Source organism: Flavilitoribacter nigricans DSM 23189 = NBRC 102662 (assembly GCF_002646595.1).
Classification (GTDB): domain Bacteria; phylum Bacteroidota; class Bacteroidia; order Chitinophagales; family Saprospiraceae; genus Flavilitoribacter; species Flavilitoribacter nigricans.
Genome location: NZ_PDUD01000026.1, coordinates 173,015 through 229,564 on the forward strand (window position 1 = coordinate 173,015; position 56,550 = coordinate 229,564).

59 protein-coding genes and 2 tRNA genes (2 of these 61 only partly in view) are annotated in these 56,550 nt (G+C 43.5%); 25 read left to right on the top strand and 36 right to left on the bottom strand.

The annotated features are described in order from the left end of the window. Nucleotides 1–330, bottom strand: partial view of a plasmid pRiA4b ORF-3 family protein gene (locus tag CRP01_RS22435; RefSeq protein ID WP_143473496.1) — the 5' portion only. The gene continues 273 nt to the left of window position 1, outside the view; 330 of the gene's 603 nt are visible here — the first part of the coding sequence; it begins with the start codon at nt 328–330; its stop codon lies beyond the left edge, outside the window. Between the two features lie 92 nt (nt 331–422). Here CRP01_RS22435 and CRP01_RS22440 point away from each other — a divergent pair, with 92 nt between their 5' ends. Next, nucleotides 423–614, top strand: a complete 192-nt coding sequence (locus CRP01_RS22440) for a hypothetical protein (protein ID WP_099152356.1) — start codon at nt 423–425, stop codon at nt 612–614. 377 nt (nt 615–991) lie between these two features. Here the strand turns inward: CRP01_RS22440 and CRP01_RS41915 are convergent, their stop codons facing one another. After that, nucleotides 992–1,222: a hypothetical protein gene (locus CRP01_RS41915; RefSeq protein WP_143473497.1), complete on the bottom strand. Its 231-nt coding sequence runs from the start codon at nt 1,220–1,222 to the stop codon at nt 992–994. A gap of 44 nt (nt 1,223–1,266) precedes the next feature. On the opposite strand from CRP01_RS41915, the gene CRP01_RS42410 reads away from it, so the two are divergent. The 4 genes from CRP01_RS42410 to CRP01_RS22460 all read left to right on the top strand — a co-directional run bounded on the left by CRP01_RS42410 (nt 1,267) and on the right by CRP01_RS22460 (nt 4,227). Then, a complete protein-coding gene (locus CRP01_RS42410) occupies nt 1,267–1,410 on the top strand; it encodes a hypothetical protein (protein ID WP_170110496.1) in 144 nt (47 codons plus the stop codon). A 495-nt stretch (nt 1,411–1,905) separates the two neighbouring features. Continuing rightward, on the top strand, nt 1,906–3,231 hold the full coding sequence (locus tag CRP01_RS22450; protein WP_099152358.1) for a tyrosine-type recombinase/integrase: 1,326 nt from the start codon (nt 1,906–1,908) through the stop codon (nt 3,229–3,231). 49 nt (nt 3,232–3,280) lie between these two features. Continuing rightward, nucleotides 3,281–3,970, top strand: a complete 690-nt coding sequence (locus CRP01_RS22455; protein WP_099152359.1) for a hypothetical protein — start codon at nt 3,281–3,283, stop codon at nt 3,968–3,970. A 2-nt stretch (nt 3,971–3,972) separates the two neighbouring features. Then, complete coding sequence (locus CRP01_RS22460) at nt 3,973–4,227, top strand: hypothetical protein (protein WP_099152360.1); 255 nt, start codon at nt 3,973–3,975, stop codon at nt 4,225–4,227. A 43-nt stretch (nt 4,228–4,270) separates the two neighbouring features. Here CRP01_RS22460 and CRP01_RS22465 read toward each other — a convergent pair whose 3' ends face one another. The 3 genes from CRP01_RS22465 to CRP01_RS22475 all read right to left on the bottom strand — a co-directional run bounded on the left by CRP01_RS22465 (nt 4,271) and on the right by CRP01_RS22475 (nt 5,385). Then, a complete protein-coding gene (locus CRP01_RS22465) occupies nt 4,271–4,753 on the bottom strand; it encodes a hypothetical protein (protein ID WP_099152361.1) in 483 nt (160 codons plus the stop codon). Between the two features lie 11 nt (nt 4,754–4,764). Further along, on the bottom strand, nt 4,765–5,025 hold the full coding sequence (locus tag CRP01_RS22470) for a hypothetical protein (protein WP_099152362.1): 261 nt from the start codon (nt 5,023–5,025) through the stop codon (nt 4,765–4,767). 93 nt (nt 5,026–5,118) lie between these two features. Further along, a complete protein-coding gene (locus CRP01_RS22475; protein ID WP_143473498.1) occupies nt 5,119–5,385 on the bottom strand; it encodes a hypothetical protein in 267 nt (88 codons plus the stop codon). Between the two features lie 103 nt (nt 5,386–5,488). On the opposite strand from CRP01_RS22475, the gene CRP01_RS22480 reads away from it, so the two are divergent. From CRP01_RS22480 to CRP01_RS22505, 6 genes are all read left to right on the top strand, one after another. Then, a complete protein-coding gene (locus CRP01_RS22480; RefSeq protein WP_099152364.1) occupies nt 5,489–5,743 on the top strand; it encodes a hypothetical protein in 255 nt (84 codons plus the stop codon). 46 nt (nt 5,744–5,789) lie between these two features. Next, nucleotides 5,790–6,086: an IS66 family insertion sequence element accessory protein TnpA gene (tnpA, locus tag CRP01_RS22485; protein ID WP_099152365.1), complete on the top strand. Its 297-nt coding sequence runs from the start codon at nt 5,790–5,792 to the stop codon at nt 6,084–6,086. Then, the gene (locus tag CRP01_RS22490; protein ID WP_099152366.1) at nt 6,083–6,922 is read left to right on the top strand and encodes an IS3 family transposase; all 840 of its coding nucleotides are present in this window, start codon (nt 6,083–6,085) and stop codon (nt 6,920–6,922) included. Before tnpA ends, CRP01_RS22490 begins: the two co-directional genes overlap by 4 nt. Nucleotides 6,923–6,945: 23 nt before the next feature. Next, nucleotides 6,946–7,716 carry a replication initiator protein A gene (locus CRP01_RS22495; RefSeq protein ID WP_233752735.1) on the top strand — a complete coding sequence of 257 codons (771 nt, stop codon included), beginning with the start codon at nt 6,946–6,948 and terminating at the stop codon, nt 7,714–7,716. A gap of 241 nt (nt 7,717–7,957) precedes the next feature. Further along, complete coding sequence (locus CRP01_RS22500) at nt 7,958–8,371, top strand: hypothetical protein (protein ID WP_099152368.1); 414 nt, start codon at nt 7,958–7,960, stop codon at nt 8,369–8,371. Nucleotide 8,372: 1 nt separating this feature from the next. Further along, nucleotides 8,373–9,380 (top strand): hypothetical protein, encoded by a 1,008-nt coding sequence (locus CRP01_RS22505; protein ID WP_099152369.1) that lies wholly within the window; start codon nt 8,373–8,375, stop codon nt 9,378–9,380. 15 nt (nt 9,381–9,395) lie between these two features. Here the strand turns inward: CRP01_RS22505 and CRP01_RS22510 are convergent, their stop codons facing one another. Then, complete coding sequence (locus tag CRP01_RS22510) at nt 9,396–9,668, bottom strand: hypothetical protein (protein WP_099152370.1); 273 nt, start codon at nt 9,666–9,668, stop codon at nt 9,396–9,398. After that, a complete protein-coding gene (locus CRP01_RS22515; protein WP_099152371.1) occupies nt 9,668–9,946 on the bottom strand; it encodes a helix-turn-helix domain-containing protein in 279 nt (92 codons plus the stop codon). Before CRP01_RS22515 ends, CRP01_RS22510 begins: the two co-directional genes overlap by 1 nt. A 333-nt stretch (nt 9,947–10,279) precedes the next feature. Between CRP01_RS22515 and CRP01_RS22520 the strand changes: the two genes are divergently transcribed. The 3 genes from CRP01_RS22520 to CRP01_RS22530 are packed head-to-tail and all read left to right on the top strand — an operon-like array spanning nt 10,280 to nt 13,945. Next, entirely contained in the window at nt 10,280–11,413 is a 1,134-nt protein-coding gene (locus CRP01_RS22520; protein WP_099152372.1) for an FISUMP domain-containing protein, read from the top strand. 30 nt (nt 11,414–11,443) lie between these two features. After that, nucleotides 11,444–12,718, top strand: a complete 1,275-nt coding sequence (locus CRP01_RS22525) for an FISUMP domain-containing protein (RefSeq protein ID WP_099152373.1) — start codon at nt 11,444–11,446, stop codon at nt 12,716–12,718. A 33-nt stretch (nt 12,719–12,751) separates the two neighbouring features. After that, nucleotides 12,752–13,945: an FISUMP domain-containing protein gene (locus CRP01_RS22530; protein WP_099152374.1), complete on the top strand. Its 1,194-nt coding sequence runs from the start codon at nt 12,752–12,754 to the stop codon at nt 13,943–13,945. Nucleotides 13,946–13,954: 9 nt separating this feature from the next. Here CRP01_RS22530 and CRP01_RS22535 read toward each other — a convergent pair whose 3' ends face one another. The 5 genes from CRP01_RS22535 to CRP01_RS22555 all read right to left on the bottom strand — a co-directional run bounded on the left by CRP01_RS22535 (nt 13,955) and on the right by CRP01_RS22555 (nt 18,195). Further along, a complete protein-coding gene (locus tag CRP01_RS22535) occupies nt 13,955–14,866 on the bottom strand; it encodes a hypothetical protein (RefSeq protein WP_099152375.1) in 912 nt (303 codons plus the stop codon). A gap of 1 nt (nt 14,867) precedes the next feature. Next, nucleotides 14,868–15,593 (bottom strand): hypothetical protein, encoded by a 726-nt coding sequence (locus tag CRP01_RS22540; RefSeq protein ID WP_099152376.1) that lies wholly within the window; start codon nt 15,591–15,593, stop codon nt 14,868–14,870. 507 nt (nt 15,594–16,100) lie between these two features. Then, nucleotides 16,101–16,175: transfer RNA gene (locus tag CRP01_RS22545), tRNA-Ile, on the bottom strand. 121 nt (nt 16,176–16,296) lie between these two features. Then, nucleotides 16,297–17,106, bottom strand: a complete 810-nt coding sequence (locus CRP01_RS22550) for a mechanosensitive ion channel family protein (protein WP_099152377.1) — start codon at nt 17,104–17,106, stop codon at nt 16,297–16,299. A 255-nt stretch (nt 17,107–17,361) separates the two neighbouring features. Beyond that, nucleotides 17,362–18,195: a mechanosensitive ion channel family protein gene (locus CRP01_RS22555; protein ID WP_099152378.1), complete on the bottom strand. Its 834-nt coding sequence runs from the start codon at nt 18,193–18,195 to the stop codon at nt 17,362–17,364. A 191-nt stretch (nt 18,196–18,386) separates the two neighbouring features. On the opposite strand from CRP01_RS22555, the gene CRP01_RS22560 reads away from it, so the two are divergent. Continuing rightward, entirely contained in the window at nt 18,387–18,830 is a 444-nt protein-coding gene (locus CRP01_RS22560; RefSeq protein WP_233752736.1) for a regulatory protein RecX, read from the top strand. Between the two features lie 177 nt (nt 18,831–19,007). Next, nucleotides 19,008–19,811, top strand: coding sequence for a TIGR00266 family protein (locus CRP01_RS22565; protein WP_099152380.1), 804 nt, complete (start codon nt 19,008–19,010; stop codon nt 19,809–19,811). A 20-nt stretch (nt 19,812–19,831) separates the two neighbouring features. On the opposite strand, the gene CRP01_RS22570 is transcribed toward CRP01_RS22565, so the two are convergent. Further along, nucleotides 19,832–20,512 (bottom strand): L,D-transpeptidase family protein, encoded by a 681-nt coding sequence (locus tag CRP01_RS22570; RefSeq protein ID WP_099152381.1) that lies wholly within the window; start codon nt 20,510–20,512, stop codon nt 19,832–19,834. A gap of 78 nt (nt 20,513–20,590) precedes the next feature. Between CRP01_RS22570 and CRP01_RS22575 the strand changes: the two genes are divergently transcribed. Continuing rightward, nucleotides 20,591–21,166 (top strand): OmpH family outer membrane protein, encoded by a 576-nt coding sequence (locus CRP01_RS22575; protein ID WP_099152382.1) that lies wholly within the window; start codon nt 20,591–20,593, stop codon nt 21,164–21,166. A 34-nt stretch (nt 21,167–21,200) separates the two neighbouring features. On the opposite strand, the gene uvrB is transcribed toward CRP01_RS22575, so the two are convergent. From uvrB to CRP01_RS22605, 6 genes are all read right to left on the bottom strand, one after another. Continuing rightward, nucleotides 21,201–23,225: an excinuclease ABC subunit UvrB gene (gene uvrB, locus CRP01_RS22580; RefSeq protein ID WP_099152383.1), complete on the bottom strand. Its 2,025-nt coding sequence runs from the start codon at nt 23,223–23,225 to the stop codon at nt 21,201–21,203. Nucleotides 23,226–23,388: 163 nt separating this feature from the next. Continuing rightward, nucleotides 23,389–25,137 carry an adenylate/guanylate cyclase domain-containing protein gene (locus CRP01_RS22585; protein WP_099152384.1) on the bottom strand — a complete coding sequence of 583 codons (1,749 nt, stop codon included), beginning with the start codon at nt 25,135–25,137 and terminating at the stop codon, nt 23,389–23,391. A gap of 164 nt (nt 25,138–25,301) precedes the next feature. Next, nucleotides 25,302–26,435, bottom strand: a complete 1,134-nt coding sequence (locus tag CRP01_RS22590) for a glycoside hydrolase family 113 (protein ID WP_099152385.1) — start codon at nt 26,433–26,435, stop codon at nt 25,302–25,304. A 107-nt stretch (nt 26,436–26,542) separates the two neighbouring features. Continuing rightward, the gene (locus CRP01_RS22595; protein WP_099152386.1) at nt 26,543–27,310 is read right to left on the bottom strand and encodes an exodeoxyribonuclease III; all 768 of its coding nucleotides are present in this window, start codon (nt 27,308–27,310) and stop codon (nt 26,543–26,545) included. A gap of 239 nt (nt 27,311–27,549) precedes the next feature. Then, nucleotides 27,550–28,026: a c-type cytochrome gene (locus tag CRP01_RS22600; RefSeq protein WP_099152387.1), complete on the bottom strand. Its 477-nt coding sequence runs from the start codon at nt 28,024–28,026 to the stop codon at nt 27,550–27,552. Nucleotides 28,027–28,245: 219 nt separating this feature from the next. Further along, nucleotides 28,246–28,674, bottom strand: a complete 429-nt coding sequence (locus CRP01_RS22605) for a molybdenum cofactor biosynthesis protein MoaE (protein WP_099152388.1) — start codon at nt 28,672–28,674, stop codon at nt 28,246–28,248. A gap of 250 nt (nt 28,675–28,924) precedes the next feature. Between CRP01_RS22605 and CRP01_RS22610 the strand changes: the two genes are divergently transcribed. Continuing rightward, entirely contained in the window at nt 28,925–30,097 is a 1,173-nt protein-coding gene (locus CRP01_RS22610) for a thioredoxin family protein (protein WP_099152389.1), read from the top strand. 78 nt (nt 30,098–30,175) lie between these two features. Here CRP01_RS22610 and CRP01_RS22615 read toward each other — a convergent pair whose 3' ends face one another. Continuing rightward, nucleotides 30,176–31,537, bottom strand: coding sequence for a D-alanyl-D-alanine carboxypeptidase/D-alanyl-D-alanine-endopeptidase (locus CRP01_RS22615; protein WP_099152390.1), 1,362 nt, complete (start codon nt 31,535–31,537; stop codon nt 30,176–30,178). Nucleotides 31,538–31,566: 29 nt separating this feature from the next. Here CRP01_RS22615 and CRP01_RS22620 point away from each other — a divergent pair, with 29 nt between their 5' ends. Next, nucleotides 31,567–33,510, top strand: a complete 1,944-nt coding sequence (locus CRP01_RS22620; protein ID WP_099152391.1) for a serine hydrolase domain-containing protein — start codon at nt 31,567–31,569, stop codon at nt 33,508–33,510. Nucleotides 33,511–33,590: 80 nt separating this feature from the next. Here CRP01_RS22620 and dapA read toward each other — a convergent pair whose 3' ends face one another. Genes dapA through CRP01_RS22635 form a run of 3 tightly spaced genes read right to left on the bottom strand, consistent with a single transcriptional unit; the run spans nt 33,591 to nt 36,039 of the window. Further along, complete coding sequence (dapA, locus tag CRP01_RS22625; protein WP_099152392.1) at nt 33,591–34,502, bottom strand: 4-hydroxy-tetrahydrodipicolinate synthase; 912 nt, start codon at nt 34,500–34,502, stop codon at nt 33,591–33,593. After that, nucleotides 34,471–35,031 (bottom strand): DUF6913 domain-containing protein, encoded by a 561-nt coding sequence (locus CRP01_RS22630; protein ID WP_143473499.1) that lies wholly within the window; start codon nt 35,029–35,031, stop codon nt 34,471–34,473. Before CRP01_RS22630 ends, dapA begins: the two co-directional genes overlap by 32 nt. Before the next feature lie 18 nt (nt 35,032–35,049). Then, entirely contained in the window at nt 35,050–36,039 is a 990-nt protein-coding gene (locus tag CRP01_RS22635) for an acetyl-CoA carboxylase carboxyltransferase subunit alpha (RefSeq protein WP_099152394.1), read from the bottom strand. Nucleotides 36,040–36,461: 422 nt separating this feature from the next. On the opposite strand from CRP01_RS22635, the gene CRP01_RS22640 reads away from it, so the two are divergent. Continuing rightward, nucleotides 36,462–36,535 (top strand) — tRNA-Asp (locus CRP01_RS22640). 87 nt (nt 36,536–36,622) lie between these two features. On the opposite strand, the gene CRP01_RS22645 is transcribed toward CRP01_RS22640, so the two are convergent. The 9 genes from CRP01_RS22645 to CRP01_RS22685 form a co-directional block, all read right to left on the bottom strand. Continuing rightward, nucleotides 36,623–36,880: a helix-turn-helix domain-containing protein gene (locus CRP01_RS22645; RefSeq protein ID WP_222845794.1), complete on the bottom strand. Its 258-nt coding sequence runs from the start codon at nt 36,878–36,880 to the stop codon at nt 36,623–36,625. A gap of 322 nt (nt 36,881–37,202) precedes the next feature. Continuing rightward, nucleotides 37,203–38,015, bottom strand: a complete 813-nt coding sequence (locus CRP01_RS22650) for a hypothetical protein (protein WP_099152395.1) — start codon at nt 38,013–38,015, stop codon at nt 37,203–37,205. Between the two features lie 65 nt (nt 38,016–38,080). Continuing rightward, nucleotides 38,081–39,064: a restriction endonuclease gene (locus tag CRP01_RS22655; RefSeq protein ID WP_099152396.1), complete on the bottom strand. Its 984-nt coding sequence runs from the start codon at nt 39,062–39,064 to the stop codon at nt 38,081–38,083. A gap of 77 nt (nt 39,065–39,141) precedes the next feature. Continuing rightward, a complete protein-coding gene (locus tag CRP01_RS22660) occupies nt 39,142–39,858 on the bottom strand; it encodes a M48 family metallopeptidase (RefSeq protein ID WP_099152397.1) in 717 nt (238 codons plus the stop codon). Further along, nucleotides 39,858–43,349 carry a type I restriction endonuclease subunit R gene (locus CRP01_RS22665; RefSeq protein ID WP_222845795.1) on the bottom strand — a complete coding sequence of 1,164 codons (3,492 nt, stop codon included), beginning with the start codon at nt 43,347–43,349 and terminating at the stop codon, nt 39,858–39,860. The genes CRP01_RS22660 and CRP01_RS22665 overlap by 1 nt, the downstream gene beginning before the upstream one ends. Then, entirely contained in the window at nt 43,346–43,753 is a 408-nt protein-coding gene (locus tag CRP01_RS41920) for a hypothetical protein (RefSeq protein WP_143473500.1), read from the bottom strand. The genes CRP01_RS22665 and CRP01_RS41920 overlap by 4 nt, the downstream gene beginning before the upstream one ends. A 5-nt stretch (nt 43,754–43,758) precedes the next feature. After that, nucleotides 43,759–45,036, bottom strand: coding sequence for a restriction endonuclease subunit S (locus CRP01_RS22675; RefSeq protein ID WP_099152399.1), 1,278 nt, complete (start codon nt 45,034–45,036; stop codon nt 43,759–43,761). Further along, nucleotides 45,030–47,471, bottom strand: coding sequence for a type I restriction-modification system subunit M (locus tag CRP01_RS22680; RefSeq protein ID WP_099152400.1), 2,442 nt, complete (start codon nt 47,469–47,471; stop codon nt 45,030–45,032). The genes CRP01_RS22675 and CRP01_RS22680 overlap by 7 nt, the downstream gene beginning before the upstream one ends. Before the next feature lie 100 nt (nt 47,472–47,571). After that, a complete protein-coding gene (locus CRP01_RS22685) occupies nt 47,572–48,147 on the bottom strand; it encodes a recombinase family protein (protein ID WP_099152401.1) in 576 nt (191 codons plus the stop codon). Between the two features lie 195 nt (nt 48,148–48,342). On the opposite strand from CRP01_RS22685, the gene CRP01_RS22690 reads away from it, so the two are divergent. Together CRP01_RS22690 and CRP01_RS22695 are read left to right on the top strand one after the other, a co-directional pair. Beyond that, nucleotides 48,343–49,293 carry a DUF3644 domain-containing protein gene (locus tag CRP01_RS22690; RefSeq protein ID WP_222845796.1) on the top strand — a complete coding sequence of 317 codons (951 nt, stop codon included), beginning with the start codon at nt 48,343–48,345 and terminating at the stop codon, nt 49,291–49,293. An 89-nt stretch (nt 49,294–49,382) separates the two neighbouring features. Beyond that, nucleotides 49,383–50,435: a HEPN domain-containing protein gene (locus CRP01_RS22695; protein ID WP_099152403.1), complete on the top strand. Its 1,053-nt coding sequence runs from the start codon at nt 49,383–49,385 to the stop codon at nt 50,433–50,435. A 42-nt stretch (nt 50,436–50,477) separates the two neighbouring features. Here CRP01_RS22695 and CRP01_RS22700 read toward each other — a convergent pair whose 3' ends face one another. Further along, nucleotides 50,478–50,918: a hypothetical protein gene (locus tag CRP01_RS22700; RefSeq protein ID WP_099152404.1), complete on the bottom strand. Its 441-nt coding sequence runs from the start codon at nt 50,916–50,918 to the stop codon at nt 50,478–50,480. Nucleotides 50,919–51,075: 157 nt separating this feature from the next. On the opposite strand from CRP01_RS22700, the gene CRP01_RS22705 reads away from it, so the two are divergent. Beyond that, nucleotides 51,076–51,744: a hypothetical protein gene (locus CRP01_RS22705; RefSeq protein WP_099152405.1), complete on the top strand. Its 669-nt coding sequence runs from the start codon at nt 51,076–51,078 to the stop codon at nt 51,742–51,744. Nucleotides 51,745–51,820: 76 nt separating this feature from the next. Continuing rightward, the gene (locus CRP01_RS22710; protein WP_099152406.1) at nt 51,821–52,234 is read left to right on the top strand and encodes a peptidoglycan-binding domain-containing protein; all 414 of its coding nucleotides are present in this window, start codon (nt 51,821–51,823) and stop codon (nt 52,232–52,234) included. 11 nt (nt 52,235–52,245) lie between these two features. Here CRP01_RS22710 and CRP01_RS22715 read toward each other — a convergent pair whose 3' ends face one another. Genes CRP01_RS22715 through CRP01_RS22725 form a run of 3 tightly spaced genes read right to left on the bottom strand, consistent with a single transcriptional unit; the run spans nt 52,246 to nt 55,801 of the window. Next, nucleotides 52,246–53,394 carry a hypothetical protein gene (locus CRP01_RS22715; RefSeq protein ID WP_099152407.1) on the bottom strand — a complete coding sequence of 383 codons (1,149 nt, stop codon included), beginning with the start codon at nt 53,392–53,394 and terminating at the stop codon, nt 52,246–52,248. A gap of 17 nt (nt 53,395–53,411) precedes the next feature. Continuing rightward, nucleotides 53,412–54,344, bottom strand: coding sequence for a hypothetical protein (locus CRP01_RS22720; RefSeq protein ID WP_099152408.1), 933 nt, complete (start codon nt 54,342–54,344; stop codon nt 53,412–53,414). Nucleotides 54,345–54,346: 2 nt separating this feature from the next. Next, on the bottom strand, nt 54,347–55,801 hold the full coding sequence (locus CRP01_RS22725; protein WP_099152409.1) for a type IV secretory system conjugative DNA transfer family protein: 1,455 nt from the start codon (nt 55,799–55,801) through the stop codon (nt 54,347–54,349). 227 nt (nt 55,802–56,028) lie between these two features. Between CRP01_RS22725 and mobF the strand changes: the two genes are divergently transcribed. Further along, nucleotides 56,029–56,550, top strand: the start of a protein-coding gene (gene mobF / locus CRP01_RS22730) for a MobF family relaxase (RefSeq protein WP_099152410.1). 2,280 nt of this gene lie beyond the right edge of the window; only the first 522 of its 2,802 coding nucleotides appear in the window; the start codon lies at nt 56,029–56,031; its stop codon lies off the right edge, out of view.

Consider the following 56,550-nt stretch of genomic DNA (forward strand, 5'->3'; position numbering starts at 1 on the left):
TTCTATAATCGATTCCAGTTCAATCAAATGCTGCCAGCCATCTCCAAAATCGTAAAGATAATCCATGCGATCACCCGGTTTTAAAGAAAAATCCCGCAGGCGTAATTTCGTTTCATCCTTTGGTTCCGGATAATCGTCGTTGAGATCCAGGACCATGCCCACCCGCCGGTCTCCAATCGTGAATTCGTGTAAATGATAATTGTCCCAGCCCATAGCCAACTGGACAACCTGATGGAAGCGGTCGAAACGGTAATCGTCGGTCACCTGAAAGCGGCGCCAGAGTGGAAAACTGCATTCCGGAAGGCTTACATGAAATTGGAGAATAGGCATCGGTTTGGAATTTTCTTTGATCCAGTACAATTTACAGCAGATCTTAGAAAGGAGCAATACCCGCTTAAACCAACTTTCTCAAAAAAGGGCAAATGGTTTACCTGGAAGGCACCCCTTCAGGCAGCATTTACCGGAATAGCGATGGGCAGCCGGCAGCGGATTTTGCCTTGCGCATCACCAGTCTCCAGTTACTTGGCAGCAAACCGGAAACGACCGAACTATCAAATCCCAAAAGCGAACCGGCAGCCGCCAAAGTCACTGCAGATCTGGAAGTACCGGATTGAATCAATTAGCAATCTTCTACCCTACCACCGATCGGGGGTCGGTGGCCCTGCTGCCGCCCCGTTCTGGAGAGTACTTAAAACCTCTGTTTATGCGCACCAATAAATTTTTCAGTGCAGGTTTATGGTATTTGCTTTTTTGGCGAAGTGGTTTTATAGGTTTCGAGCGTGGATTGAATCTTTGCAAGATTCGCTGGATGATTTGGCAAATAGGCAGGATGAGGGGTTTGATTCATCTGATTGACTTTTTGAAAGGGTCCCACTTTTCCAGTCGCTGAAAAGTGGGCAAAAAGCTTGGCAAAATAAAGGCTCAACGCGAGGCTGGCTCCCGCTCCCCCCTATTTTGCCGGGCTCACCCGCCTAACCAGCAACCGGGTACTTTAAATCATCATAATCGTAGAATGCTGCTGGCGTGGGTCCGCCTTGGAGAATTTGGCGTTAAAAAATGCTTTGGAATGGAGCGGCCGCACAAAAAACTGTTTGAGGCGTAGCGCAGCGAAGACGAGTTTTTTTTGTGCAGCGGAATGGAAAAGCATTTTAGCCAAAGGCTCCACAGCGGCGGCATTTTCTTTGGTTACTTTCTTTTTTGCTGAAGAAAAAGAAAGTGACAAACACGATGGATAGTACTACACCATAATTCAAACAGGATAAAAAAATGAAAATCACCAAAACCCATCCCGAGAATAAAGCCTTCTTCAACGAAAACGGCTCCAGCCTAGCCACCTACCGCCTCATCGGCTTCATCGGCCAACTTCTTTCCGGTCTTTCCTTAGCATATGCCGTATACGCCCTGATCTAGGCACAGATCCTTAATCAGGGCATTGCCGGGAAGACAGCTCCCATACTGCTAGTAGATCTAGTGGGAGACGTAGATCTTGACATCACAGCGGCCGTCCTTATACGGCCGGTATTTCCAGAGGATTTTTTTGACTTTCATAATTTGACGTGTTAGCAAAGACATGGTGAATAAAAACACGTCTGAAAAATATTAATAGGAACAAATACATTAAAGCTACTTCAAGCCCAATAGCACCAACAAAAAAGCCCTGATCACTGAGGATCAAGGCTTTTAGCAAAACGTATTATTTTATGCTGTGTGGTCCCACTTGGTTAGGCCGAATCAAAAGGTTTTCCTTCGTATTCCGCGTAAAACCTTGAAAATCTGCACTTTTTGAGAATTTTTCAATTTCGGTAACTGCTAAAAAGGAAAAGACGGGAAGAGAAACGACAACGATCCCGACAACGCTGTCGATTTGAGTTGCGAAACCTAATTTCGTAACACAAATCGTTTAACATGGCAAAGTTACCGAAACCGAAGTTCAATCTCAGACTTCCTAAAAGCAAAACAGAAACGTTGATTTCCCTGGTGTTCCGTTACCAAGGGAAACGGCTGGTGTACTCCACTGGTTACTCTATCCACCCTAAAGATTGGGATTCTAAAATGCAAAGGCCGATCCAACAGGAAAGGCGATCTGACCTGTTCGCTATCAAGCGGCTATTAGATGACTTGGCCAAGTACTGTATCGATATCTTTATCGAATCGGAATATGGCTCGATCAGCCTAGATGGTTTTAAAGAACAATTGGATATCAGGACTGGCAAGACGGCCGCTCAACAGGATGCAACAGAGCAAGCGCAAAAGCCCACCTTCCTGGAGTTTATTAAAACAGAACTGGAAGATATGAAAACCCAAGGCATGCGAAAAAGTAGCTGGAAGGGATTCAATCGTCATGCCAATATCCTGATCAGTTTTGCCGGGGAAGTCCATCCTTTTGATTACGAAGATGTCGACTGGAACTTTCGATTGGAGTTGATCGACTGGCTAGGAAGTAGAAATGATGCGCTTGCCTACGGCAACAAAACGCTGAGCGTCTTACGGCAATTCCTGGAACGAGCACGAAGAAAGAAGCTACATTCCAATATCGACTATCAGGGATCAGGCTGGATGATACCGAAGAAGAAAGCAGTTGGTCAAAAAGTAACGCTGAATCCCGAAAAATTGCAACGGCTGGCCGACCTACGGCTTTTCAATTTTGCCGACAAAGTCCGTGATCTGTTTCTGATCGGTGCTGGAACAGGACAGCGATTTAGTGATTATTCTCGCTATACACCAGACAATTTCTATAAGACCATCAACGGCATTCCAATTCTATCCCTGATCTCTCAGAAGACAGATACTCCCGCAAAGATCCCACTCAATATTTTTCCTTGGCTGATTCCTATTTTAGAAAAGCATGACTATACCTCGCCCAAAATGTCCATGCAGAAATTCAACTTGGTGATCAAAGACATTTGCAAGAAAGCCAAATTAGATGATAAGGTATTTATCGTCAAACAGTACATAGGCCGAAAAGCCAGAGTTGAAAAGACCTATGTGCCAAAATATGAGGAAGTTTCCTCCCACACCTGTCGGAGGTCTTTCGCTACCAATCTTTATAGGATGGGCTACCGTTTGGCACAATTGATGCCAATGACGGGCCATGCCACGGAATCTCACTTGCGTGAGTACATCGGTATCGATAGTGAACAGAATGCGGAGGAGATAGCCTTCAGCATTATGGAAAAGAGAAAGAATAGCAAGGACTCTGGCAGCGGAAACTTGAGGGTTGTGAATCACTGAGATGTAAGTGCTATTGAAATAAAAAATTGACCATTCAAAAAATAATCCAATGCAAAATATTCTGGTAAATGATGATTTCGGGAAGTCCATTCAGCGCTTGCGCAGCATACTTCCAAAACTAAGCTTCGGATTGCTGATTTCAACCTATGTAATATCGGCGGTCATCATGGGCATATTTCATGCCCAAAACGCACCAAATATCGGGTTTATGGTTGCTGCCTTCTTAGTGCCATTGGCCATACAAGTGGGCAGGGGAACGTTGGTGTTCTTCTTCCAACTTAATCCTGCCAACATTCAAAGAAGGTTCTCATTTGGTTTCATTGCGGCTACTGCCTTACTCATACTGTCAATTGTCGAAGCTTGGCTGGTACTTTCACCATACGGTTTCACTTGGATCGTTTCCGTAAGCTCGCTCATGCTAATAGGGTGGGTGATCGAAATTATGATCCTCCGGGAAACCATATTTGCAACTCAAATCGAACTATTCCGGAACCGGGATGGCTGGCAGGAAGTGAAAAGCTTCTACGTTGCCCGGAATGAATTACAGCAATTCGTTGATGACCTTAAGAACGGTGAGGCTGCTTTGCTTCCTGCTGCTAACCTACCGGAAGAGCAGGAACTAACCTTGCCAGATCCTCCGCAGGAGGAAGATAAAACCCTACTTCTATTGGGTGAGCTTAAAACCCTTCTGGAGGGAAACGCGCTCAGCCCTTCGCTGAACGGGCAGGCGAAGGGCTAGAAATGACAAGTGCCACCTTTTATGGCGTTACTCTTGATAAAAATGACCCATTTTTAGATCATAATCTCGACCGGCTGGAAAAGCGATTTCGCGAAAGGTATTTTGCCTCTTTGGAGAAAAACCGAAAAAGAGAGCAGGGTGGTAAACCACCACATCAAATGGTTTTAAAATCAATGGAGGATAATAAAAACCGATTCCTTATGGTAAAGCTGCTTCGCAGCCTTTTACTTGAAGAAGAAGTCCATTTCGAATTTTGAGAGCTTTGAAAAAGCCCCTCAATGAAAAGAGGGGCTTCCTTTTTTAATCGACGAATTGTTCAGCGATCTTCTGAAATGTACCATCCATTATCATAGCTTGTCCGGTTGCTGTGCGGCCCCAAAAGAAGCCGTAATCGGTTTTCAGGACTGGCTGCTCCAAATCCCTCAGCTGATAGAATAACCATTCAGAAATCAGATACCACTCGTAAATTTCCTGTGGGTCCGGCTCATAACCAAGTTCTTCGGCTTTCGCTTCTCTTTCATCAAAAGGCTGTTCCAGCATGATCTCCATTTCTTCATCGGTTAGGTGGTCAGACAGGAAGTATTCGATTGATTCCAAATCAAAAGCATAAAGATTTTCAATATTATCATAACAAAATCCAGCTTCTGCAAGAAATGGCGCTTCGGTATTGTGCTTTAGAAAATCTTCTACCATATAGGAGGCATTACCATAAATGTCTCGCTCAATATAAGTCTTAGCAAGTTCATGCACTTCTTTTGAATATCCGTAATACGTGTCAGTCATTTCATTCTCCCTTAATCCTCATTTCTTAAACTGACAAGATCAGCTCTCTTCATTGCTAAAACGTCTTCAATAGAAGGTTGGGAATCATATTTCTTTTCCTCGCTGTCAGCACGCTCAAGGGCCTGCACTAGTTCTTCCATGCCTTCAATTCCGGAATCCTCCAGATCATAATCCACAACGATGTAATCAAACGCTACACTAGGGTTAGGGCAATAGACATTTTGCACTACACCGCCTTCCACGATAACAACGACTTTTACTTTTACTTTCATAAATACCTCTTGGGTTAGGGTTAATAAAACGCTGTTTCATTAACCTCTGCCCTCCGGCGAGGATGGGGAGGCAAGTGCAATAACAAATTCGAGTTAGTGGTGCGGGCGCAGGATGCGGAGCGTCCGAGCCACGGTAAAGAAGAATTTTTGTTGCGGCGCGCCAGGGGAAAAGCCCCTTAGAAAAAACGAAATCTTGATTTCGTGCTTTCCTAAAAGCTCGCTTTCCGGCTTTATTTTTTCCAAGAAATACAGAAAAATGTTAAAGTTTGAAAAATAAGTCTTCCAGAGTTTTCCCAATTCATACCATTTGATTTCAGATAAGCAGTCGATGTAAGTTTGAGGCATTTCATTTGATTTCAAATGAATTCATTTTATTGCATAATTCATTGGTTTTCTGGTATTTGCAAAAATGAATTTGCATTCATAAATTGCCCTCATTCTAAAATTCTAAAAGCAATTTACCATGCAAAACAACAATGTAATGCTTCACTCTATCACTCCTGACGAGCTGAAGGAACTGCTCCGCGAAATGATCCGTGAGGAGTTCCAGGAAATTAACTATGAGATTCAAAGAGTCATCGGAGAGGATGACCTGGTTAGTACTGGCACCGCAGGAAAATTACTCGGAGTTTGTTCCAAACAATTGCGGTATTTGATACAGGAGGGGCACTTTACCGTGTTTCACTGTGCTCTTCCCAAATCGCGCAACCAAAAATGAGTAGAGAGTTATTTCAAAATTATCTAACTTTCAAAAAACTTATCAGATGCGTAAGAGTGATTTTACCGAATCTCAACGATTGGCGATCCTGGCCGAACAAGATGCGGGTCAATCGGTAGAAGTAATTTGCCGAAAACATCAGATCAGCCCAGCTACTTTTTACAAATGGAAGAAGGATCTGGCTATCGAACAGGACGAGGATAAACGTCGATTGAAGGAACTGGAGGAGGAGAACGCCCGTCTCAAAAAAATGTATGCTGAACTGAGCATCAATCATAATATACTGCAACAAGGCTATGAGATGATAAAAAAGTACCAGGCCCAAGACGCCAAGAAGAAATGATTGATAGCATTAAGGCGGATCAGGCAGTCGGTATTCGCCAGAGTTGTGCTGTTTTGGGCTTTCGACGTCAGACTTATTACAAACGCAAACAAGGCCATCGCCCTGAAGAATTAGATACCTACATTGCTGATCTGCTTCATCAGGTTACCCGGCGCTTTGTAGCCTGGGGCTTTTGGATGGTGTTTCATTACCTGCGCCGACAGGGGCATTCATGGAACCACAAGCGAGTATACCGGATCTGGAAAGCTGAAGAGCTGCATTTACGATTGCCGCCGAAGCGGTCCAGGATCAGTCGTAAATATCAGAATCTGTTGGCCCCTGATCACATCAACGAGGGATGGGGTGTTGATTTTTTGAGTGATTGGGTAGTAGGTCCCAATCAGGAAAGCGTACGGGTAATCAATATTATTGATGAACATTCCCGCAAGGCGCTATGGTCAGAAGCCTACTCCAGTATTTCAGCCAAGACTTTAATCGAAGTACTCAACCTGGTGGTGCAATGGCGAGGCTGTCCGGCTTACATTCGGTGCGATAACGGGCCGGAATTCATCTCTCATAAACTTGGGGAATGGGCCGACGAATATGGTGTAGAATTACGTTTTATTCAGCCTGGAAAGCCCAGTCAAAATGGCTTGGTCGAGCGATTGAATAAAACCCTGAGGGTCGAATGTCTTAACCTGGAATGGTTCTCCAGCCTGGAGGCGCTGAACGAAAAGATACAAGAATGGAGTGTCATTTATAACACCATTCGGCCACATAGCTCGATTGGCTATAAAACCCCGGATGAACTCGAATTACAAAATCAAAATCTCTACTTTAGTGTGGTTGCGGTCTAGGGGAAGAGCACAGCTCCATGCTCATGGAACAGATCAACAAGGGAACTGTTCCGCCCAAAACACTGCGGATCTCTAGTCATGACTTGCTGGTAGCCACCAACCGACCAACTAGCGGGGAAGGGTACACGCTACTGAAAAAGGCCCTGGATCGTCTCTCCGGTGTAAAGATCAAAACCAATATTAAAACCAATAGACGCGAAATCACCGAACGCTTCGGCTTGATCGATAAGTATACCATCATCGAAAGTAGCCGGGTAAAAAAACGCATGGTGCGGCTGGAGATCACGCTTTCGGACTGGTTCTATAATTCCATTATTGGAAAAGAGGTGTTGACTATCAACCGGGAGTACTTCCGTTTGGGTAAAGCGCTGGAACGCAGACTTTATGAAATTGCTCGGAAGCATTGCGGTAAAAATCCGGAATGGTCAATCGGCCTTAGAAAACTGAAGGAAAAAACCGGCTCTACTTCCCATTTGGATAAATTCCGCTTCTTCATCCGGGAAATTGAACGAAAGGATCATCTGCCGGATTACTCTATTGAGCTTTTGGATAATGAGGTGGTAACTTTTCGGTTAAATAAGGAATTTGTAGGTATCGATGATTTACCTAGAATTAAGCCAGAGACAATTGAGCGAGCGAGAAAAATAACCGAAGAAGCCGGGACAGACTGGGATTTTCAGGAATTACATACTCAGTTTGCATTATCGTTAATGAGTAAAAAATTTGTACCGGACAATACTGACGGAGCGTTTATTGGATTTATTCGATATAAGTTAAGGCAACTAGATTACTAATCTAGAATCATCTCCGATTTGAAAGCATCCAAAATTTTGTATATGTTATTATAAGTGTAATAGCTATGTAACAAAAACCAAGTTATTGAATGGTTCTCACTCACATTTTGTGGTCGCAGAAGAAAAATTACAAAAACAAAAAAATACTGGCCAAAATTCTCTATTTTTTGCCTTCAAAGAGAAGAATTAGATATAACATCCTTGAAAAATAAGAGGTAATAGTATTCATAAATGTTGTGATATGGTAGAAGTAATGATCATCTTGGAGAAAGGTGCCATAAGGATAAAGCCTGACCCTATTGAACTAAACTTATATGATGAGTTAGAATTTTTACTCATTCAAGACGTAAAAAGAAAAGATTTTTCAAAAGAACTTGCAAAAGCAAAAAAGCTTAAATGGAAGATCATTTTTGAAAACGAAATCCCATTTGCTAAGGCCACTCCACAAGGTACGGGCGGAGGAGGACAGTTGATTCTGACAAAATTACAGGCAGAGGAATTAGAGCAGGTCACAAATATGAAAGAAGGGGAAAGGGGTAAAATCAAACTTGGGGTTGCAATGCAAAGAGGCGAGCATAAATACGGCATTGAAATTGTTGATGCCGAAACGAATGAAAACATTGAAGATATCGATCCAATAATTATAATAAAGTGATATGGCATATGTGATAGAAGTCATAGCCTTAGGCCAGAATCAATATCCATATATCGAGACAGTTATTAACTTACTAAATAAATCGCAAGAAGAATTTATTTATCGGTTGCCGCCTGAAAGATTGTTAAAAAATGGGCTCAGTTTTAGCTTATCAAGGTATAAGAAAGAAGACGTTTATGAATGGCTCGAAAAATACAGGCAAGCCGCCAAAGGAAACAGAAGGTTTGTCATCGCTATTTTAAAAGGGGAAATTGACAATAATTTTTTTGGAGGGAGCAAAGCTAAATTAGGTCTAGCATATTTTTCGACCAATAAAAAAAATCTATTTAATAAGTCGCCGTATGCATATATAGCATATTTTATTATAAGATATTCTCTGAAATTTGTTTCACCTGAAGTTAAAAATCATGAGGATACGAGAGGTTGTTTTTATGATTATATGGGTTATAAACCCGATATCGGGGAATCATTGAAATCACTAAGACTATGTGATGAATGCTCACTTAAGATCCAACCAAATTTCAATGAAGAAATATATGATAGTATTTTCTTGAAGATGTCCAAGGTTATAAAACGTCTAGAGCTTTGGTGGTGGTTTTATAAAATCAAATTCTGGTTTGCTCCTCAAAAAGCTCCGAATGAGCAAGTGGATAATTCTTGGTTATTTACTAGTATTTCTCTAGGTATAGCTGCCTCGCTTTTGGTATTTTATCTTTCAGGATGGTTTGAACTATCACTTATTATCTTTCTTGTCGTAGGAATTTATGTGTTTCTTCACAATCCGAAGAGAAGGTATTTTCGACTAGGCGCAACCTTATTTGGATTTGCAGCCTTATCAGGCATCCCCAGAATTAGTGCAGCAATGGGATACAAGATGACTTCAGGAAATCCAGAGGTTGGTAATGAAGATTGGTTCCTAAAATTAGATGTCTTTGATGAGCCATTATTACCAATTGCATTTGTAATTGCTGGAATTATTTTAATGACTTTTGATAGAAAAGAAAATTAAGCAATTTGTAATAGCCTAAATATCAATCTCAAACCCTTTATCCTTTTCATCCCGATCTTTACTTTTAGTAGGTCGGGGAATTCCTTTAGAAGTCTCCCTTAGCTTAGCAATAGTTCTAGATTGAGTGCGCTCCTTGGTGTATTCCTGAGTCCCGGCAACAAATCCTTCCACAAACGGAAGGTCTACACCTTGCACTGCTGCAACCAATTGTTTGGATAGGGCCGGGCGGTACTTCTCAATGATGTAACCAGCATTAAAGCCTTCCAATAGTTCTTTATCTGCATCCATCAGTCTTTTGTTTTAGGGCTGTTTTCAATGAAGTCGACAACTGACCTACGGCGATACAGGTATTTTTTGCCACTCACAATTCGGTAATCAATGTCTCCGGAATCACGATACTTCTGAAAAGTTGTTTTGGAAGTGATCCTTAGTAAGCGCATCGCTTCCTTTTCATCAATAAATGGATCGACTTCATCTTTAAGTTCCTTGGCTAATTCCTTGACCAAGGCTCTAAAAGTTCCCGATTCCAAACAAATGACAGGTATGTTAGTGGCAAAGTCAGCCATGAAACAGTAGTTAAATTGATATCTATCAAAAATAGAAAATTCTGAGATATGGAGAAATTATGCCTGATCACTAACAAACTCTTTACAGGAAATGGAAAAGGATTGGCTTAAAATCTCTATATTTGAAGAGCTATGCCCTGAGAAAAGCAGTAAGGCTGGATCATGAACTGGTAGTTTTAGAATCTTTTCTTCTAACGGCACTCAAAGCGACTAATGATTTTTTAATGTAACTTACTTAAAATCAAATAGCGATATTAGTTTCTGTAACCCCAACGGGTTTACAGAATGTTAAAAAAATCATTTAGTTCTCACTTTATCCTATAATCGCTTGCCATGATTATTCGAACGCTATTTTGTTTAAGCAAGACATTAATCTTTCTATTCTACACAAATATTACTCTTAGTCAGGATAGAGCTATACATTTATCTAAGTCTATTCAATGCATTTTGGGTGGTGTAACAAGTAACGAAAGAAAGGAATCAGTAGCTTTATCTGATGCCAACGAACAAGTTAAACGTACTATTAAGGATATATTAAATCAAGTAGGATTACCTGCCAACTTTCAACTATACTCCTCCAGTATAGAAGATATTGTAATAGGAGTCAATAACGGACAAAGATTTATAATTTTTCCAGATAAGTTGATTAAAAACTTGAACACTAATTCAACTTCTTATTGGAGTACTATAGGTATACTAGTTCATCACTTAGGGCATCACTTATTAGGACATACGATTCAAGCTGATGAGATCAGTTTTGAACATGAGCTTGATGCTGATCGCTGGTCTGGATTTCTACTTGGAAGATTAGGAGCCTCTGTGAAGGAAGCAGAAATGCTTTCTGAGGTGAAAAGGCCATCAGTCAAAAGACTTCAAGCTGTATTAGAAGGATATAAGAGATTTATCAGTTTAGTTGAAGAAGGTAAAACTATCATTGGCGAACAAGCAATGATTGAAAACAGACTATATTCTATAATGAGAGTTAACGGATTAATATGGATGACCCAAGATCTGGACTTTAAGTTTTCAAATTCAAAATGTTATGAGGATGATTGTGATAGGTATCCTGGAAGTAGGTTGTATAATTGGCAAGATGCAAAGAATGTATGTGAATCACTTGGATGGCGCTTACCAACTAATGAAGAATGGGAGTTGATGATAAAAACCTTAGTTGGAAGTCAATTAATAGATAATGAAATGAAATCCAAAGTTAAGTTTGATCATCTTATAAAAGATGATGGAGATGGTTTTGCAGCTCGACTAGGAGGCAAATATACAATGGGTAAATTTACCGATATTGGAGCTGCTGCTTACTACTGGAGCTCCACAGAGGTTCCAGGAACAGCTAATACTTTTAGCTGTTATCTCCAAATAAACTATAAAAATGTTGCTATAATTGGCCACTCTAAATCAAATTTTTTTTCATGTCGGTGTGTTAAAGAAGTACAACCTTATTCCTCGGAATAAAATGATAAAAAAATACTCAAAAAAAATTTCATGACAAAAAATATTACTGTCTTAAATTTTAAGATTCATAGTCTAATATTGCATTTGGCGCTAATGAAAAAAACTGGCCTAGTTTCATTAATCCTAATTATTTCAATTATTAGTAATGCTCAATCAAATCAGATTGAAGTCAATGCAGAAATAAATGTGCCTTGTAAAATTATTAAAAGAGAGAATGTGACTTTTTTGAAGATACAAAACAGAGTAATGAGAAATTTAATAGATACGATAATAGATATTGAAAACTCTCTAGCAAATGTTTTATTAGTTGAAGATAATGTAGATAGAATTCTCGCAATTAGTAAAAATGGCCAAAAAATCATCGCATATGATAAGGACTTTTTAGCTAGTATTAAAGACCTAAGTAAGACTGATTTCTGGAACAAAGTTTGGATGATTACTCATCAAATTGGTCATTTGGTTAGCTTAGATACATCATGCGTATCGTGTAACGAGAAATTATCTGAGATAAATGCAGATTTTTTTTCTGGACAAATGTTATATAAGCTTGGATTAAGACAGAATCAACTTTCTATTATCAATCCCACCTATATTAGCGAGAGCGAACTCCTCTCTAAGCAAAAAAGGCTTACTGCAATTTATACCGGTTTTAACAGTGCAAAGGAGGATTTATTAAAAAGAAAATCACTCCAATCTCTTCCTGTAGATGAAGAAGAGCAGAATACTGTTGAACATTCTAAAGTTAATGAAAGCGATGGTGATGATAGAGACCTAAAAGACTACGACTATGTATATCTAAATGGCCTAAAGTGGATGACAAAAAATTTGAACCTTAATATTCCTGATTCTTGGTGCTATGGTACGTCAAACCAAAGTTCTTATTGTGATGTTTATGGCCGACTCTATACTTATGAATCCGCCTATCAAGCATGTGATTCAGTTGGTTGGCGTCTACCAACTTTAAAAGAATGGAATGACATGATCAAGAAAATAGTTCCAAAGGATGATAATTTTAATGAAGGTGCCAGCACTTATAGTACTTATGCATTTAAAAGATTAACAGAAGGAGGGAAGGTTGGATTAGAAATTCAGATGTCTGGGTATAAATTATACAGATGGAGAGCTAGTACCTATTCAGAAATTATGCGACATCGCCCTGTTTTCATATCTACGGGTTTTTGGACTGCAACTCAGTATGATGAAAATTATGCTTATCGCTATTATTTAAGTAGTAATAATAGTTTATTGTTAGAGGGAATAGAAAATAAAAAAACTGGATTTTCTTGTAGGTGTGTTAAAGAATAACACATCATATTTTATAGAACAAATTGAATCAACATGCAGAATAGCCTTGGGCTCACTATTAAGATTTTTCAATTTAGTTTCATTATACTATTAATTACAGTTTCAATTTCTGCGACTAATGCTCAAGCATTCGAAGTAGAAATTAGTGAGAACTCACTTGTATGCAGTTTTGATGGAGGTATTCATGAGTTTGATAACGTTTATGCTTTTCGTGCAAGTCGGTCAACTGAAATTCTAGTAAAAGAGATATTAGAATACGTGGGGTTAGCTCAAAACTTTAAGATTTACAGGGGAACAGTTTCAAATGCGTTTGCTTATATAGAAAATGGTGAGAGATTCGTAATTTACTCGCAAAATTGGGTAGATAGCCTATTAATTCAAACTGGTAATGAGTGGTCTACAATAGGTGTTTTAGTGCATGAAATCGGGCATCATCTATTAGGGCATACATTAGACTACAAAGTAGGTCACACAAATAAAGAGAATGAGGCGGATGAATGGGTAGGATATTTGCTGCATAGAATGGGAGCTAATTTAGAACAAGCTCAAAGAGCAGTCAAACTTTTATACTTATCTAATAATCAGACAAGTGATAAGTATAAAACCAAAATAGAGAGATTAAAAGCTATAGAAAAAGGTTTTTTGAAATCTTTAGAAGAAGAGAATAGGAAAAAAAATATAGATATCAAAGCTTTATCTAGCAGCAAAAAGAAAATAGGAAATCAGATATACGAAGTAGCAATTATTGATAGCATGTTTTGGATGGTAGAGAACTTAAATTATGAAATAAATAATTCTTGGTGCTATGATTTAGATCCAGAGTACTGTAAAAAGTATGGCCGTTTGTACATGTGGGAGTCAGCAAAACAAGCTTGTATAGAGGTGGGATGGAGGTTGCCAACCAAACAAGAAGTTGAGGGCATGGCTGAAAGATTTGGATACACCGACCAAGATTATGGGAAATTAGCATTTGAGATGTTGAAGGAAGGAGGGATAGGTAATTTTAATGGAAAATTTGGAGGACAAGTTATCCCATCTTTACAGGGGGAATATCGTTCAAGTAGAGGCGTCGGGGAATGGGGTGAGTATTGGACTGGAGTTGAAAGAAACGATAAAAGTGCCTATACGTACTTACTTATGAACAAAAATGGAAGTTTTAGTCACGTTTCCGAGCCAAAGTCAATAACTGCATCTTGTAGATGTGTGAAAGCTATAGAAAAAGAATAAGTACAAAAGCTAATGTTTAACTGAAAACAAACCACTTCCTTTAGTTTTTTCGCTTAGATTGACACCAACAAACAGATGATCCCAAAATAGTAAAGATGAAGGTACTCCTAATAATTGCTCTTTCTTTAGGGGGATTTCTTGGACTTTATAAAGTATTCGTTTAATTGCATTTGGACCAATATCATATTGCACTGGAATTTCTAGCGAAATTTGATGAGGATGAGATGAAGCACAAAATCCTAATCTAAATTCTGCCCACACTTTTACTTCTTCCTCATTTATCTCTGTCATTCCTATATCATATTTTTGTTGAATTAATTTATCTGGATTCTTAATTAAATTCCAATCTATAACCAAAAGCTCCCAAGGATTATTTTCCTTCAACACCCTACAGTCATGTACCTTAGTTGGATGTTCGGCTTTCAGAGTTAAATCATATATAGGGACTGTATTGTCTGAGTTATTTTTAATAGTAATTTCTAAAATGAAATCTGAAGAAGATCTTAGTTCAATAGTTCTGGCATTTAGAATAGCAAGCTCGAAAGCTCTTTTCTGTTTAAGGTTAACATTACCAAGTTCGATTAAAGATGTAGCATTATTTTGACCATTCCCCGAAGGGATAATTACATTTTTAATGAATGGAAAATAACCTTCAGCCTGAAGAATTACTCTAGCATATCTTGAGTTTTGGGGGATTGACTTATTGCACATGAAATATTTTATTTCCTTATTATAGTTGCAAAGGCATTTCTCAACAGTAGGTGAAAACTGAAATTGAATATTCATTTCTATACTATCAATATCGTTAGTTTCTATTTCACCTTCCAATATTAAATTTTGCCCTTGCAATGGATCTAAAATACAGAATAACATTAATGTAGCTGTGATTTTAACTAGCGTAATAATTGAAATCCAATTCATTTCACTTACAATTTATTGAATGCAAAAAAGTAATTTCTTCCTTCTTGTTATTATGTGTTCGATTTCCATGATTTGTATACTCATTCTCTTTATTTAAACTTAAAATAGAAACGTCACAACCTTCTAAAAAGACATGTAATTTTGCATCACGAGTCACTTTTTCCGTTAATTCTATTATATAAAAACCATCCACGTCACTTGGCCAAGAAAATTTAGTAACGTCAACACCATTGTTTGATTTGATTTTCAAAGTTGCATTTTGAATTGGAGCTCCTGAATTTACATCCACTAAATATCCATAAATACTAATTGGTAATTTATTGAAATTTTCTAATGTCTTTTTAGTATGAAATGGAACAGAAAAGATTAAAAGCAATAAAAGGATCAACTTTGCTATTTGTCTCGTAACATTTCCAAAGGCATACTGGCATAGTAAGCGATCTCCTTCTACCTCAGTTTTTTTAGTAGCAGATATTATATGGATGCAACCAAAAATACTCAAAATAGCTAAACCTATTGCTAGAAAATTAGTAGATAAGCCAACTATTTCACTTAGAACCCCTCTTACCGATCCTACAAAAGATACTAATACAGTAATCGTTAATCCAGCCTTTTCTAGATTTTTTATCGATGATTCATTTTCCTTTGCTTTTTGGCACCTTGTATCGAGTAAATCACGAAAAAAATGCATTACAGAATTATGTATATTGTTAAATATAGACTTCATATATTTGAAATTCAACTATAGGTAAAAAGATCAACTGAAATAATGGCTTGAGGATGGGATTATTTGGAAACCGATAATGACAAGTCGCCTAGAGTTCGTACTTTTGGAGGCTTGGCTGCTAATAACCAGATCAAGTTAAGCCTTAATCAGTAAATTCAAAAAGACCTTATCAACAAAAGAACGCCGTTCGATTAACTAAGGTAATTATATCGATGCTACTTGCAACGAAATGAAGGGCATAATTAAAATGTCAGATGAGAGCCTATTATTGAAGTTAAATGATGAATTTATGCTGTCTAGAAAGCGGCCAGCACAGCAGGCTAAATCTAAGTAAGAAGGAAATTATGATAATTTTTACCAGTACTTCCTAAATTAAAAATAGGCTGGACATCCATTATCCAGCCTATGCCAAAATTTCTTATCTTTACAATCCGACAACTCAAACGACAACGCAAGGATTTTTTAGTTTTTAACTCCTTGATTTTCAATAAGTTATCGAACAAAAAGTGGTCCCACTTGGGCTCGAACCAAGGACCCCCTGATTATGAGTCAGGTGCTACTAACCAACTGAGCTATGGGACCTGCGTATAGATTGCGGACGCAAATTTACGAATTAAACACAGAGCGAGCAAGCTAAGTTCCCTAAAAAATGGATTAGTGCAGGGTGTCTGCCACAGACACCCTGCACCGGATCTGCTGATCCTTATTGATCCATATGTACATCCACCTGCGGGAACGGAATACTGACGCCCTCTGCGTCGAAAGCTTTCTTCACGTTTTCCTGCATATAGAAATAGGTGGCCCAGTAGTCGCTGCTGTCGCAGAACGGGCGGGTAGCCAGGTTGACGGAGCTGTCGGCCAGTTCGGCAACGACGACCGCTTGTGCGGGTTCATCCAGGATGGTGGGGCATTCTTTGCCCACGCGCAGGATGATGTCCCGGGCCTTGTCGATGTCGTCTCCGTAGCCGATACCGAAGGTGAGTTCCACGCCGATGATGCCCTGGCCGGAAATATTGGTGATCACGTTGTCCGTTACGACGCCGTTGGGAATGATGATCTTTTTGTTGTCCAGGGTTTTCAGGATGGTGTGAAAGACCTGGATCTCTTCTACGCTACCCGTTTCTCCGCCTCCAATCTTGACCAGATCGCCTACTTTGTAGGGTTTAAAGACCAGGATCAGTACGCCGCTGGCGAAATGCCCGAGGCTACCCTGTAGCGCCAGACCTACGGCAAAGGCCAACGCGCCGAACATGGCAATGATCGAGGTCGTCTCGATGCCAAACATGCCGGCTACGGTGATCAGCAAGAGGACTTTGAGTCCCACGCTTACCAGAGAGGAAAGGAAAGGACGGATGGTTTGATCGATCTGACTGCGCTTCAGTGCTTTTTTTACCAGACCGGTAATCCAGCCGATCAGCCAGAAACCGATGATCAGCGTGAGAATAGCGCCAACTACTGTGGGGGCCCATTCTGTTAAATTTCTTCTCAGTACTTCCAAGTCAAAAATTTCCATAATGGAGATTATTTTTAGAGCTCAAATAATTAAGGTGTTATAATCAGTTGTTTTTCTTCATATATAGCGACGAACAAAAATAACCGAAGACACTAATAATGAGGCATAAAAATGGGGAAACTCTAAAAACAGTTTACAAGGCGCATAAAAATGGCCACAAGTGAAGTTCCACCAAAGTTAAAATAAGGCAGAAATACATCTCTTGTGGCCAATATCAAATCGCTACGACGGTAGCGTTCGCATAATTATTTGAACCTAGGATTCGGCATTTTCTTCCGCTTCCCGGTGCAGATGCACATCCATTTGCGGATACGGAATACCGATACCCTGGGCATCGAATTCTTTTTTGATGTGTTCCATAAAGTAGCGGTAGGCCGGCCAGAAATCTTCATTCTTAGCCATAAAGCGCACGGCAAAATTCACCGAGCTGTCGCCTAATTCGTTTACAAAAATATCGTATCCGGATTCCAGATCCACGTTAGGAGTCTCTTTCAATACTTTGTCGATGGCGGCCTTGGCCTGGTCAATATCATCATCGTATCCGATCCCTACGGAAATATCGTGCCGGCGCATGCCCAGTACGGTAAAGTTCTCGATCGGGTTACTGGTGATCCCTCCGTTGGGAATGATGATCAGGCGATTATCCAGCGCCTGCAATACCGTGTGAAAGATCTGGATCTCCCGCACCGTACCGGCGTGGCCCTGGGTTTTGATAAAATCACCGATCTTGTAAAATTTGAACACCAGGATGAGCACCCCACTGGCGAAGTTGGCCAGGTTCCCCTGCAACGCCAGACCGATAGCAAAGGCCAGTGCACTAAAGATGGCGACAAACGAAGTTACTTCAATGCCAAACATACTGGCCACACTCAGCAGTAGGAGTATCTTCATACCTATACTAACGATGGAGGTCAGAAAACCACGCAGCGATACATCGATGCCGCGTTTTTCCATCGCTTTGTCTACCAGTTTACTAAGCCGGGATATCAGCCAAAAGCCGATAATTAAGGTGAGGATGGCGCCAACTACATCAAGGGCATAAAGGGCAATAAATTCCTGTATTCTTTCCAGGATACCGTCTAAATTCATAAGCTATATTTAAAAATTTAATTGGGTGATCTACTGCATACAATGATAATGGCTTTAAAAAGTTCAGTACCGCGCTCCATAGATTGAAATATTACAAAAATGGGGTGATTTCTGGACGGTGAGTGTAAGTTTTCGTAACATTGAATATGGGGGAGAATAAATCGAGAAAATACCTGACGAAACAACAGGGCTTGCAAAAGCTCCAAAAGTACTGTGCCTACCAGGATCGTTGCCACCAGGAAGTGCGCTCCAAACTGATCGAACTGGGTATCTACGGCGATGACCTCGAAGAGATCATTGTGGAACTGATCGAGGAGAACTTCCTGAACGAAGAACGCTTCGCCCGCTCCTACGCGCGCGGCAAATTCCGCTTTAAATGCTGGGGCCGGATCAAGATCACCCGGGAACTGAAAAGCCGCAGAATCTCCGATTACCTGATCCGCAAAGCCCTGGAAGAGATCCCCGAAGAAGATTACCAGCAGGAGCTTTATCAGTTTCTGGAGCGGAAACTCCCCCAGGTGAAAGGGAAGAACGATTTCGAACGGAAACAAAAACTGGCGGCCTACGCGCAGCGACGCGGCTTCGAAAGCGAATACATCTGGCCCACGGTCAATGAATTGATCGGGGAAAATTAGCGCCGCTTTTCTCCTATTTGCCGATCACCAACACATTGCAGTCGATGATAAGTGGTAAACAATCGACCGTAAACGGCTTTAGGTATAATCTTTTTCATTCCTTATCTTCCCAAAGGTATATTCTTGTTCCATTACAGGTGCAACCTGGAAATAGTATTATCAAAACCAATCCTAAAAATGAACTCACACGAAATCGATTATGAGATCTTCGGCGAAGAAATGCAATTTGTCGAGATCGAGTTGGACCCCTACGAAACCGTTATTGCCGAAAGCGGCAGCTTTATGATGATGGATCCCGATATCGAGCTGTCGACCATTTTCGGCGACGGTAGCCATCAGGAAGAGAATAAAGGCCTTTGGGGGAAAGTCATGAGCGCCGGAAAACGCCTCCTTACCGGTGAGAGTCTTTTCATGACCGCCTTTACCCACGCCGGTTCCGGCAAACGCAAAGTCTCCTTCGCTTCGCCCTATCCCGGCAAGATCATTCCACTGGACCTGAGCGCGCTGGAAGGCAAGATCATCTGCCAGAAAGATGCCTTTCTCTGCGCCGCCAAAGGCGTTAGTGTAGGTATTGAATTCAGTCAGAAATTAGGCCGCGGTTTCTTCGGCGGTGAAGGCTTTATCATGCAGAAACTGGAAGGCGACGGCCTCGCTTTCGTGCACGCCGGCGGCCACGTGGTGGAACGCGAACTCCAGATCGGCGAAGTCATGCGCGTCGATACCGGTTGTCTGGTCGGCTTCACCCGCTACGTCAATTACGATATCGAAATGGTGAAAGGCGTCCGGAATATGATCTTCGGTGGTGAAGGTTTGTTCTACGCCCGCCTGGAAGGCCCCGGGAAAGTCTGGATCCAGACCCTGCCGTTTAGCCGACTGGCCGATCGTATGATGGCCGCATCCCGTCGATACGGTGGTAAGAGCAAAGGAGAAGGCAGTATCCTCGGTGGTCTCGGTGATATGCTGGACGGCGACGGCTGGTAGTAGTCTCCATCCTGAAATTATCAAATTCGTTTAATACGATAATCCCCCGCATCGCTTATTTCAAAAGCCGGCAACTGCCAGGAAGCCTCAAAGACTTGATCGATGGTCTCCAGCTGCGTCCACAATTTATGATGCCGGGGGTATTCCGGTCCGTATTTATTCCAGTTTTCGGAAAGAAACCGAAAGGGGTAAATGTGGACCGGAATTTTTTTTTGCCCATTGGTCTGTGCCCAACTTGCGAGCAGATAGATCTCTTCTATGCCCGCATCCGTAATGGCAATACATCCTACCGTTTTGCACCCGCCGTGGATGAAGATATCGCAACCGGGCTGTTCGGGATGGCCCAGTGTAAGATCCGATGGATTGGGGTAGTTCAGTCCCAGAGAAAGATGGAATTTGCTGCGGGGGTTAAACCGATCGATATGGTATAGTCCTTCCGGGATCTGCCGGTCTCCTTCCTGCCGTTTTGGTCCCGGTTGGCCACTGGTTTCGCAAAAAGGATAACTGCTCAGATGTTGCCACAGCTCATCACCAATGGCTTGTATCCAAACCTCCAGTATACGCTCGACTTTAAAGGCGCGCAGGAAGAGGTAAAAACTTCCGGCAGTCAGACCGAGCGCGGCCAATTGACCGGACATTTTATCCCGCAACGCCGGTAAATCCTTTACCCGTTCTTCCATATCTTCTTTTTTAAAAACCATTCACTTTTCATAACATTTTCCCCGTTTTCGAGTAAAAGAGAAATACAAACACGGCAATTTTATCCCAATACGCAAATTATGAAACACATCATTACACTACTGGCCATATCCTGCTTTTTCGCTAACGTTTCTTTCGCCCAGCAAAAGATCGGGGTAGTGGATATCGACGCCACCATTGACGGTTGGAACCGGGCGGTCAAACTGGACCAGATGCTCAACCAGAAGAGTACCAGTTTAAAAACCATGGTGGAGACCTGGCTGAATAAGCTACAGGAAAAATACGACGAGTACGACAAAAAGAACGGTACGCCTACCCAACAGAACGCCCTGGCAAATGATATTCTCGACGGCCAGGAACAGATCCTGCTTTTTGAGCGGATCCTGGTTGATTCCATCCCGCTGTTCCGGCACGAGGTGCTGGAGTTGATCGAATCCAGAATACAGGAAACGGTCGATGCCGTGGCGCTTGCCAACGATTATGATCTCATTATTGCCAAAAACAATATCCTTTTTTATAAAGGGGAAGAAATTGATGAACTCATCGTTACCTATACCGCTCCGGACCTGGAAGATATACAGATGGCCGTAGAAAAGGTAAATATGAAACTCTCCGAATGGATTGACGCCTACACGGTCATGATCGAGGAGTATTAGCTCTAGAACTAATCGAAAAACAGCTCGATAAAAACTATACTGCTTCCTTAAATCGCTTCTTCAGGGCGAACAGTTCATCCCGGTACTGGGCGGCCGAAATGAAGTCCAGTTCTTTGGCGGCTTTTTTCATCTTATCCTCGGTCTCTTTCATCATCCGCTCGATCTGATCACGGGTGAGGTAGCCGACGATCGGATCGGCCGCAATGCTCGGCTGCTCCGGCTCGATGTATGCCTGATTGTTTTTACCCCGAATATCCAGGATGGACTTCTGATTGAGAATTTCCTCACGGGTTTTGCTGACGGTCCTTGGCGTGATCCCGTGCTCCTCATTGTAAGCCATCTGAATGGCCCGGCGACGATTGGTCTCATCAATCGTCTGTTGCATAGAATCCGTGACCTTATCCGCGTAGAAGATAACCAGTCCGTTGGCGTTCCGTGCCGCCCGGCCTGCCGTCTGGGTCAGGGAGCGGTCGTTCCGCAGGAAACCTTCCTTATCGGCGTCCAGAATGGCCACCAGAGAGACCTCCGGTAAATCCAGTCCTTCCCGCAGCAGGTTAACCCCGACCAGCACATCAAATTCTCCCAGTCGAAGATCGCGAATGATCTCCACCCGTTCCATGGTATCCACTTCCGAGTGAATGTAACGCACCTTGATGCTGAGTTTGGTCAGGTATTTGGTCAGCTCTTCCGCCATCCGCTTGGTAAGCGTAGTGATAAGCACTCTTTCTTTGCGGCGGATACGCTCATCGATCTCTTCCATCAGGTCATCGATCTGATTGAGACTCGGCCGAACATCGATCGGTGGATCCAGCAGACCGGTCGGTCGGATCAACTGTTCGACTATGAGACCGCCAGTTTGTTCGAGTTCATATTCACCGGGTGTGGCGCTCACGTATACCACCTGATTCGTCAGCCCTTCGAATTCGGTGAAATTCAAAGGTCGGTTATCCATTGCCGACGGCAGTCGAAATCCGTAGCTGACCAGATTAAGCTTACGCGCCCGGTCGCCCCCGTACATACCGCGTACCTGCGGAATCGTCACGTGACTTTCATCAATGACCATGAGGTAATCGTCCGGGAAATAATCCAGCAGACAAAAGGGCCGCGTGCCCGGCTGTCGTCCGTCAAAGAATCGGGAATAGTTCTCCACACCATTGCAATACCCGAGTTCCCGCATCATCTCCAGGTCGAAATTGGTGCGTTCCCGGATCCGGCGGGCTTCCAGCAGGCGGGCTTCCCGTTCGAAGTACTTCTCCTGTTCGAAGAGTTCATCTTCGATCTCCTTGATAATGGAATTCAGTCGCTCGCGCGGCGCCACGTACAGATTCGCCGGAAAAATGGCCGCATTTTGCATCGTTTCGATCCGCTTGCCGGTTTCCGTTTCCAGGCGTTCGATCTCTTCGATCTCATCGCCGTAGAAAGTGACCCGGTAGCCGTAATCGACGTACGGCAGGTTGATGTCTACCGTATCACCACGCACGCGGAATGAGGCTCGCTTAAAACCGATATCATCGCGGGAATACAAACTTTCGGTCAGGTTCCAGAGAAAACTTCGGAGGGAGATGATATCGCCTTTTTTGATCCGGATAATGCTGGATTTATAATCCTCCGGATTTCCCATACCGTAGATACAGGAAACGGAAGCCACAATGATCACATCCCGGCGTCCGGACAGTAGGGAAGAGGTTGCGCGCAGACGCAGTTTATCCACCTCTTCGTTGATAGAAAGATCTTTTTCGATATAGGTGTCCGTCACGCTGATGTACGCTTCGGGCTGATAATAATCGTAGTAGGAAACAAAATATTCCACGGCATTATCCGGAAAGAATTCCCGAAACTCTCCGTAGAGCTGGGCCGTGAGGGTTTTATTGTGAGTTAAAACCAAAGTCGGGCGATTGAGCTGGGCGATGGTATTGGCAACAGTAAAGGTCTTTCCCGATCCGGTTACCCCGAGCAGAACCTGGGCACTTTCACCCTGTTTGATGCCACTGACCAGTTGTTCGATCGCCTGCGGTTGATCACCCGTTGGTTTGAAGGAAGAAGTTAGTTTAAAACTCACATCAGCTTATTTATAAAACAAATCGTGTTCCAAGTTTTTAAAACACTCCTTTTTATATAAAGTTTCCCAGAAAACAGAAATGATGGGTCAAAAAATGAACGGTGATGAATAACCATTGATCATTCATCACCGTTTCCTTAGCAGCAGGGTATTTTTAAAGGATTTAAGCCATTACCGGCGCCGCCACCCGAACGATCTCTTTATTCACAAAGTACATATCGATCAGGCCTTTATTTTTGGCTTCTACCTTACCGCGGTATTCGCATTCGAACTTGTATTTCACCAGGCGGTAGGTCGTTTCGGAAATATTCACCCGGCCGGCTTCGCCGTTGGATTCTACCCGGGAGGCAGTATTCACGGTATCGCCCCAGATGTCGTAGGCAAATTTTTTCACCCCGACCACTCCGGCTACTACCGATCCGGTATGGATCCCGATCCGGGCCTCAAAGTAAGGCTTACCGATCCGCGAGCGTTCGGACCGCTGTTCGTCCAGGAATTGCTGCATCTCCAGCGCGGCCTTGACGATCGTGTTGGGCAGCGAACGGTGAGCGTTCAGACCACTGGCACACATGTAGGCATCCCCGATCGTTTTGATCTTCTCGATCTCGGGGTACTGACTGATAATGAAGTCAAATGCCTTGAAACATTTATCCAGTTCCTCCACCAGTTCTTCCGGTTCCATCTGCTCCGCGATATTGGTGAAGTTGATAAAGTCGGAGAACAGGACCGTCACCTCGTCGAACTTCTGGGCCTTGGCTTTACCCTTTTCCTTCAGTTCGGTGGCGATCGGTGCGGGAAGAATATTCAGCAGTAGTTCTTCGGAACGTTCCCGTTCCTGTTGAATGAGTTTATTTTTGTCTTCCAGGGCCCGGTTAGCTTTCCGCTTTGACCGGTACCGACTGTAGAACAACAACGCCAGCAGAAGGATAATACCAGCAGCACCGATAGCCAGGTACAGCAGGTTCTTTTGCTGCAGGGCCAGGTTTTCGGTCTCCATCAGCTCATTCTCTTTTTCCTTAATGATCAGTTGCTGTTTGGCGGCTTCTTCACTCAGCGCGTTCACTTCCTCTTCCCGTTCGCGGGCCTTGCGTTCCGCCTGTTCCTTTTCTTTGGAGATGGAAGCCAGTTCTTCCTCTTTCGCAGAGATCTCACTTTCTTTCGCGGAGATCTGCTCCTCCGCCACCTGGTTGCGTTGCAGCAATTCGGACTGCTTCCGTTCCAGGGTGTTCTTCTCCTGACTCAGTTGCTCGCGCTCCGTACGCAGGTTTTTCACGGTGAAATCGAGGCGGTCTTTCTCTTTTTCCAGTTCGCGTTTTTCCTGGTTGATCTGACGGGCCAGTTTTTCCTTTTCCGCTTCCAGTTCACTGATACTCGTACCGTTTTCACTGAAATATTCGAAGGCTTCATCCACAATGCTGTAAGCTCGCCGGTAGTTGTTATCACGGGTAGCGATGCGGCTTCGTTTCTCCACACTTCGAATGATGAGGTCGGAATCCCGGGCTTTCATGGCTGCCTGGGTGGTATTGCGATACCAGATCTCGGCGTTGCGATTATCCCGGAGTTTTTCGTAGGACTGGGCGGTGATGTAGGCGGTTTGAACTTTCATGCGCAGATTGTTCTGCTCACTGGCCAACTGGTAAGCCGTACGTCCGTATTCCTTGGCATCCTTAGCCCGACGGGAATCCCCGGTTGCAAGGATAGCTTCGGCCAGCTGGTAATTCAATACCATTTTTTCATCCGTACTACTCGCCTCGCTCAGTTGCTTCTGGAGATCCTCAATCTTATTCTGAGCTAATAATCCTACACTGAATAGTAACAGAAATAGCGTGATCGTGCTTTTCATTTTGAAAAGAATATCGTGGTTGTTAGTCTTAAGTAATTCATTGAAAGCGATGGCTTTAATCAGCAACATCACTCAAATTAATTGGCTTAGGACACTGTAGATGCATATGCGAATTTACAAAAGTCTGGGGTGGAATTCGGGATTATACTTAAATACATAACTCCGAAACCGGGTATAAGTTACACCTTGCAGCGTATAAAGCTGATATTTTCGCTTCCGATATCCGGCACCGCTTAGCGGGAAAACCACCGGCTGAGGGTTTGTTCGGCCGGTTTATTTTGCGGCGTAAAATCAAAATTTTCCCGCTGACTGTCGTGCCGGCGGCCTCCGGTGCGCCATTGCCAGAAGTGAGCACCGGCAAACCATTTCTGGTGCCAGAAAGTCCGGAAAAAGGCTTCGTAGCAATTCGCCTGGGTCTCCAGGGAAAGGGTGCGGTGCTTCGGATGGATGCGATCCACCCACTCCCAGGGCTCGATAGCGGCGTCCGGGGTGCTTTTGTAACCGATTTCCGTAAATAAGATGGGTTTGTCGTACCGTTTGTGCAGTTTTTCCAATTGATTGAGATAGGGTTTCCAGCCTTTCAGTAGGTTTTTCAAAGGCGGATTGGTCTGCTTGCAGAGTGGATAGTAAGCCTGAATGCCGATAAAATCCAGATCTTCCCAGAATGAGACATCGTTTACTTCTTTGTACCAATTGGCCGCGTAGGTGATCTTTCCCGAATAGACTTGCCGTACCTCAGCGATCAGCTGTTTCCAGAATTCGGGATGCTCTTTGATCGGGCGGTGCAACTCAGTGCCGATGCAAAACATCTCTGCGCCCAATTGCTCCGACATGCTGGCGTAATGCAAAATGAAATCCCGGTAGCTCGCAGCCCACTTTGCCCAGCCGGCCTCTCCTCCCCGCGGATCGATCTCCGAACGCCATTTGCCCGATTCATTATCGCCCATCCAGATATGGGGTTTGATCATGATCCGGAAATCATTGGCTTTTACCCAGCGGATCTGCTCGGCAAAGGACGAATCGCGACGACTCCAGGTCTTGTAATCCTGACCGCGTCGGCCGACCTGATCACTATCGTAATCGGCCTGCCAGCCGTAGGGAACAAAGGTCAGCCATTCGATATGGTTCCGTTTTAGTTCTTCCAAATGCACATCATCCACGCCCCGCCGACCGAAAAAGTGCATGCCTTTCTGCTTTTTCCCGTAAACCGGTCCGCTATTTCCGATGACGGTATCCAAGCGGGTAATTCCCGGTTCGGCCAGACTAAATGGATCCACCGAGGTGCCGGAAACCAGTAAGCAACAGATCAGGACCACCCCGATGGCGGGGAGGATCAATGCAAAACGTAGGGACCGGGGGGTGCTCATATTGATGAGGTGATTTTTTCAGTTTGATCGGATACTAGATAAATGTCACCGATCATTGGGCTTACCGAATGTCCCTTAAAGTTTGCGTACAGCAAGATTTCTGCAACCTAAAGGTCCAGCCGGAGGTACACCGGGCAATGATCGGAGTGTTTGGCTTCATTGAGGTGGTAAGCTTCGAGCAGCTTTTCTTTCAGGTTATCGGTAACCGACTCGTAATCGATCCGCCAGCCCTTGTTGTTGGCTCTGGCGTTGGCCCGGTAGCTCCACCAGCTATATTCCACCTTTTCAGGATTAAGATAACGAAAACTATCCACAAATCCACTATCAAACCATTTGGTCATCCAGGCTCTTTCTTCCGGTAAAAATCCTGAACTTTTTTTATTCCGCACCGGATCGTGGATGTCGATCTCAGTGTGGGCAATATTGTAATCGCCGACAATGATCAGTTGGGAACGCTCCTTTTTTAAGGTTTCCACATACTGAAAGAAGTCATCCAGGAACTGCATTTTAAAATTCTGCCGCAGATCCCCCGAAGTACCGGAAGGAAAATAGCAGTTGAGCAGGGTCCAGTCGCCAAAATCCGTACGCAGTATCCGGCCTTCCAGATCGTAGGCATCCATACCGCAGCCGGTGATCACCTGATCCGGCGCTTTTTTCGAAAGGGTCAGCACTCCGCTATATCCCTTTTTTTCAGCCGAACACCAATGGTGGTGATATCCCAGTTCTTCGAAAACGCCCAGATCGACCTGATCCGGATTGGCCTTCGTTTCCTGAAAACATACAATGTCGTAATCACCGGCTTTCAACCAGTCGATCAGTCCTTTATTGATACCGGCGCGAATACCGTTGATGTTGTAAGAAATAATGCTAAGCATGCCCTTATTTTAGTAGTCCGTTGACCGGTTTCCGGTCGAATGAGCGCAAATATAAGCAGTTCGATCAGCTTCGCCCGAAAAACACGAAACTGCGATTACTCCTACACTCCACCAGGGCATTCTCTATAGGCCGTAGTAGCCATTTGGGTCGACACTTTCCGGGCATTTAGGCACAGAAAGCTCAGTCCCATGCCGATCAGCGTGGCGCAGGTGATTCGCAACATCGAAAATTGATCCACTTAAGGCTGGTAAACGGCGTTTACATAAGCCAGCATTGCATCGATATCCTCATCGCTCAGACTGGCAAAGGAGGTCATAATCAGACGGTCGGATTCCTCCCAGACGGCTACCGCCCGGGGGTGCTCTGCACTGACCATCGCCTGGGAATTACGGATCCAGTTATAGAGGTCTTCCTTTGGATAATCAGACCATCGCGCCTCCACACCGCCCAGTGCGGGACCGATGAGTTTATCCTTCATGTTTTTGTTGTGGCAGGCGGCACAGTTGGCAATAAACAGATTCTTTCCCTGCTGTGCCAGATTACTCATAGCCGGTGCTGCCGCCTTGGCATCACTGACGGTATTGACCGTTTTTACGGCATAGCTGGGCTTATATTGTTTGGCTGGATTGCCGGGAAAACTATTGGTGCCACGAAAAGCGAAGACGGCGCCAATGAAGAAAGCCAGAGAATAGGCAAGAAAGCGGAATAATTTCATACGGGGTACATTTAGAGTCTATCCAAAAACCATCGCTTGATCTGCCAATGGTCTCTGGAAAAGCGCTTAGTTGACGTTGGGTACAAGGGTACTTCGGTAGCCCCAGTGCCCGCCGGCCCGTATGTTTGACGGATCTGATTTCCGGTAGTTTTTTACCGGCTGGCCGGTCCCGGGAGCGCAAAGTATCACCTGCTCCAATTTACACCTAAAATCCGAGATTCAGGGATGTGCAGCGACCCAAACTTCGCCATCTTCGAAAATTTCTTTCTTCCAGATCGGAACCGTTTCTTTTAGCGTGTCGATGGCGTACTCGCAGGCCGCAAATGCCGCTTTCCGGTGGGGTGTGGAGACCGCGATCACCACGGCGATACCACCTACTTCCAGACTTCCTACCCGATGGTGGATGGAGATACGGCGTACCGGCCATTTTTCGGCCGCCGCCCGGGCGATCTTACGCATTTCGGAGATCGCCATGGGCACATAGGCCTCAAACTCCAGCCGGACTACCGCCCGCCCCTGGGTCTGATTCCGGACCGTACCGATAAAGGTGACCAGACCACCGGTGCCGTCATCGCTGACAAAATCGACGCAGGTCTGGATCGATAGTGGCGTGTCTAAGATCTGAATGTCAATGTTTTCCGCCTCCATGCATTAAAATACATTTGATATTTATTAAATTACGGAGCTTTTCAGCTTGAGGTCCAAAATGCCGTTCGCGAGCCCTATCGGGTGCAAAACATACTTACTTTTCAGTCAGCCAACTGATACCGGCAGCTTCTGGTGCCCACTAAATTACGAGGATTCCCCCCGACTTCGATGCTACTTGTGGGATTTTGACTTTCTTATTGCCGTTCAAGTTGATGAGATTCCTTTATTTTTGTAAAAAAAGTAAAATAAGATGAAATACGGACTATTGTTCAGCCTACTCGTGTTGTTTGCCGGCCAGAGCCTGGCCCAGGGTATCGAATTTTTTAAAGGAAGTTGGGAAGAAGCCATTGCGAAAGCGGAAGCGGAGGATAAACTGATCTTCGTGGACGCCTACGCCTCCTGGTGTGGCCCCTGCAAACGCATGTCGGCCAACGTATTTCCCAACGAGCGGGTTGGCGAATTTTACAATAAGAACTTTGTTTGTCTGAAATGGGACATGGAGAAAGATGACCACGGGATCAAATTCCGTCAGAAATATCCGGTCAGTGCTTTCCCGACCCTGTATTACATCGATTTTACGGGCGAAGTCGTTCAGAATATCCGGGGCGCCCAGCAGGTAGATCAGTTTATCGAACAGGGACAAAACGCGCTGAAAAAAGTAGACCGCAGCGATCTGTACGCGGGTGATTACGAAAAGGGGGATCGCAGTCCGGCCCTGGTTTATAATTACGTAAAAGCTCTGAACAAAGTAGGTAAAAGCAGCCTGAAGATCACCAACGATTTTCTGCGCACCGATCCCGATCTGACCAAAGAAGAAAACCTGAAGATCATTTTTGAAGGAACGGTGGAAGCCGATTCCAAAATATTCGAAACCCTGATCGAGCACCGGGATCGCATCGAAAGCATTTTCGGAAAAAGCGACGTAGAAGCCCGGATCATCAATGCCTGTAAAAATACCGTCGATAAAGCGATCGAGTTTGACGTACCCGATCTGGTGGAGGAAGCCCAGAAACTGGCGAGCAAACACGCACCCAATCTGGGGGATGCCTTTACCTACAAGTCGGAAATGGAATACGCGCTGAAACGCCGGGATTCCAAAACCTATGTCAAAGCGGCCAAGGATTACCTGAAGAAAGTTGCCAGGGATGATGCAGATGCGCACGGCACGATCGCTACGATCATTGCCAATTCTTTCAGTCAGGATGACAAGGCGATGTCCGAAGCGGAAGATTTTGCCAAAAAGGCCGCCGAACTGGCCGATAGCTACGAATCCTACTACACCTACGCCGTGATCCTGAAGCAGAACGGCAAAACGGAAGCCGCCCTCGATGCCGCCAACGAATCGCTGGAGCGGGCTCGGAAAAAGGGAAGATCAGCCAGTCAACTGGTAGAGATCTTTATCCGGAAGCTCCAACAGGGATAAAAACCAAAAGACCTTGAGGAGGATTCATCAGCGTAAGCCCGAGCGGGGCTGCCTTTACCATCTCAAGGTCTTTTTTATTTACAGCTCAGCGTTGATCCACCGCAGGATAAGATCCATTTGCTCCTTGACCGCATTGGAACTCCCCGTAAAGTTGTTGTGCATAAAACTAAAGATCAGCGTTTTGCCGGAGCGCGTACGCACATAACCACTCAGGCAATGACGGTGCCGCAATGATCCCGTTTTGGCAAACACAAAGGGAGCACCGCCATCCGCAGGTCCGTACCAGTTTTGGATGGTCCCTTCTTTACCTCCAGCCGGAAACACTTCAAACAACCATTTTTCCGGCATTTTCTGATACAGTTGCTCCAAGACATAAACCACACTCCGGGGCGTAAATAAATTGTAGCGGGAGAGCCCCGATCCATCCACCCATTCGTAGCGATCCGGGGCCGCAGCGAGCAGGCTGTCCTGCGCGTAGGAGATCATCCGGCGGGTATTCATTTCCCCGAACAACTTATCAGAACACATCAGCAGCAATTGCTCAGCAATGAAATTATCGCTTTGCTGCATGAGTTTCCGGTAGAGGGTATCCGGACGCGGACTACTCAGGACGTTTGCAGTATTTTTGCTGAATTTCGGTAGGTAATAGACATTTCGGCTCAGCGTATCCTGTAATACGCCCAGTACCAACTGTGGTGTATAGTGGAATGGCACATACCGGCGGTAGGGCTTGCCGGTCAGAGCGGCCGCATTCAGACGAAAGCGATTCTGGTGTTCATCCCGAACGATCACTGCATTGTCGCTGCGGGGATACAATTCCGGATCCTCTTCTACGAATCGCTCAAAATATTTGGGCCAGACCTTCACCCGCTCCGTTTGCTTGTCCCGGATAAATTCTACAAAATTGCCGTATACCGGCAGGCCCACTTTTTCCGGCTGGTAATAATACGGGAAATCATCCCAGGCCCAGCCCGATCCGAAACGGCGGTCATTGAACGCAGCGTGGGTGAAAAATAGCGGCCCGTCGTGTGCCTGCAAAAAGGCCACGGCGTCCGTAGACATGGGTAATGTCGGATCGAGCAGTGCCGGATTACCGCTTCCCCAGAAGACCAGAGAGTCCTGCCGGCGTTCGTAGTGTAGTAGCGGGAAGGAATCGCCCAGCACTTCCAGCGCGGTGTAGAGCGTCAGGATCTTGGTATTGGAAGCCGGTGTGTAGTACAGATGGGCATCTTTCTGGTAGAGCCATTCTTTTTCCGCCGGATCGTACAGGGCAAAACCGGTGAAGCTTTTTTTGAACACCGGGTTTTCATCGACCAATTGATCCAGGCTGCGCCGTTCTTTAGATGTGAGTGATTTCGTACCTTGGCAGGCAGTTAGTAAAACGGCCGCTGAGATCAGCAGCCCGTAATATTTTAAAAAATCAGAAAACCGAGCAGACATAGCTTTTGGGTTGAAAATACGTAAGAAAGATGAATCGCTACCGCAAATTTTCCTGCTTGATCATTTTTTCCTGTTGCTGGGCATCCGGTCTTTGGTCCCAAAATTTCACACCGGACATTTTGGTCGATCAGTTCAGACTCGCTGAAAAGAACGTCGCCCTGCTGGAAAACCTGGACGAGACCATTCCGCTGAAAGACCTGGGTAATCTCCGCATTGCCTATCTGCCCATCGGTTTTGATACCCTGGAAGTGAAGGGACAGCCCTTCGTGGAAGGTCAGGCACTGCAGGAAGGACTGGAAAATTATACCCGCATCACGACGCTGATGCCCGAAAGTCGACTCTCCGAGAGCGACGCGCAGGCCTGGGTCGATCAACTGCCCCAACAATTCAACCTGGTGATCCTCGGCATCAAAAATTATACGCTTGGCGTGAATGAGCCCTCGCCCTGGGAGGAATATGAAAATGTGATCAAAACCATTAAGGCGAAGCTTCCCACTGTGGCAATTGTAGTGGGACGTCGTCAGTCCGGCCCGTGGCCGGACCTGCAGGGAGCCAAAGCCGTTCTTGCTATGTCCCATACCGGCCTGTTCCAGCAATCCGTAGCCGCCCAGATCGTATTCGGCGGATTGGGCGCCAGCGGGAAACTCCCGTTTACTGTCGACTATTTTTCGCAAGGAACCGGTTTTCAGACCAGAGGCGGCAAACGCTTCTCCTTTACCTTTCCGGAAATGGCGGGCATGAACGGGAAACTGCTGCAAGATAGCATACAAGCCATCGTCGAAGAAGGGATTCGAGAGGGCGCCTATCCCGGCGCTCAGGTACTGGTGGCCAAAGACGGTCAGGTGATCTACCACGAAACGTTCGGCACCCATACCTACGAAGGGAAGGAACCGGTGGAAAAAGATGACCTGTACGACTTTGCCTCCATTACAAAGGTAACCGGACCGCTACCGGCCCTGATGAAACTGCACGGCGAAGGCAAATTCAATCTGGACGCCCAGCTCAAGGACTATATCAAGATCCGCAAACGCTCCAACAAGGCCGAGCTCAGTTTCCGGCAGATGCTGGCCCACAACGCCCGTCTGAAGCCCTATATTCCGTACTGGATCGGTACGCTAAAGAGCAGCGCCCGTTATCCCTGGGAAGAAGGCTGGAATACCCAGGCCGTTAACGATGGTAATTTTCGCGGCCGCACCTTCCGTGCGGATTCCACCCGAAATTACAGTGTGCGCATTACCGACAACCTGTGGCTGCACCGCAAGTACCAGAAAAAAATGTATAAGGCGATCGACCGCTCGCCCCTGAACAAAGAGCCGGGCTATGTCTATTCCGGTCTACTGTTCTTTATGTTGCCGGACATGATCGCCGATCTGACCGGTTCGGATTACGAAACTTATCTAAAAAAAGAGATCTACGAGCCACTGGGGGCCTATACCCTAACCTACAACCCACTGCGCTATTTTCCAATGGATCGCATGGTACCGACGGAAAACGACGATTTTTTCCGCCACCTGCAGGTCCGGGGATCGGTACATGATGAGGGCGCCGCTATGATGGGCGGCGTATCCGGAAATGCCGGACTTTTCGGCTCCACACTGGATCTGGCCAAACTGATGCAGATGTACCTCAATTACGGCACCTACGGCGGAGAGCGGATCATTGCCGAAAGTACACTGCAGGAATTCACCCGTTGTCAGTATTGTGAGGAAGACAATCGCCGCGGCCTGGGCTTTGACAAGCCGCCGGTAGAGTATCCGGAGGAAGGTAGCTATATGGCCGAGTCCGCCAGCCCGAAAAGTTTCGGCCACACGGGTTTTACCGGTACTTTTACCTGGGCCGATCCCGAAAACGGCTTATTACTGGTCTTTATGTCCAATCGGGTATACCCCACCCGGGATCGCCGGATGTTGTACGATCTGAATATTCGTGCCCGGCTCCACCAGGTACTTTACGATAGTATTGTGGAAAAGTAAAATAGCGAATTGCTGATACAGAAAGCGGCGCGATTGGTTAACCAGTCGCGCCGCTTTCTGTATGATATATTCCCGATCTGTCAGGCCTTTCTGAATTCCGGGACCCGGTCCATAGCTGCCTTCAATTGCAGATAATTCGGATCGGAAAGCGATACCAGTGGTATCCGTACTTCCTTACTGCAAAGTCCGGCAATTTCCATGGCCGCCTTGATCCCCACCGGATTATTTTCGATGTACAGCCAGGGATGAACGTCGAGCAGATCGAAATTCAGCTGGCGGGCTCTGGCAAAATCACCGGCCAGCGCCGCACGGACCATTTCCGAAAAATGAGCGGGAAATACATTGGCGATCACCGAGATCACTCCATCCGCTCCCGCACCGATCATGGGCAGCGTCAGCGGATCCTCTCCGGATAATACCGTCAGGTGATCGGGACGCTCCTTCAGGATCTTGGTAGCCTGTACCAGATCACCGGAAGCTTCCTTCACCGCCACGAATTGCTCGCTGGCGCGGGCCAGTCGTAAAATGGTATTGGCGGTCACATTGCTCGCCGTTCTACCCGGTACATTGTAGATGATGATGGGTCGGGAAGAAGCTTCCGCCAGTTGCATATAGTGTCGGTAGATGCCTTCCTGCGGCGGCTTGCTGTAGGCCGGGCTACTGGACATAATGGCATCGACTCCGTCGAAGTTATACTCCCGGACGCTGTTGACCAGTTTCTCAGTATAATTACTGCCGAAATAACCGGCCACTACCGGCACGCGGCCATCGACCTGTTCGATCGTAAAATCCAGAATCTGTCGGCATTCCAGGGAGCTCAGCGTGATCGCCTCCCCGGTTGTACCCAGCGACACCACATAATCGACGCTACTATCAATCACAAAGTTGATAATTTCACCGAGTGCGGGATAATCAATAGCGTAATTGCGGAAAGGTGTAATCAGGGCCACCCCGGTACCACTAAACGGACGTAACTTTTTGTTCTTTGACATTTGTCTGCTTCAGTAACTGTTCAACCTGGCTAATAAAATGCGATAGTGGTTGTTTAGGGTCAGTATCGATCATCAGATCGAAACAATACGTATGTTCCGTGCAAGGGCCGACTTTCAGGTGAGCGTAAGCCAGCGCGGCAATGTATTCCATGTGGATGTCTACCTGAGGACGCAGGACGAATAGAAGGTCAAATTTTTGATCCAGGAATTTTTTCACTTCTTCTCCCTGGGGGATGCGGGTCCAGTCCAGCTCATTCTGGGTATAGAAGGGGAAGGTAAAGTTATCGCCTTCCATCTTGTTGTCAAAGTACCCGAGCAGTTTGACTTTTTTCGACCGCTTTTCCAAATTCTCGGCGAACTTCAGCACCGTATTGCGCTCTTTCAGCTCGGTGGCATCAAACAAAATGCCGACAGTAGCCGCTGTTTCCAGATTGACCGGCTGCCGGATGGCAGCCTGGGGCCTGGACTTCAGTTGTTTGTTCAACTTTCGCCGATGAAAGTAGAGACGTAAGTCGTTGAGGTTTCTCATAAGTATGCGATTGGAGGGTTATTGGTTTTCCTTTTCGGTCATCAGGGAATCTTCCTCTGCTGTACCATAAACACCCATCACGGCATACTTGTTGATTCTGGCCTCGATCCTATCTTCTACGGACATTTCCTGCAATTCGGAAATAGCCTTCTTGATCTGTCGTTTGAGTAGTTTGGCCATCTCCTCCGGAGCCGTGTGGGCGCCTCCCAGAGGTTCCTTGATGATGTCGTCGATCAGGCCGAATTCCAGCATGTGATCCGGGGTCAGCTTCAGCGCTTCCGCCGCCTGTTCTTTGTAGTCCCAGCTATGCCAGAGTATAGAAGAGCAGGATTCGGGAGAAATAACCGAGTACCAGGTATTCTCCATCATATAGACCCGGTCGCCCAGGCCGATACCGATAGCACCGCCCGATGCACCTTCACCGATCACCACACACACGATGGGTACTTTCAGCTGGGCCATTTCCAGCAGGTTGCGGGCGATCGCTTCCGCCTGTCCGCGCTCCTCGGCCTCGATGCCCGGATAGGCACCCGGCGTATCGATCAGACAAGCCACCGGGATATCGAACCGCTCGGCCATTTTCATCAGCCGCAGCGCCTTCCGGTAACCTTCCGGGTTGGCCATACCGAAGTTGCGGTACTGCCGCATCTTGGTATTCACCCCCTTCTGGTGACCGATGATCATTACCGTCTGCCCGTCCAGATTGGCCAGGCCGCCCACGATCGCCTTGTCGTCTTTGAAACAACGGTCGCCGTGCAATTCCACGAATTTGCGGGACATTTCCCGGATATAATACAGCGTGTAGGGTCGCTCCGGATGGCGGGAAAGCTGTACTTTCTGCCAGCCCGTCAGATTACTGTAGATCTCTTTACGCGTATTCTTGATCTTGTTCTCGAGCTCCTTTACCGTTTCGGAGACATCCACGATCCCTTCTTCCCCTACCTGCTTGAGTTTTTCAAGCTGCTCGTACAATTTCTCTAAAGGTTTCTCGAAATCCAAAAAGACCATAAGCATGGATTTTAACCAATCACTTCCCACGGGGCCCGTGATTGAATCACATTAAAGTTTGATTGATGGTTGGAACCGGTACTAACCGCCCGGCGGGCTTCCCTTTTCCAGAATCGTCCTGAACCTAAAACCATCTTCTACGTTTCATCTCCTCGCTAAGGCTCAGCATAGGCTGTGCAAAATTAGCAATAAGCAGGACTATCGTGGTGAGATGTAAAATTTTTTTTAATTTTTTTTCCCTACCTATTGCACGATTCAAAAATGCGTTTTACATTTGCACTCGCCAATCGAAGGATGGCACACAACAATAAACGTTCGACAGTTCAGTTGGTTAGAATATCCCGATTTTTTCGGGAGCGCCGCGGGCTCAAGTCCCGTTTAGCTTCTAATTGATCAGCCTAGAATGTTTGTTCAGAAATTTTGGTCCGGTAGTTCAGTTGGTTAGAATACATGCCTGTCACGCATGGGGTCGCGGGTTCGAGTCCCGTCCGGACCGCTGAAGCTTTGAAGATGCAGTTGTTAATCAATGAGTTATGAAAGCTGGTTGCACCCAGCAGTCATTTTAGCAGTCGTTTTCAAAGATTTATGCGAAATTATACAAGGTCTGAGTCTCACTCAGGCCTTTTCCTTTTTTTGTGCCATCCGTTATTAGATCCGCCGGCGCTACTTCAAGCAAACCGGCAACCTTCACCAAATCAGATAAATAAGGTTGATTTCGGTTGTTACACCAACCATTGACTGTGTTGTAGTTCAGTCCCATCTGATCTGCCAGCCAACTTTGTGACCGGCCCTGGCTTTTAAGAACGGCTTTGATGCAATTCAATCCTTTCTTGTCTGCCATATACTCATTTATTTTGGGTAAAAAAACTCAATTGTTTTGATAATTGCAAATTATCGAGGCAATTTTTATCTATGAAGGATCTGGAGTAGGAGTAAAGTTGCTGCTGAAAAGAAGAAATCTTACCAATGGAGTACTGAATTGTAAATCCATTGAAAACCAAATGTTTGTCAGGAATTTCGCTTTAGGAAAAAAGTTCTAGAGTTTTTTGGTGAAAATAAGTTGTGCATCTTGTGCACCTGGTCTAATAGCCTGATATGCTTTTAGTTAGAATGCACAAGATTAAGGTTTTGTAAATTGTTCGATCTTGTGCACGTTGTGCTGGTTACTCAAGGTCTAGGTAACCGTAATTCTTTTTGATAATCTCAAGCAAATCTACTTTATTGGTCAAGTCATTAATTTTCTCCCAGATCTCTTCTAATTTATCACCTTCAATTTTACCGCCAGTTTCCTTTTTTAATAGCTGATTTCTGACAAATCTAATTGAGTCATTGACACTTTTTCTTTTCATTAATTCCATAATATCATTGGCCACACTTTTAAGGATTGAAAGGTAGTTTTCTTCTTGACCTATACATCGTAACAAATGCTTAACACGGTAAAGGTCTTTAACTGCAAATTGGCTTGGTGGTGCATTTTCTAAATTATAATATTTTGCTTTCAGTTGAACACCTTCCTTAGTGTCATGCTCAGCAACTGGGATAAAATCTGATTCTCCTGGGGAAACGAAAATTGGGTAAGAACAATATCCTGCCATCAACGAGAACAGATCATAAATTGCACTAAGCCGATTAGAAGCATAGAATTGACATAGGTCATCATACAATTTTTTGGCTGTTGAAGGAAACCCACCATTGAAGATTTTAGAATCAAATCCAATAACTTGGCCACTTGGTATCCCTTCATCATTGGTATACGTTTCTATTCCCCTTGGCCTTGTGAAATCATCGGTATGCTTACAGATCAATGCCTGAAAAACAAGATGACTAGCTTCATGAAATGCAATTTCATTCAGCAATTCACCCTCAGTCAACTCTACTTTTCTAGGTTTATATGGCTCTTCAGTTAATCCATCTAAAGCTAAATTTAGTTTTCTCAAATCAAGCTTCTCGGGATTAGGGTCTTGTTCTTGGGGCATACGGTAGAATTTTTATTTCTCAAAAAGTGTCAGACAATCGAAGTAGATTATGCTAAAAATATGCTCTACAGAGGCCAATAAATCTTCTTCAACGGCACCAACGCCCTCGTCTCTGGATCAAAATTATCATAGTGCTGAATGATAAGACTAACCAGCATGTCAAGATCTACTAGAGTAGTTGGATTAATCGCTCGGTCAGCTTCATATCTGGCTTCTTTGGAAAATCCTCCAGTTGAAACATAGACACCTTTTTCATTCGCTCTCAATCCACCTAAAAAGCTTCTTACATCGCTCGATCCCATTGAAGCTTTTCGGTGCTTGACCTCCACCAAAATTTTAGGATCTTCTAATCCCAATCCATCAGGTGAAGCCATTATATCTTTCCCCCGATCTGAGCCTTTGGGAGTCATAATAGTTTTGTATCCCATGCCCCTTAAGACCCCAGCTACTAGTTCCTCCATATCCTCCCAACTTAGCTGAAATACTTGATCTTTGATAAACTCAAGGGCCTTTGCCTCCATGTCCTCTTTTATGACATCTAGCGTTTCTTCCTCTCTTTCAATTTCTTCCTCTTTGTCTACCGGTTTTCCTAATAGTTCTTTGACAGTAAGATCTTTGATTTGAAAGATGGAAAGGGTAGAGCCAAGGGAGTTCTTTGAAGTTGTTGACAAATCATCTCTAGGGACCTTTCTGAGCCATTCTACATCCCGGATATGATGGTATTCGATCAAATTGGAATCATACCGGTAATCTGAAGTTATTTTACCGACTGAGTAAATTCGTCCTGATGAATCATATGTGACAACGTGATCTCCTTCTTTGAAAACTCTCAGAAAACGATAGATCTGTCCCGCATTATTGTTGACTTGACCATCACTAGCCTCTGGATAAATCTCTCTAAATTTTGCTTTAAGCTGATCGAGATCTTCAATATTGTTTAAGCCCCCCAGGTCATTCCATCCAATCGCAACGATATTTTTGGAGAGGAAATCCTCAATTAACCGGCCACCTTCACCGGCTCTGACCATCCAGAAGTTATTCTTCTTCATTTGAGTTTTTTGATTTAATCAATTTCGGAATATCGATAAGTGGGGGAGGGCAGTACTTATTCTAGTTATCTTAAAAGTTAATAATCCCAATCTGCATGACTTACAGGCAATCGATTAAGCTCATCCTTAAATTGCTTCCAGTTCGGCAAATACTGATCCATGTAAGCCCTAAACCTCTCATTATGATGTCTTTCCAGTAAGTGCACCATTTCGTGGACCAAAATGTATTCCAGGCATTGGAATGGCTTCTTTGCAAGTTCCAGATTTAACCAGATCCGTTTCTTGTCAATGTTGCAAGAGCCCCATTTGGTCTTCATTTGCTTGATCCCCAAAAAGTCAATGGTCACTCCGATCTTTTGTTCCCAACGGTTGACCATTTCGGGAAGCACTTTTTTAAGTTCGGATCGATACCATTTGTCGATCACTTTTTTAATGTATGTAGCATCAGCGCTTGGCTTTACGTAGACATCTAGATAAGTCTTGCTTGTTAAGTCAACCCTTCCTGGACCATTGGTTTCCTTGATCCTCAGCAAATATCTTTCTCCCTGAAAATAGTGACTTTCTCTTTCTTTGTATTCCCGGGGAGTAATGCGTTCCTGGTCTTCAAAATTCCGTTGATGCCGTTTAATCCATGCCAGTTTAGAAATAGCAAACAAGCGGATCGCATCATCATTGATCCGTAATGGGGCCGCTATACGAACCCGACCGGTTGGGGGGTAAACGGCGAGGTGCATGTTCTTAATATCCTTCCGGACAACATCCACTGTAATGTCGCCTATTGTGAGTTGATTCATTAATAATCAGACTGTTTCTTGACAATCTCAAAGATCCTGTCGATCTCATCCGGTGTTACCGTTCCTTTTTCTTTCAGTTTTTCTTCTATGACCAATTTGACTTCCTTCTGTTTGAATCGATTATCCCGCCAGGCATCTTTTTTGGTGTACCGGATGGCCTCATCCAGTGAATTGGCTAAGAACTCATCCTTTCCCAGGTTATCATATAATGCTCTTTTAGCATTAGTATCAATTGATGAAGGATAGGCGGAAGATGTACTTGGTTTCTTGACTTTCTTTGTTAACTCAACGATCTCGTCCAGGTATCTTTCGTATTCTGCTGTTTTCTCTTTTCTGAGTTTAATGAGTTCATCCAGTAAAATACTCATTTTCTCATAGTACATCGGGTTGGTGGGGCTTTCCTCAATGATGACTTTTCGAAGGTTATTTTCAATAGTTTCCGACATTGCGTCTCGGTCATTTCGGAGCCGGGGTGGAAGACTTTCAAGCCCGTCTTTGCCTTTTTCAACAATGAGTTCTACCAAACTTAGGTCATCAAAGCTAGAAAGCATTCGGCTTTCCTCAGCCCCAATGTAAGCATCTATCAAATGCCGCATAGCGGGCTCGTATTGCTTTAGGTCGATGTAATCTCCGCTAGCAATTTGAATCTCCTTCCGTAGGTTTTCGTAGTACTTCACTTCTTCCTTGATACGTTGGGCTGTAGCTTCGGGATATCCCACTTCTTCCATTTCATCGGCAATATTGGCGTAAGCGCGGATCAAGGAAACGACCGCTTTATATAGAGCCACTCTTCTTGGCTCAGTATCTTTCAACGCATCTGGATTCTCAGGATCGCCCACAAAATAATGCTGGAACTGGATCTGCCCTTTGGGAGGCTCTACTGGTTCTACAAGAGCGCGCAAAATTTCCAATGCATCGTCTAATCGTTCTTTTCCTTTCTTCAGCCGGTTTTCCAATAACCCGGCAACATCTGCTGCATCATAGGCGTCGAAGGCCTCAGAAGTGTAGTCCTTAATGGATCTATTCAGGCTTTTAAATAGGTCTTTATAGTCGATGATATAGCCGTATTCTTTATCATCCTCGTCTAAACGATTTACCCGGCAAATTGCCTGGAATAAGCCGTGGTCTTTCATACTTTTATCAATGTAAAGATAGGTGGCAGAAGGTGCATCGAAACCAGTGAGAAGCTTATCCACTACAATAAGTAGTTTCATTTGAGCCGGTTCGTCTACAAATTTCTTTTTAACCTCCGTTTCAAACGTTGCCACATCTTTACCATTTAACATTTTTTGGTAAATGTCATATTTGAGCATCTTTTCGGTCAACCCTTCACCGGTCTCTTCTCCTTTTATATCGGATGTAGACGGGGTATAGGACGTGATTATAGCTGAATTTTTCAAACCAGCATTCTGGAATAACTCGTAATAACGACAGGCATTGTAGACACTTTCGGAAACTAATAATGCATTTCCACGCCCATTCTGCAAACGTTCCTTGGTTTCCATATCGAGCATAACATCCGCTACAATTTTTTCCAGTCGGGATCTAGAGCTAAATACTTTCTTCAGCGTGCCCCATTTTTGTTTTAGCTCCGTCTTAGCAAGATCAGTCAAGCCTCTGGTTTTTGCATCGAACCACTGGTCGATCTTATCCATGCTAGTGATCTTCTGCTCTATATCTCTGGCTTCGTAACGAAGATCGAGCACAACCTTATCGGAAACTGCCTCGTCAAATTTGTAGGTGTGAATGTATTTCCCGAATACTTCCAGGCTGGTCTGTTTATCTCTTTTGAGCAGTGGCGTTCCTGTAAAGCCAATAAACAAGGCATTGGGCAACAATGCTTTCATGCCTTCATGCAATTTACCACTCTGCGTGCGATGACATTCATCTACAAAAACATAGAGATCACCTTTTGCAGTAAAGTCGGTGGGTAAACTGCGCCGAAGACTTTGCACGTAGTTGTTTACATCGGTTTCATTGATCTCTTCCTTATCTCCAAATTTGTGCACCAGGGAGCAAAGCAGCCAGGGCCTGTTGGCATTGAGCTTTGATATCAGATCTCGGCCGCTCCGGGTTCGGTAAATCTGTTCGTTTACACCTTTGAAAACTTTTTCTATCTGCTCGTCTAGTTCTGTCCGATCGGTAATGATCAGTACACGGGCATTCTCCACGTTTTCACGAATCCACTTTGTAAGCCATACCATCGTCAGGGATTTGCCACTTCCCTGAGTATGCCAGATAATGCCCCCTTCCCGTTTTCTGATGTGTTCCTGAGCGGCCCTGATACCAAAGTATTGATTCGGTCGAGCCAGCTTTTTGATACCCCGGTCGTACACGACAAAATCGTGTAATAGCTCAATGAATCGCTTTTTGTTTAGCATCTCGATAATGGACTTATCGAGCCGATGCTCTACCTTTGCTGCCTGATCTCGGATCGGTTTGGTCAGTTGCAGCAAATAATGATCATTAGGATTTCGTTCTTCATTAACTTCCTTCCACTTGAGATAATATTTCTCCTTAGTTTCGATGGCTCCATAAGCAATGCCTTCGTGATCATTACCCGCCATAATGAATTGCAGCGTAGCAAAGAAAGATTTAATAAAAAGATGCTTTTGATTATCCAGGTTTTGACGGATGCCTTCGGAAACGGATACCGTACTTCGCTTGAGTTCAAGGACGCCCAGGGCAATACCATTCACATACAGGACAATGTCAGGGCGTTTGTTATGGACACCCTTGATACTCACTTCTTCCGCAATGGCAAAGTCGTTGTTCATAGGATTTTGCCAATCGATCAACCAGACTGTGACTTTATTTTGCCCGATTTCAGGCTGCACATTCACGCCATAGCGCAGCAATGTATAAACTTCCTTATTGATGTCGTACAGGGTCTTACTCTGGTCGGCAGCGACTTTATTAAGCTTGTAAAGAGCCTTACTAATTAAATTACCATTGTAATTTTTTCTTAGATATTGGACTAAAATGTGTTCTTCAATATTGCTATTGCCTTCCCGCTCTTCCCAGTTGCCAAGATAACGGTAGTCCAGGATCTCCTGAAACAAGGTGACAACCCTGTTTTGAGTGGCTCGTTCCAGTTGTCCTACTTTTGAGCTGGCGGAACTTTGCAGGCGCTCCACGATGTTTCTTTTCACCTCGGTAACCAGCAAAGTATCCGGGGGGTGCAGGATCAGACCAGGAGCAGGCATTATGGATTCATCGACCGGACCGGTATAATTGGTTGCTTCCAGGGTTTTGGAATCAGTATAAGTTGCCAGCAGAAAATGAGTAATATTGGATTGAAAGATGGTGCGTAGATCAGTTTCCCCGTTGAGGAAAGCTGCAGTTCGCTCTGCATCGGTCTTTAAACCAATGTATTCTTCCGTGTCTTCGTCAAGTAAAACAAACAGGTAGTTGTACTGCCGGGCATCTATGCAGCTCAGCAGGGTAGGGATCTCGTAATAATAAAGTTCCTTAACAACCTGTAGTTTCATGGTTTTACTTTTTGGACGTTGACCAAACGGAAATCGAAATTCCGGGAACGCCACCAAGAGTAATGCCCTTCACGAGCAGTCTGTTTGAGCATCCCATCCGTTTGCGTTAAAACCAAGGTAGCAACTAGCCTTTCTTTTTTTCTCCCTGCAGGAGTCCGGATAAAGGCATTAAATAGACCTTCGATGCTATTGAAGGTGGAAACCGCTCGAGCAATACATTCATCTGAGAATTCTCTAGTAGGATACTTTTTTCGGTGTGACACAAAGCAATCTGAAGTAGCTGGATTGTGTTTAACAATCCGATAAAATGCCTGTTCACCGTCTGGATGAATCGAATCTTCATGTGGGCAAATACAGCCCTCTATTACCAGATCTTCAAAATAACTGAGATTTTGAGCACTCATACTTATTATATTAAGCGTTTTTTACCGGTTAATAATTCCTGCATCATACCGGTTTTGAGCATTTTGTATTTGGATAGTTGGGTTTCTATTTGTTCGATTTCTTCATCCATGGCCCATAGAGTATTAGAAACGAATTCTTGTTCTTCTGGACTTGGTAAATACATTTGGTAGTCTCCAACTGCTTCTTGAGAAATTCCAAAAAATGTTGTCCCCGTTTTTCGTAATTCAATGAAATCTTTGAACAATTTCGAATCTAATTGATAGTATAGAAATTTCGGATTATAGCTTCCATTTAATGGTCTGAAAACCAGTAGATGGCTGTTTAGAGTAGCTTTATGAGGATAAGGAATTTCAGAAACATATAGTAACTTGCCTATAGTACCGTCTTTGGTCATCAACACATCATCTTCTTTTAATTGTATTTCCTTTGCAATCTCATATCTATCTTCTGGCACATGATAAACTTCACTCCACCGAATCGCCCCATCTTTAAAATTCATTCCTGTTATTAAGAATGGCTGATCAGGATTCATAGTGAATTCAGCCTGTTTGAGGCCTTGCCATCCTATCCTTCCTTTCATATATGAAACTTCTTTTAATGCTTTAGAATCCCACCCTTCCTTCGGCCTCAACAACTCCTGTATGGCCCCTTGCTTGATATTCCGTTTTTTTACAAGTAACTTTTCCAATCTTTCTATCAAGGCATCTATATCACTCAGGGCGATGGCAATGGCAGTTTGTTCGGCCTTGTTAGGAGGGAGAGGGATTAGGTATTTACTTACAGATTCCTGGGAAATGCCAAAAAATGTAGTTCCAGATTTATATAATTCTATGTGATTCTTAAAATATGAAGATGATAAATTGTAATAAAGATAAAGAGGATAGTAACTATTGTTTAATGGCCTGAATACAAGTAGGTGGCTATTTAAAGTAGCTTTGTAAGGGTAAGGAATATTTTTTATATAAAGTAACTTGCCGATTGTTCCATCTTTCGTCATCAGGACATCTCCAACTTTTAGTTGGATTTCCTTTGCAATCTGGTAACGCTCAAATGGAACATGATATACTTCATCCCATTTTATTTCACCATCTTTGAAGTTCATTCCAGTTATCAAAAATGGGTCATCAGGGTGCATTGTGAATTCTGCTTGCTTTAATCCTTGCCATCCTATCCTTCCTTTCATAAATGAAATATCTCCAAATACTTTTAGTTCCCAGTCTTTGGGAATTAACCCCAATTCAGTTTGCTGAAAACCTTCAACTATTTTCACTTCTTCTACCATTTGTAATTCATTTGTCTTAGGTGAAGTTCAACTTTTGTAGCCAATTCAGCTACCTCCTTGGTTAGTTTGGGCATGGGAGTTTCGTAGCGTCCTCCCAGTTCCTTGATTCGCTCGGTTAATCGGTGGCTAATTCCATCTATTTTCGCTTTGATACGACTTTCCACAACGGCTATCCATTTTTTATCTACCATCAGCATTTTTATCTCTGCAATACTCAGCTTTGGATACTGCTCTATGACTTTTACCTCCAGCGCTGCCAAAGAGCTCTTAATCTCGGTTTTGATTTTGCTCTCTTTGGCCAAAAGCTTTTCATAATGCTTGAGCACGTCAAATTCTTCGGCATTTTCTACATTCCTTTTTCCAAGCTCCTTTTGGCGGCTCTTTAGAGTTCCCTTAGTGATATTCCCTTTATCATTCAGTGCTTCGGTTAGTAATCCATCTTCACCGCCATGTTCCTCCCGAAATTCATCCATTTCATCTATAGTGCTGTCTAAATCACTTTGAAGAGCATCAATTGTTGCTTGATGAGTAGCTAAGTATTCCTGAATAATTAAGGAAGGGGGAATCAACTGTCCTTCCAGCCCTTCAATGCCTGCAATCTGTTTTTCAACTTCTTTACCGTTCTTTTTGCTTTTTTTTACTAGCCGGGTAACCACATTACCTGCTTTCCAACCATCTGCCGACAATTCGTACAGATCATCTTGCATAGTTTCTGCCCAATAATCCATCAGGTATTGATAGATGGCATATTTATCCACCAGGTCTTTACCATGATAAGTTTGCAGCAGTTCTTCCGCTATTTTATGAATGACCTCTTTGGGATAGCAACCTTCTTCTAGACTTTTCAGATAAGCGGTGTTTTTGTTTTTCCAAGAATCAAAAACAGTTTTCATGACCTCAGAATAAGCCAAGAACTCGGGGTGTTTGAAAATGACATTTTTAATATCCTCATTTCCTATGTTTAGATCCCAGTAGCCAGGCCGGCCGGCTTTGAAAAGATGATTTTTAAGTGTTGGATAAATTTTCCAGTAATGGTTCATGGCCTCTAAATCTCTATTGGGAATACCGCCATTCAAATGAGCGTCAATATCCTGAACGTCTTCCTCCTCTTTACTGTCAATATATCTGGGAATATTCAGGTTGTAGCCGTTCTTGGGATCCGATATTTCAGCCAAAGGTACCATCCTACTGTATTTGGCAATTTCCAGTTGCTTGTTGAAGACATCTACAATTTTATGTAAGTCCTGGGATCGCAAACGGTTTTTATTGCCGTCTTTTATGTAGCCCTTACTTGCATCAATCATAAAAATGCCCTTGCGGTGGTATGCATCTTCTTTATCTAGCACGAGGATGGCCGCAGCTATTCCAGTACCGTAAAACAGATTGGCAGGTAACCCAATAATTCCTTTGATATAGCCTCGTTGAATAATTTTCTTACGGATTTCGGCTTCTGTATTTGCTCTGAACAATACCCCTAAAGGAAGAATAATTGCACCTTTGCCTTTGCTTTTCAGGGACTTAATTAAATGCAATAGAAAGGCATAATCGCCATTTTTCTGGGGAGGAATTTCATAGCCATCAAAGCGTTTGTATATGTCATTAGCGGCGTCCAGTCCATTCGTCCAATTCTTATTACTGAAAGGCGGATTAGCAACCGCATAATCAAAAGTTTTTAAGAAACCTGTAGTATCATCTTTAAAAAGCGGATTGGCTAAAGTGTTTCCCTGTACAATTTCTGATGCAGGATTTCCGTGTAACCACATATTCATGACGGCCAGGGCGCGAGTAGCGTTATCATTCTCCTGGCCATAGATGGAAATACCATGCGGTGCCTCATCTGCCGCTTTTAGCAAGAGAGAACCTGAACCACAAGTGGGGTCATAAATGCTTTCCGATTGGCTTTTTGATTTTTCAATGCCAATTACCTTGGCCATTACTCGAGAAACTTCGGCAGGAGTATAGAATTGTCCTTTGCTTTTTCCACTTTCGGTAGCGAAGTGACGCATCAAGTATTCATAAGCGTCACCAAGGATGTCGTCATTTTCTGCCCGGTTGCTGCTGAAGTCCAGGTTTTCGTTTTCAAAGATTTCGATCAAATTACTTAGTCGATCAACTTTGTCTTTCCCTTTCCCTAGTTTCTCATCGTCATTAAAATCGGCAACTGTAATAATTCCATTCAGATCATTAGCTTTGGCGAGTGCAGCGATGATTTTGTTGATCTTATCTCCAATATCAGACTGACCTTTGAGCTTGACCATATCACTAAAGCTTCCGCCTTCTGGAATGTCCACCAGTTTATCGCCTTTATCCGACACATATTTCATGAACAGCAATACTAGTACATAGTCTTTGTACTGGCTAGCATCCATACTGCCGCGTAATTCGTCACAGCTTTTCCATAAGGAACTGTAGAGTTCCGATTTTTTTATTGCCATCTAGATGGGTTTATTTTTGCCGACAATTTAATTCTTTTTAAGAACATTGAATTTTGGCGTCTGGATAGTTCTTAAAAGTTTAGTGAGAGTGAGTTCGAGATTATTTTAGCTTAACATTTCTATAGCGGAGATAATTGTAAAGTGTGCTTCTCGCAATATTCAAATGCTTACAAATTTCAGTAACGCTTTTGTCTCCTTTCGTATAAAGCGTTTCGGCAACCATAGCCTTATCCTGCGCTTCTTTGGACAGTCCTTTCGGCCGGCCACCTGCCCGGCCACGTGCTCTGGCCGCTTCCAATCCTGGTTTGGTTCGTTCTCTGATAATGTCTTTTTCAAACTCCGCCAGGGATGCAAACAAGTGAAAGATCAATTTCCCTTGCGGGGTCGTGGTATCTATGGCATCATTCAAAGACTTTAATCCGGCTCCCTTTTTCTGGATCTCATTAACCAGGTTGATTAGATCCCGGAGGGATTTTCCCATTCGATCCAATTTCCAAATTATGATGATATCACCCACTCTAAGTTGCTCGATCATTCTTTGGAGTTCCGGTCGTGCAGCTTTTGCGCCGCTGATTTTTTCTTGGTAGATCTTCTCGCAACCTTCTTTTTTGAGAGCATCCAGTTGCAAAGACAAATTTTGTTCTTTGGTGCTGGACCTGACGTATCCGATTTTCATGAGTGCTTGCTAAAAGGATTATGGCCGCGTAGCGCCATGCATAGTTAAGAAAACTAGTTAAGTGTACGAAACTTTTGGAAAAAAGTTCCGTAAATTATTGAATAAGAATTTATTTGAAAGAACGTAGTTTGTTTTGGATTAGGTTGATCTAATTTGGTAAGTAATATGGCGAAAAGAAAACGGAGAGTTAAGTCTGTGAAGTCAGAACTTATTACTAAATCTAGGGAAGCTATGCTTTCTGCAGTACAAATTTTTAATAACCCTAATATCCTTTTTAAATCGGAGAGCTTTATAGTGCTTTCCAATATTGCGTGGATGTATTTACTTCATGCTTATTATCGCACAAATGATATTGACTACCGATATTATAAACTTGTGAATACTCGAAAGCGATATGATAAGACCAAAAGAGGCGCATATAAGTATTGGGAATTAGAGCGATGCATAAATGAGGACAAATGCCCGATTGATAAGGTTACTACTTCTAATCTGAGATTTTTAATAGGGCTTAGACATGAAATTGAACATCAGATGACCACTAGAATTGATGATTATTTGAGTGCTAGGTTTCAATCATGCTGTCTAAATTTTAACCACTATATCAAGAAGCTTTTCGGAGAAAAATATGCTATAGACAAGCACCTTTCAATATCTCTTCAATTTTCAACCCTGAATGAAGAACAGACTGATCAACTTAAGGAGTTTACAGATCTACCAAAAAACATTGCAACTTATATAAATGACTTCGATGAAGAATTAACCCATGAAATGTACAATGATATTCGATTTTCATACAGGGTTTTATATGTTCCCAAATCCGCTAACCGTAAAGGTCAAGCCGATAAGGTTATCGAATTTATTCCTGCAAATTCCCCAGAGGCAAAAGGGTTAAATAAGGAATATGTTCTGATTAAAGAAAAGGAAAAGAAAAAGCATCTACCTTCGAAGATCGTCGAGAGAATGCGCGAAAAAGGTTTTACGGAATTCAAGATGCATCATCATACGGAACTTTGGAAAGAGAAGGATGCTAAAAACCCTGATAAGCACTTAGGGGTAACGGTCGAAGGTGCTTGGTACTGGTACGATAATTGGGTTGGAATAGTTGAAGAACATTGTAAAAAAAATGATGCTAAATATAAGGAATAGCATCTTCATAAGTTGAAACTATAAGCTCTACTTGAATAAAATAGTCAGCCTTATCTTTCGCGGAATTCACTTCATCAAATCTACTGTTTATGTTCTATCAATATCCGGTATTAACCAAAACTCCCTATAGAGAAGCCTTCGTGTATAGAGATGTTTTCCAAATATTTCCTGATGAGGACTTCAATGAAGAAATAGAACTTGGCGATTATCATCACATGAGTTTACTTGAAGTTGACTTGGGCAAATTTTATGAACTATTCCAAAGTTATTTGGATATAGGAGAGGTCCTCAAAAGAGCAGAAAACCTGCGTGACTCAGGTATTGAGACAATAAATTTAGAACAAGCTGCTCCCTTGATAATGGAAGACCATTTTGTTCTTTTGCCTAAATATTTGATAACTAAGCTATTGACTGTTTTTACCAATTTCCACCATTTCGACTATTCAGGGGAAAATGAAGACGGATGGTTTAGAATCCTGCCCCCAAATGGGGAGAAAATTCAATGGGGAAAGAAATGGCTTCCCAGAAATAGAAAAGAAATAACAGCCTTTTCAGAAAGTCCAAGAAAGGGGATTGAAAAAGTTAGCTTTGATGACTATTCGAAAAGGGTCAGCGATATTGGGGATAAAATAAACTACCCTCTGGATATAGAGAGAAGGTTTGATGCGTATTTTGAGTTAGACAAAGAATCCCAAGACGTCTTTAACGATTCTGTGGTATTTTTCAACCAGGCCATTAATATACAGGATGACCTTAGTTCCCTGGCAATAGTGTCATTGGTTACATCTATAGAGGGTCTTGTTAATTTAAAATTTAAAGACTTTGCTGTGGAAACTTGTGATTGTTGTGGGCAGAATAGGTACAGGACTACTAGAAAGTTTAATGACTTTGTAAAAGAAAACTCCATCGGATTCTATTCAAAGAGTAAAATCCGAAAGATGATCGGCGATATTTACGCCAGAAGATCATCAATTGTGCATACAGGAAAACTATTTGCACATGAAAGGGGAAAACCTATTTGGGAGAAAGGTATTTTTCAAAATCGAATAGTTCTTATCGGAGCATTAGGTCTTGTTCGATATATTTTAAATTATTGGATTTTGAATAATCCAACGGATAAAACAACCAAAGCTCCGGAGTAGTAAGCGCTTAAGTGCGGCTTGGTTCATCTTTTAGTCAGCGCCCTAGCTGCTTTTATGGCCTACGATTTCGTGTATAGAAAAACCACTCTCCACTACGAAATCAAAAAATCCAATCTCCACCATCAACTGGAGGCGCTGGTCAGAAGAGTAGTTCTCTTGGATAAATGCATACGCCTTCCGGAACCAGGTCAAAGCCTCCTCCCGCATCGCTTTTTCCGCATAGATCATGCCGATCTCCATGAGCGTCACCGCGCAGGTATAAGGATCCCTTTCAGCTGGGAAATTTTCTACCAGGATGGATTTGTAGTAAAGCGCACCGTCCAGATCTTCCGAATAGCCTTCGTGGGCATAGAGGTATCGGGATAGTTCAAAGACAGCATTGATATCGCCGGTCTGGGCTTGTTGCCAGTAAGGGCGAAGTCTCGAATCGATGATGGTCGGTTGAGCACCCAGGGTTTGGGTATTTGCAAATTGGTATGTCATACTTTTTACTCCTTTTTTGGTTTTTTGCCCACCTCCGCTCTCTGGAAACCAAAAAAGAGGGAAAAGGCGGGAATTTGGAAAATCAGCCTACCGGCTGCTCTACCAGCATAGCATAGAATGATTAATTTTTGGTTAACATCAACCAAAAATTTCGATCATGGCAAAAAAAGGTAATAGTTCATACTGGCGGAATCGGGTGCAACAGGCCCGATATAATCCGGAACGGTTTAGAGGTCAGGTAAAATCGAGAGGAGAAACTAAAGCTCCTGAAAAAACTAAAACGGAAGCGGGTAGCTGGAGTAAAAAGGTGAAAGCGCAGGGAATGACCAGGTCGCAAAGTTGGGCGGCAAAGGTGCAGCAAGGAAAGATTTCCGGCCGGCGTCCGTCATTGTCCACTATGAAAAACAGGATTCAGCGATCGAAAAAGAAAGCTGAAAGGCAAGGCCGGGCGATTTTTTCTCGGTCCGTTCCTGTCGGCCTAAAGGACAAGACCAGGGCAATGGCTACTTGGAAGAAGAAAAGATCTGGTCTTACCCAGCCGGGAAAGCGGCCGCTTACAAAGGATACCCAGAAAAGTGTCCAGGCTCGTGGGCAAAACTTCACTAAACGGCCACAACCCAAACTCCAAAAGAAAGCCGCTCCGTCGATAGGAGCATCCAAGTTGAAAGCGATGGTGAGTAAGTCCCAAACACCAAAAGCGCCGCAAAAGTCAGTATCTCCACCTTCCAAGGGGGCAGCTATGCTGAAGCAGACGGCTACTAAAATTGTACGGCAGTCGAAGTCGGTGAAAAAGGTGAAAGCACCGGTGATCCGGAGGGGCCGGTAAAAATGAATTTTTGTTTACCTTTTTTTAATCTTTTTGTGGTATCCTATGATTGTCAATCAACTTAAAGGAGACGACAATGTTTTCACAAACCAAATTACAACGGCAGCATCAATCCTACAATTCCACCCAAGATGAAAAGGTATTAGATAGCAATGAAATAAGTACTTTTGATAAAGCTTATGTTTTAGGCTTGATGGATAAATCTACAAGACAAAAACTGTTTCAGGAGTCACTAGATGGCGCACTCACTCCTTTTCAACTAGAGCAGATAAAAGATGTTCAACGAGGGCTTAAGAAGGACGGGAAATACGAAGGCATAATTGATGGGAAATTTGGCCCCGAATCTACCCATGCATTAAAAGAAATGATCTTTGAAAATGAAGGCTTTCGAGAAGCTCGAGAGCTGATAGAAAATCTTGATCTTCAAGAAAATGATTTAGAAAATAGCCTTCCTCGTGGGGGTGGAAAACCTTTTTCACGAGGGTTTTAAGGTTCATTGATCTATTGCCCTATGTTAATATTTTTAATGGTTTCCGGGGCAATAGATCCAACTACAGTCCCATCATTATAAGTAACCTGTCGTAAATTGATGGTTTTTGCTCTGGAATTTTCGAAGTAGATACAGACGATCCAATTGTCATTCTTGTCTTCTGCATTAAATCGTAATTGTCGTTTTTGAATTATAGAACCTTCACCAAGCTTCCAATTCGGTTCATAAAGCAAAGTCTGATATCCTTTTCCTTCAACTTGAGTTGCTTCTTGTCCCCGAACTAAGAATCTCGTGATTCGTTTCCTTTCCGGCCCCTGGTATTCAAAACTTATCTTTTCAGTTTCTTCGAATACCGATTTATACTCTACTTGAGATCCGATTAGTTCCTTATGCTCTCTTTGAAATAATTGCAGAATGGTAGCAGACGATGGGAAACCAAATATGTCATGTTCACGGATCTCTTCGCTTATCAAAGTACCATTTTTATCATAAATTGATACTTTGTAATTTTTCCCACCCAGCGATGTAATAGTATGCCGTACTTCCAAGCCATCTTTTTTGAACATAGAATACTCCTTAATCTCATTTCCATTCTCGTAGCTATATAAGTGAGCTTCCGAATTTGGACCTTCAATTTTGTTAAGTCTTTGCTGATCGTCAAAATAGTATCTGTACTCCTGAGTCTTATTTGACTGTCTAATTTTCACTGTTAAAATGGAGTCATTGGAGAATTCGCTTATTAAATATTTATTGATAACTTCATACCCTTCCGCTACTTCCCTTACATTGTATCCGACCTCCTCAACTTTTTTCCACTTCCCATAAATAGCTACTCTCCAATAGTACGGATTGTATATTTTGGTAAATTGATCATTTCGATAATGTATATAGTCATGCCAATAGTCTGGATTATTGTAATAAGCTTGTGAAGCCTGCGAATTGATAGATGGAATGGAAAAAGAATGGCTGGAAAAGAAAGTAAAATATCCGATAACGACAAGTGCAGCTATAGCTGCAATAATCAAAACCGTCCTAATTATTTTAGTACTCCTAGATCCATTCCTTACTGTCAGCAAATTCTTAAAAAGTTCCCAAAAATTTGCAATGAAAATAGACAGAATCAAAAAAGCAGCAATTCCAATGATCAGGGTATTTGACATTATTCTAGGTTTTAACTTTAATCAATTGAGGCAACATTTGGGAAATCCACTTTCCGATTTTCAGGATGATCAACCTCACCTAGTCTTTCCATGTATTCCGCCTGTACCTGAGCAAGTTTCATTCCGTCCATTTGGCTGTCGATCACATCCAGTAACATTGACCTATTTTCGATAAACACTCTATATTCTTCTAAAAATAAACAAGCTGCTGAAATCTTAAGAACCAGAGGCAATGTATTAATGCCAGGTAATAGTGTTGATCCAATGGCGAGAACATAGATAAAGCCTGGTTCCAGGATCATCCAGAGGTACCTTTCTTTGATTTCAACGCCAAAAATTCTTTTTTCTGCAAGCCAGTTAAAAAGAGATTTTCCTCGATGGTAAGAGTGAATTATTTCATCTCTATTTTTTCTAAGTCTCACTTCTATGAAATGGAAGAAAGAAAACAACAGAACGATCCAATACAGATATTTTAGATCAGGTAGGAGGCCATGAAATTTCAGGATTGGATTTTTCAGGATCGAGGTTAGTAAATAGGTCTTTAGCATACCCACCGTTTCCTCTCCCTGGTTAGTTGAGGTTAGTATAAGATATATTTCACCGATGCTATATCCACTTTCCCAGTTGAGCCTATCAATATTTAAGGCCTGTAAACTTTGATTAAAGACTTTCTTGCCTTCCGGAATTGCGTCTACAGAAATTTGAACAAAGGCGAAAAACAGGTAAACGGATAGTACTGTAATAACGCCAAAAGTTCTTTCTCCAAGCTTTTTTCTAAAAATAGCTCTGGGAACATAAGCTCCAACTGAAAGCAAGAACTTAAATATATAATAGAAGAATGCGATAATGATAGGCTGTTTTCTTCGGGAAGCAGAGAAAACTCTTCCGGCCAGATCATTCACTATTGATTTGTCGCTGATCCGGGCGACTTTAGACGAGGTTGTTTTCATGATTAAACACTTTGGTCAAAAAAGGTTCTGTAAAAATTTAGATTATTGCTCCAGGTCTTTCCCGCTACAGTGATGACCCCCTCAACTTTTAGATCATTTTCAAATCCACCGCTTTTAAGCATAGTGAATTCCCTTGGTTCAACCAGATGAAGCAACTGCTGTGAAATACCTGCAGATGTGTTCTCATTTTTACCAACATTGATCGAACGGACATTTTTAAAGGCATTTCCAATTGTCCTTGCCGCCCATTCATTTGTAACGGCATCATTATTAGCATGAAAGATTTTAGTGCCTAAATTCCCAAGCAATGAATCTATTTTGGGACGAGGATCTTTTCCCCCTATTGCGCTGTAATAATTTGAAATGTTCTGGCTTAAGAAGACCGTACAAGCCCTGGAACTTCGGGCAGTGGTCTGAAAGATCTGATCATAATCGGAAAGAAAGAGTTGGCTTTCATCTACCCACAAAAACACAGGTAGGAGATCTTCATTAGGATTTCTTCTTTCGGCTGCCTGTTGCCACAGAAGCTTATAAATGCCCTGAGCATATATTCCTGATGCCAGGTATTCTTTGACTGGAAAATCAAGCACTATGATTTTTCCTTCGAAGGTAGCTTCGGGATACAAGTTAGTAGATTTGGAAAAGTGTTTTTTTAATATGCCAGAGGTAAATGGTTCTGCTAGCCCTAGGAATGATTCAACAACGATAGCTCTTGTTTTTTCAGGAACTCTTGAAAATTCGTTAGTAAAGTAATTCGTGACGAATTCGCATTCTTTTTCTAAAGGCGTATTATCACATCTTGCGCTAGCTTTAATGATACATCCAATGCAAAAGTTTTTCTCTCCTACTCCCTCTATTTCCTCATTGCTCAATTCAGATAAATCTTTCATGTCTTCCTCATAAGGAGCTTGGGACAGTAGATTGATCATATTCTCAATACTGACCTTCTCTCCTGAAAATTTGAGCAATTGGATCATTCGGTTGATACAGCGTTTTAGTGCATTGTCCCAATAACGCTCTCCATCACCTCCATCACCGCCTCCTCCCGAAAATCGGTTACCCATTTTGTAGATCTCCATAAAAAGATAGCTGAGATTGAAGATTTCACCGGCACCTTTGCCTGTTCGGTTTAACTCATAATCGAGCGGATTGAATTGATACTGGCTGTCTTCCCGGAAAATAATCAGATCGTCTTCCCGTCCAGCTTCTTTAGCCAGCTTTTCCCAGTTTTCTCTTTCGTCTGGTTTACCGCAGAGGACTAGGCCACCAAAACCGTTTTTCAAAAATGCTTTGGCTAAAGTTTTTCCAGAGCCAGAGCTCTTTCCTGAACCGATCCCTCCGAAAATTTGAACCCCTCGAACTGCATCGCGTATCGTCCACCAATCCTCTTTGCTTTGAGAAAACTTGACAAGTGGGTAGTCTAGATCGGTTACAATAGATTTGTTGTTTGAAGACATTTGAATGATGGTTGTTTTAGAAATTAAAAGTATCTATCGCTATAAACCTACCACGATTTCATGTGACAATTTGTATCACCTTGTCCTCCATTTTCAGTATTCCCGCATTTTCCAATTCATTGATCTTGTATCAGTTAAGCAACGGTTTTAAATTGCTTTCAGATCCTAAGGCAGTGCTTAGGGGAGACGCCTGTACCAAATCAATGAATTAATCTATACTCTGCTCTATGCTAAGAATTACCACCAGTAGATCAGCTGCGGGAGCCCTTCAGTACTTCAACAAGGGACTGACCAAGTCCGACTACTATGCCGAGAAAGGGGAGATCATCGGCAAGTGGCAGGGACGTACAGCTGAACGTTTGGGATTGTCCGGAGATGTTGGGAAAGAACAATTCGAGGCATTGGCCTACAACAAAGATCCGGCGACTGGAGAACAACTGACCGTCCGAAATGCCTCCTCCAGACGGGTCGGATACGACTTTACTTTCAGTGTGCCCAAGTCGGTAAGTGTAGTTTACGGATTGACCAAAGATAATGAAATCTATGAGGCATTCAACGCCGCCGTTCAGGAAACGATGTTGGAGATTGAACAAAATGCCGCAACCCGGGTACGCAGCAATGGCCGGAACGAAAATCGAACGACGGGCAACCTGGTCTGGGGTACCTTCACACACGATGATGCGCGCCCGGTTGGAGGTATTCCGGACCCACATTTGCACCAACATGTATTCGTGTTCAATGTCACCTAC

Coding starts and splice junctions, on each gene's coding strand:
- CRP01_RS22685 (WP_099152401.1), bottom strand. CDS start 48,147: ATGAAAATCGGATACGTCAGGTCCAGCACCAAAGAACAAAATTTGTCT.
- CRP01_RS22650 (WP_099152395.1), bottom strand. CDS start 38,015: ATGCCCCAAGAACAAGACCCTAATCCCGAGAAGCTTGATTTGAGAAAA.
- CRP01_RS22480 (WP_099152364.1), top strand. CDS start 5,489: ATGCAAAACAACAATGTAATGCTTCACTCTATCACTCCTGACGAGCTG.
- CRP01_RS22460 (WP_099152360.1), top strand. CDS start 3,973: ATGACAAGTGCCACCTTTTATGGCGTTACTCTTGATAAAAATGACCCA.
- CRP01_RS22695 (WP_099152403.1), top strand. CDS start 49,383: ATGTTCTATCAATATCCGGTATTAACCAAAACTCCCTATAGAGAAGCC.
- CRP01_RS22525 (WP_099152373.1), top strand. CDS start 11,444: ATGACAAAAAATATTACTGTCTTAAATTTTAAGATTCATAGTCTAATA.
- CRP01_RS22665 (WP_222845795.1), bottom strand. CDS start 43,349: ATGAAACTACAGGTTGTTAAGGAACTTTATTATTACGAGATCCCTACC.
- CRP01_RS22615 (WP_099152390.1), bottom strand. CDS start 31,537: ATGTCTGCTCGGTTTTCTGATTTTTTAAAATATTACGGGCTGCTGATC.
- CRP01_RS22600 (WP_099152387.1), bottom strand. CDS start 28,026: ATGAAATTATTCCGCTTTCTTGCCTATTCTCTGGCTTTCTTCATTGGC.
- CRP01_RS22550 (WP_099152377.1), bottom strand. CDS start 17,106: ATGGAAATTTTTGACTTGGAAGTACTGAGAAGAAATTTAACAGAATGG.
- CRP01_RS22470 (WP_099152362.1), bottom strand. CDS start 5,025: ATGAAAGTAAAAGTAAAAGTCGTTGTTATCGTGGAAGGCGGTGTAGTG.
- CRP01_RS22565 (WP_099152380.1), top strand. CDS start 19,008: ATGAACTCACACGAAATCGATTATGAGATCTTCGGCGAAGAAATGCAA.
- CRP01_RS22715 (WP_099152407.1), bottom strand. CDS start 53,394: ATGTCAAATACCCTGATCATTGGAATTGCTGCTTTTTTGATTCTGTCT.
- CRP01_RS22440 (WP_099152356.1), top strand. CDS start 423: ATGGTTTACCTGGAAGGCACCCCTTCAGGCAGCATTTACCGGAATAGC.
- CRP01_RS22610 (WP_099152389.1), top strand. CDS start 28,925: ATGAAATACGGACTATTGTTCAGCCTACTCGTGTTGTTTGCCGGCCAG.
- CRP01_RS22555 (WP_099152378.1), bottom strand. CDS start 18,195: ATGAATTTAGACGGTATCCTGGAAAGAATACAGGAATTTATTGCCCTT.
- CRP01_RS22575 (WP_099152382.1), top strand. CDS start 20,591: ATGAAACACATCATTACACTACTGGCCATATCCTGCTTTTTCGCTAAC.
- CRP01_RS22725 (WP_099152409.1), bottom strand. CDS start 55,801: ATGTCTTCAAACAACAAATCTATTGTAACCGATCTAGACTACCCACTT.
- CRP01_RS22620 (WP_099152391.1), top strand. CDS start 31,567: ATGAATCGCTACCGCAAATTTTCCTGCTTGATCATTTTTTCCTGTTGC.
- CRP01_RS22700 (WP_099152404.1), bottom strand. CDS start 50,918: ATGACATACCAATTTGCAAATACCCAAACCCTGGGTGCTCAACCGACC.
- CRP01_RS22660 (WP_099152397.1), bottom strand. CDS start 39,858: ATGAATCAACTCACAATAGGCGACATTACAGTGGATGTTGTCCGGAAG.
- CRP01_RS22495 (WP_233752735.1), top strand. CDS start 6,946: ATGGAACAGATCAACAAGGGAACTGTTCCGCCCAAAACACTGCGGATC.
- CRP01_RS22710 (WP_099152406.1), top strand. CDS start 51,821: ATGTTTTCACAAACCAAATTACAACGGCAGCATCAATCCTACAATTCC.
- CRP01_RS22455 (WP_099152359.1), top strand. CDS start 3,281: ATGCAAAATATTCTGGTAAATGATGATTTCGGGAAGTCCATTCAGCGC.
- CRP01_RS22645 (WP_222845794.1), bottom strand. CDS start 36,880: ATGGCAGACAAGAAAGGATTGAATTGCATCAAAGCCGTTCTTAAAAGC.
- CRP01_RS22585 (WP_099152384.1), bottom strand. CDS start 25,137: ATGTTGCTGATTAAAGCCATCGCTTTCAATGAATTACTTAAGACTAAC.
- CRP01_RS22570 (WP_099152381.1), bottom strand. CDS start 20,512: ATGGTTTTTAAAAAAGAAGATATGGAAGAACGGGTAAAGGATTTACCG.
- CRP01_RS22530 (WP_099152374.1), top strand. CDS start 12,752: ATGCAGAATAGCCTTGGGCTCACTATTAAGATTTTTCAATTTAGTTTC.
- CRP01_RS22635 (WP_099152394.1), bottom strand. CDS start 36,039: ATGGTCTTTTTGGATTTCGAGAAACCTTTAGAGAAATTGTACGAGCAG.
- CRP01_RS22515 (WP_099152371.1), bottom strand. CDS start 9,946: ATGGCTGACTTTGCCACTAACATACCTGTCATTTGTTTGGAATCGGGA.
- CRP01_RS22630 (WP_143473499.1), bottom strand. CDS start 35,031: ATGAGAAACCTCAACGACTTACGTCTCTACTTTCATCGGCGAAAGTTG.
- CRP01_RS22720 (WP_099152408.1), bottom strand. CDS start 54,344: ATGAAAACAACCTCGTCTAAAGTCGCCCGGATCAGCGACAAATCAATA.
- CRP01_RS22500 (WP_099152368.1), top strand. CDS start 7,958: ATGGTAGAAGTAATGATCATCTTGGAGAAAGGTGCCATAAGGATAAAG.
- CRP01_RS22535 (WP_099152375.1), bottom strand. CDS start 14,866: ATGAATTGGATTTCAATTATTACGCTAGTTAAAATCACAGCTACATTA.
- CRP01_RS22490 (WP_099152366.1), top strand. CDS start 6,083: ATGATTGATAGCATTAAGGCGGATCAGGCAGTCGGTATTCGCCAGAGT.
- CRP01_RS42410 (WP_170110496.1), top strand. CDS start 1,267: ATGAAAATCACCAAAACCCATCCCGAGAATAAAGCCTTCTTCAACGAA.
- CRP01_RS22450 (WP_099152358.1), top strand. CDS start 1,906: ATGGCAAAGTTACCGAAACCGAAGTTCAATCTCAGACTTCCTAAAAGC.
- CRP01_RS22590 (WP_099152385.1), bottom strand. CDS start 26,435: ATGAGCACCCCCCGGTCCCTACGTTTTGCATTGATCCTCCCCGCCATC.
- CRP01_RS22510 (WP_099152370.1), bottom strand. CDS start 9,668: ATGGATGCAGATAAAGAACTATTGGAAGGCTTTAATGCTGGTTACATC.
- CRP01_RS22680 (WP_099152400.1), bottom strand. CDS start 47,471: ATGGCAATAAAAAAATCGGAACTCTACAGTTCCTTATGGAAAAGCTGT.
- CRP01_RS22605 (WP_099152388.1), bottom strand. CDS start 28,674: ATGGAGGCGGAAAACATTGACATTCAGATCTTAGACACGCCACTATCG.
- CRP01_RS22505 (WP_099152369.1), top strand. CDS start 8,373: ATGGCATATGTGATAGAAGTCATAGCCTTAGGCCAGAATCAATATCCA.
- dapA (WP_099152392.1), bottom strand. CDS start 34,502: ATGTCAAAGAACAAAAAGTTACGTCCGTTTAGTGGTACCGGGGTGGCC.
- CRP01_RS22465 (WP_099152361.1), bottom strand. CDS start 4,753: ATGACTGACACGTATTACGGATATTCAAAAGAAGTGCATGAACTTGCT.
- CRP01_RS22675 (WP_099152399.1), bottom strand. CDS start 45,036: ATGGTAGAAGAAGTGAAAATAGTTGAAGGTTTTCAGCAAACTGAATTG.
- CRP01_RS22540 (WP_099152376.1), bottom strand. CDS start 15,593: ATGAAGTCTATATTTAACAATATACATAATTCTGTAATGCATTTTTTT.
- CRP01_RS41920 (WP_143473500.1), bottom strand. CDS start 43,753: ATGAGTGCTCAAAATCTCAGTTATTTTGAAGATCTGGTAATAGAGGGC.
- CRP01_RS22655 (WP_099152396.1), bottom strand. CDS start 39,064: ATGAAGAAGAATAACTTCTGGATGGTCAGAGCCGGTGAAGGTGGCCGG.
- CRP01_RS22520 (WP_099152372.1), top strand. CDS start 10,280: ATGATTATTCGAACGCTATTTTGTTTAAGCAAGACATTAATCTTTCTA.
- tnpA (WP_099152365.1), top strand. CDS start 5,790: ATGCGTAAGAGTGATTTTACCGAATCTCAACGATTGGCGATCCTGGCC.
- CRP01_RS22705 (WP_099152405.1), top strand. CDS start 51,076: ATGGCAAAAAAAGGTAATAGTTCATACTGGCGGAATCGGGTGCAACAG.
- CRP01_RS22595 (WP_099152386.1), bottom strand. CDS start 27,310: ATGCTTAGCATTATTTCTTACAACATCAACGGTATTCGCGCCGGTATC.